This window comes from Pseudomonas sp. RHF3.3-3, assembly GCF_048069595.1.
GTDB classification, from domain to species: domain Bacteria; phylum Pseudomonadota; class Gammaproteobacteria; order Pseudomonadales; family Pseudomonadaceae; genus Aquipseudomonas; species Aquipseudomonas fuscovaginae_B.
In genome coordinates this window covers 113,668-168,828 of record NZ_CP182250.1, presented here as the reverse complement: position 1 = coordinate 168,828, position 55,161 = coordinate 113,668, and the positions used below count along the sequence as shown (strand labels likewise).

General features: G+C 64.4%; 52 protein-coding genes (2 of these 52 cut by a window edge). 22 read left to right on the top strand and 30 right to left on the bottom strand.

The window, feature by feature from the left end; genetic code table 11:
* The 8 genes in view from thrS to folE2 are tightly spaced (at most 31 nt apart) and all read right to left on the bottom strand, a layout consistent with a single transcriptional unit that may run on beyond the window.
* Positions 1-1,141, bottom strand: partial view of a threonine--tRNA ligase gene (gene thrS / locus ACMGT0_RS00765; protein ID WP_416771103.1) — the 5' portion only. 752 nt of this gene lie to the left of the window's left edge; 1,141 of the gene's 1,893 nt are visible here — the first part of the coding sequence; the start codon lies at positions 1,139-1,141; its stop codon lies off the left edge, out of view.
* A 31-nt stretch (positions 1,142-1,172) separates the two neighbouring features.
* Positions 1,173-2,510, bottom strand: a complete 1,338-nt coding sequence (locus tag ACMGT0_RS00760; protein WP_416771101.1) for a dihydroorotase — start codon at positions 2,508-2,510, stop codon at positions 1,173-1,175.
* 2 nt (positions 2,511-2,512) lie between these two features.
* Positions 2,513-3,073 (bottom strand): carbonate dehydratase, encoded by a 561-nt coding sequence (locus tag ACMGT0_RS00755; protein ID WP_054057218.1) that lies wholly within the window; start codon positions 3,071-3,073, stop codon positions 2,513-2,515.
* Positions 3,070-3,504 (bottom strand): phosphoribosyl-AMP cyclohydrolase, encoded by a 435-nt coding sequence (gene hisI, locus ACMGT0_RS00750; protein ID WP_152973052.1) that lies wholly within the window; start codon positions 3,502-3,504, stop codon positions 3,070-3,072. Before hisI ends, ACMGT0_RS00755 begins: the two co-directional genes overlap by 4 nt.
* Entirely contained in the window at positions 3,501-4,388 is an 888-nt protein-coding gene (locus ACMGT0_RS00745) for a metal ABC transporter substrate-binding protein (RefSeq protein ID WP_416771098.1), read from the bottom strand. Before ACMGT0_RS00745 ends, hisI begins: the two co-directional genes overlap by 4 nt.
* A gap of 11 nt (positions 4,389-4,399) precedes the next feature.
* The gene (locus tag ACMGT0_RS00740; RefSeq protein ID WP_054063502.1) at positions 4,400-5,263 is read right to left on the bottom strand and encodes a metal ABC transporter permease; all 864 of its coding nucleotides are present in this window, start codon (positions 5,261-5,263) and stop codon (positions 4,400-4,402) included.
* A gap of 2 nt (positions 5,264-5,265) precedes the next feature.
* The gene (locus ACMGT0_RS00735; protein WP_416771096.1) at positions 5,266-5,934 is read right to left on the bottom strand and encodes a metal ABC transporter ATP-binding protein; all 669 of its coding nucleotides are present in this window, start codon (positions 5,932-5,934) and stop codon (positions 5,266-5,268) included.
* Positions 5,931-6,827, bottom strand: coding sequence for a GTP cyclohydrolase FolE2 (gene folE2 / locus ACMGT0_RS00730; RefSeq protein ID WP_054056843.1), 897 nt, complete (start codon positions 6,825-6,827; stop codon positions 5,931-5,933). Before folE2 ends, ACMGT0_RS00735 begins: the two co-directional genes overlap by 4 nt.
* A gap of 131 nt (positions 6,828-6,958) precedes the next feature.
* Between folE2 and ACMGT0_RS00725 the strand changes: the two genes are divergently transcribed.
* A complete protein-coding gene (locus tag ACMGT0_RS00725) occupies positions 6,959-8,191 on the top strand; it encodes an N-acetylmuramoyl-L-alanine amidase (RefSeq protein WP_054056838.1) in 1,233 nt (410 codons plus the stop codon).
* A gap of 4 nt (positions 8,192-8,195) precedes the next feature.
* On the opposite strand, the gene ACMGT0_RS00720 is transcribed toward ACMGT0_RS00725, so the two are convergent.
* Positions 8,196-8,573 (bottom strand): glutamine synthetase, encoded by a 378-nt coding sequence (locus tag ACMGT0_RS00720; RefSeq protein WP_416771093.1) that lies wholly within the window; start codon positions 8,571-8,573, stop codon positions 8,196-8,198.
* Positions 8,574-8,696: 123 nt separating this feature from the next.
* On the opposite strand from ACMGT0_RS00720, the gene dksA reads away from it, so the two are divergent.
* Genes dksA through ACMGT0_RS00705 form a run of 3 tightly spaced genes read left to right on the top strand, consistent with a single transcriptional unit; the run spans position 8,697 to position 10,990 of the window.
* Positions 8,697-9,101 (top strand): RNA polymerase-binding protein DksA, encoded by a 405-nt coding sequence (gene dksA, locus ACMGT0_RS00715; RefSeq protein WP_054056840.1) that lies wholly within the window; start codon positions 8,697-8,699, stop codon positions 9,099-9,101.
* Positions 9,102-9,128: 27 nt separating this feature from the next.
* Entirely contained in the window at positions 9,129-10,340 is a 1,212-nt protein-coding gene (gene zigA, locus ACMGT0_RS00710) for a zinc metallochaperone GTPase ZigA (protein ID WP_054063451.1), read from the top strand.
* Positions 10,340-10,990 (top strand): DUF1826 domain-containing protein, encoded by a 651-nt coding sequence (locus tag ACMGT0_RS00705; protein WP_054056842.1) that lies wholly within the window; start codon positions 10,340-10,342, stop codon positions 10,988-10,990. Before zigA ends, ACMGT0_RS00705 begins: the two co-directional genes overlap by 1 nt.
* A 29-nt stretch (positions 10,991-11,019) precedes the next feature.
* Here the strand turns inward: ACMGT0_RS00705 and ACMGT0_RS00700 are convergent, their stop codons facing one another.
* Complete coding sequence (locus tag ACMGT0_RS00700) at positions 11,020-11,376, bottom strand: hypothetical protein (RefSeq protein ID WP_054056844.1); 357 nt, start codon at positions 11,374-11,376, stop codon at positions 11,020-11,022.
* Positions 11,377-11,411: 35 nt separating this feature from the next.
* Here ACMGT0_RS00700 and ACMGT0_RS00695 point away from each other — a divergent pair, with 35 nt between their 5' ends.
* The gene (locus ACMGT0_RS00695; RefSeq protein ID WP_416771091.1) at positions 11,412-12,386 is read left to right on the top strand and encodes a CobW family GTP-binding protein; all 975 of its coding nucleotides are present in this window, start codon (positions 11,412-11,414) and stop codon (positions 12,384-12,386) included.
* A 105-nt stretch (positions 12,387-12,491) separates the two neighbouring features.
* Here the strand turns inward: ACMGT0_RS00695 and ACMGT0_RS00690 are convergent, their stop codons facing one another.
* Complete coding sequence (locus tag ACMGT0_RS00690) at positions 12,492-12,896, bottom strand: DUF3301 domain-containing protein (RefSeq protein ID WP_054063453.1); 405 nt, start codon at positions 12,894-12,896, stop codon at positions 12,492-12,494.
* A gap of 114 nt (positions 12,897-13,010) precedes the next feature.
* Between ACMGT0_RS00690 and pdxY the strand changes: the two genes are divergently transcribed.
* Positions 13,011-13,883, top strand: a complete 873-nt coding sequence (gene pdxY, locus ACMGT0_RS00685) for a pyridoxal kinase PdxY (protein WP_054060273.1) — start codon at positions 13,011-13,013, stop codon at positions 13,881-13,883.
* A 114-nt stretch (positions 13,884-13,997) separates the two neighbouring features.
* On the opposite strand, the gene ACMGT0_RS00680 is transcribed toward pdxY, so the two are convergent.
* Positions 13,998-14,483, bottom strand: a complete 486-nt coding sequence (locus ACMGT0_RS00680; RefSeq protein WP_054060272.1) for an acyl-CoA thioesterase — start codon at positions 14,481-14,483, stop codon at positions 13,998-14,000.
* A 281-nt stretch (positions 14,484-14,764) separates the two neighbouring features.
* Between ACMGT0_RS00680 and ACMGT0_RS00675 the strand changes: the two genes are divergently transcribed.
* The gene (locus ACMGT0_RS00675) at positions 14,765-16,528 is read left to right on the top strand and encodes a cation:proton antiporter (protein WP_054060275.1); all 1,764 of its coding nucleotides are present in this window, start codon (positions 14,765-14,767) and stop codon (positions 16,526-16,528) included.
* Positions 16,529-16,560: 32 nt separating this feature from the next.
* Here the strand turns inward: ACMGT0_RS00675 and ACMGT0_RS00670 are convergent, their stop codons facing one another.
* From ACMGT0_RS00670 to uvrD, 4 genes are all read right to left on the bottom strand, one after another.
* The gene (locus tag ACMGT0_RS00670) at positions 16,561-16,968 is read right to left on the bottom strand and encodes an SMI1/KNR4 family protein (RefSeq protein WP_017903741.1); all 408 of its coding nucleotides are present in this window, start codon (positions 16,966-16,968) and stop codon (positions 16,561-16,563) included.
* 133 nt (positions 16,969-17,101) lie between these two features.
* Positions 17,102-17,968, bottom strand: a complete 867-nt coding sequence (locus tag ACMGT0_RS00665; RefSeq protein ID WP_054063454.1) for a Tim44 domain-containing protein — start codon at positions 17,966-17,968, stop codon at positions 17,102-17,104.
* Between the two features lie 369 nt (positions 17,969-18,337).
* A complete protein-coding gene (locus tag ACMGT0_RS00660) occupies positions 18,338-18,778 on the bottom strand; it encodes an EamA family transporter (RefSeq protein ID WP_054056674.1) in 441 nt (146 codons plus the stop codon).
* A 159-nt stretch (positions 18,779-18,937) separates the two neighbouring features.
* Positions 18,938-21,121 (bottom strand): DNA helicase II, encoded by a 2,184-nt coding sequence (gene uvrD / locus ACMGT0_RS00655; RefSeq protein WP_054056671.1) that lies wholly within the window; start codon positions 21,119-21,121, stop codon positions 18,938-18,940.
* Between the two features lie 262 nt (positions 21,122-21,383).
* Here uvrD and ACMGT0_RS00650 point away from each other — a divergent pair, with 262 nt between their 5' ends.
* The 3 genes from ACMGT0_RS00650 to ACMGT0_RS00640 all read left to right on the top strand — a co-directional run bounded on the left by ACMGT0_RS00650 (position 21,384) and on the right by ACMGT0_RS00640 (position 25,607).
* On the top strand, positions 21,384-24,257 hold the full coding sequence (locus ACMGT0_RS00650; RefSeq protein ID WP_416771087.1) for an EAL domain-containing protein: 2,874 nt from the start codon (positions 21,384-21,386) through the stop codon (positions 24,255-24,257).
* A gap of 205 nt (positions 24,258-24,462) precedes the next feature.
* A complete protein-coding gene (hexR, locus tag ACMGT0_RS00645; RefSeq protein ID WP_017902205.1) occupies positions 24,463-25,329 on the top strand; it encodes a transcriptional regulator HexR in 867 nt (288 codons plus the stop codon).
* 86 nt (positions 25,330-25,415) lie between these two features.
* Complete coding sequence (locus ACMGT0_RS00640) at positions 25,416-25,607, top strand: PA3496 family putative envelope integrity protein (protein ID WP_081005865.1); 192 nt, start codon at positions 25,416-25,418, stop codon at positions 25,605-25,607.
* Here ACMGT0_RS00640 and ACMGT0_RS00635 read toward each other — a convergent pair.
* Positions 25,549-26,511 (bottom strand): LysR family transcriptional regulator, encoded by a 963-nt coding sequence (locus tag ACMGT0_RS00635; RefSeq protein ID WP_054063455.1) that lies wholly within the window; start codon positions 26,509-26,511, stop codon positions 25,549-25,551. The two genes, ACMGT0_RS00640 and ACMGT0_RS00635, sit on opposite strands and share 59 nt — an antisense overlap.
* A gap of 288 nt (positions 26,512-26,799) precedes the next feature.
* On the opposite strand from ACMGT0_RS00635, the gene ACMGT0_RS00630 reads away from it, so the two are divergent.
* The 4 genes from ACMGT0_RS00630 to ACMGT0_RS00615 all read left to right on the top strand — a co-directional run bounded on the left by ACMGT0_RS00630 (position 26,800) and on the right by ACMGT0_RS00615 (position 31,898).
* Entirely contained in the window at positions 26,800-28,215 is a 1,416-nt protein-coding gene (locus ACMGT0_RS00630; RefSeq protein WP_054056668.1) for an acetyl-CoA carboxylase biotin carboxylase subunit, read from the top strand.
* Positions 28,216-28,226: 11 nt separating this feature from the next.
* Positions 28,227-30,035 carry a sodium-extruding oxaloacetate decarboxylase subunit alpha gene (gene oadA / locus ACMGT0_RS00625; RefSeq protein WP_054056667.1) on the top strand — a complete coding sequence of 603 codons (1,809 nt, stop codon included), beginning with the start codon at positions 28,227-28,229 and terminating at the stop codon, positions 30,033-30,035.
* 262 nt (positions 30,036-30,297) lie between these two features.
* Positions 30,298-31,623 carry a type II toxin-antitoxin system HipA family toxin gene (locus ACMGT0_RS00620; RefSeq protein WP_416771083.1) on the top strand — a complete coding sequence of 442 codons (1,326 nt, stop codon included), beginning with the start codon at positions 30,298-30,300 and terminating at the stop codon, positions 31,621-31,623.
* On the top strand, positions 31,620-31,898 hold the full coding sequence (locus ACMGT0_RS00615) for a helix-turn-helix domain-containing protein (RefSeq protein WP_017902210.1): 279 nt from the start codon (positions 31,620-31,622) through the stop codon (positions 31,896-31,898). Before ACMGT0_RS00620 ends, ACMGT0_RS00615 begins: the two co-directional genes overlap by 4 nt.
* 54 nt (positions 31,899-31,952) lie before the next feature.
* Here ACMGT0_RS00615 and ACMGT0_RS00610 read toward each other — a convergent pair whose 3' ends face one another.
* The 4 genes from ACMGT0_RS00610 to ACMGT0_RS00595 form a co-directional block, all read right to left on the bottom strand.
* Entirely contained in the window at positions 31,953-33,185 is a 1,233-nt protein-coding gene (locus tag ACMGT0_RS00610; protein ID WP_416771081.1) for an autotransporter outer membrane beta-barrel domain-containing protein, read from the bottom strand.
* Positions 33,186-33,353: 168 nt separating this feature from the next.
* A complete protein-coding gene (locus ACMGT0_RS00605; protein ID WP_054056664.1) occupies positions 33,354-34,031 on the bottom strand; it encodes a GNAT family N-acetyltransferase in 678 nt (225 codons plus the stop codon).
* Between the two features lie 16 nt (positions 34,032-34,047).
* Complete coding sequence (locus ACMGT0_RS00600) at positions 34,048-34,494, bottom strand: GNAT family N-acetyltransferase (protein ID WP_054056663.1); 447 nt, start codon at positions 34,492-34,494, stop codon at positions 34,048-34,050.
* Positions 34,491-35,129: an FMN-binding negative transcriptional regulator gene (locus ACMGT0_RS00595; protein WP_416771079.1), complete on the bottom strand. Its 639-nt coding sequence runs from the start codon at positions 35,127-35,129 to the stop codon at positions 34,491-34,493. Before ACMGT0_RS00595 ends, ACMGT0_RS00600 begins: the two co-directional genes overlap by 4 nt.
* A gap of 90 nt (positions 35,130-35,219) precedes the next feature.
* On the opposite strand from ACMGT0_RS00595, the gene ACMGT0_RS00590 reads away from it, so the two are divergent.
* Positions 35,220-36,770 (top strand): PLP-dependent aminotransferase family protein, encoded by a 1,551-nt coding sequence (locus ACMGT0_RS00590; protein ID WP_416771077.1) that lies wholly within the window; start codon positions 35,220-35,222, stop codon positions 36,768-36,770.
* Positions 36,771-36,866: 96 nt separating this feature from the next.
* On the top strand, positions 36,867-40,277 hold the full coding sequence (locus ACMGT0_RS00585; RefSeq protein ID WP_416771075.1) for a hypothetical protein: 3,411 nt from the start codon (positions 36,867-36,869) through the stop codon (positions 40,275-40,277).
* 36 nt (positions 40,278-40,313) lie between these two features.
* On the opposite strand, the gene ACMGT0_RS00580 is transcribed toward ACMGT0_RS00585, so the two are convergent.
* The 7 genes from ACMGT0_RS00580 to aspA all read right to left on the bottom strand — a co-directional run bounded on the left by ACMGT0_RS00580 (position 40,314) and on the right by aspA (position 48,756).
* Positions 40,314-41,414: a polyamine ABC transporter substrate-binding protein gene (locus ACMGT0_RS00580; protein WP_054057938.1), complete on the bottom strand. Its 1,101-nt coding sequence runs from the start codon at positions 41,412-41,414 to the stop codon at positions 40,314-40,316.
* 12 nt (positions 41,415-41,426) lie between these two features.
* Entirely contained in the window at positions 41,427-42,458 is a 1,032-nt protein-coding gene (locus tag ACMGT0_RS00575) for a histone deacetylase family protein (protein ID WP_416771072.1), read from the bottom strand.
* Between the two features lie 159 nt (positions 42,459-42,617).
* Positions 42,618-43,610 carry an AraC family transcriptional regulator gene (locus ACMGT0_RS00570; protein ID WP_054057937.1) on the bottom strand — a complete coding sequence of 331 codons (993 nt, stop codon included), beginning with the start codon at positions 43,608-43,610 and terminating at the stop codon, positions 42,618-42,620.
* 309 nt (positions 43,611-43,919) lie between these two features.
* Positions 43,920-44,321 carry a DUF6124 family protein gene (locus ACMGT0_RS00565; RefSeq protein ID WP_416771070.1) on the bottom strand — a complete coding sequence of 134 codons (402 nt, stop codon included), beginning with the start codon at positions 44,319-44,321 and terminating at the stop codon, positions 43,920-43,922.
* Positions 44,322-44,605: 284 nt separating this feature from the next.
* Complete coding sequence (locus tag ACMGT0_RS00560) at positions 44,606-44,983, bottom strand: hypothetical protein (RefSeq protein ID WP_416771068.1); 378 nt, start codon at positions 44,981-44,983, stop codon at positions 44,606-44,608.
* A gap of 483 nt (positions 44,984-45,466) precedes the next feature.
* Positions 45,467-46,900, bottom strand: a complete 1,434-nt coding sequence (locus ACMGT0_RS00555; RefSeq protein WP_416771066.1) for an alanine/glycine:cation symporter family protein — start codon at positions 46,898-46,900, stop codon at positions 45,467-45,469.
* A gap of 431 nt (positions 46,901-47,331) precedes the next feature.
* Complete coding sequence (gene aspA, locus ACMGT0_RS00550) at positions 47,332-48,756, bottom strand: aspartate ammonia-lyase (RefSeq protein ID WP_054058582.1); 1,425 nt, start codon at positions 48,754-48,756, stop codon at positions 47,332-47,334.
* 180 nt (positions 48,757-48,936) lie between these two features.
* Here aspA and ACMGT0_RS00545 point away from each other — a divergent pair, with 180 nt between their 5' ends.
* The 5 genes from ACMGT0_RS00545 (at position 48,937) to ACMGT0_RS00525 (ending at position 52,790) form a co-directional block, all read left to right on the top strand.
* Positions 48,937-49,854 carry a LysR substrate-binding domain-containing protein gene (locus ACMGT0_RS00545; protein ID WP_054058583.1) on the top strand — a complete coding sequence of 306 codons (918 nt, stop codon included), beginning with the start codon at positions 48,937-48,939 and terminating at the stop codon, positions 49,852-49,854.
* Positions 49,855-50,235: 381 nt separating this feature from the next.
* Complete coding sequence (gene purE / locus ACMGT0_RS00540; protein ID WP_054058584.1) at positions 50,236-50,727, top strand: 5-(carboxyamino)imidazole ribonucleotide mutase; 492 nt, start codon at positions 50,236-50,238, stop codon at positions 50,725-50,727.
* 11 nt (positions 50,728-50,738) lie between these two features.
* A complete protein-coding gene (locus tag ACMGT0_RS00535; protein WP_054063465.1) occupies positions 50,739-51,821 on the top strand; it encodes a 5-(carboxyamino)imidazole ribonucleotide synthase in 1,083 nt (360 codons plus the stop codon).
* Positions 51,822-51,927: 106 nt separating this feature from the next.
* A complete protein-coding gene (locus tag ACMGT0_RS00530; RefSeq protein WP_054058586.1) occupies positions 51,928-52,173 on the top strand; it encodes a GlsB/YeaQ/YmgE family stress response membrane protein in 246 nt (81 codons plus the stop codon).
* An 80-nt stretch (positions 52,174-52,253) separates the two neighbouring features.
* Positions 52,254-52,790: a DUF3299 domain-containing protein gene (locus tag ACMGT0_RS00525; RefSeq protein ID WP_416771063.1), complete on the top strand. Its 537-nt coding sequence runs from the start codon at positions 52,254-52,256 to the stop codon at positions 52,788-52,790.
* Between the two features lie 62 nt (positions 52,791-52,852).
* On the opposite strand, the gene ACMGT0_RS00520 is transcribed toward ACMGT0_RS00525, so the two are convergent.
* Complete coding sequence (locus ACMGT0_RS00520; protein WP_416771061.1) at positions 52,853-53,755, bottom strand: D-hexose-6-phosphate mutarotase; 903 nt, start codon at positions 53,753-53,755, stop codon at positions 52,853-52,855.
* A gap of 54 nt (positions 53,756-53,809) precedes the next feature.
* Positions 53,810-54,211, bottom strand: a complete 402-nt coding sequence (locus tag ACMGT0_RS00515; RefSeq protein WP_010447769.1) for an acyl-CoA thioesterase — start codon at positions 54,209-54,211, stop codon at positions 53,810-53,812.
* Positions 54,212-54,742: 531 nt separating this feature from the next.
* On the opposite strand from ACMGT0_RS00515, the gene ACMGT0_RS00510 reads away from it, so the two are divergent.
* A protein-coding gene (locus ACMGT0_RS00510) for an MFS transporter (protein WP_054058589.1) crosses the window boundary here: on the top strand, positions 54,743-55,161 show its start. The gene runs 871 nt beyond the window's last position; only the first 419 of its 1,290 coding nucleotides appear in the window; the start codon lies at positions 54,743-54,745; the stop codon falls past the right edge of the window.

Sequence of the window (55,161 nt, the reverse complement as noted above, 5' to 3'; positions counted from 1 at the left end):
GGGTGAAGTGGCGCACCCGCAACAGCCCGTGCAGGGCGCCGGACGGCTCGTAGCGATGGACCTTGCCGAACTCGGCGATGCGCAATGGCAGGTCGCGATAGCTCTTGAGGCCATGGCCGAAGATCGACACCGCACCCGGGCAGTTCATCGGCTTGAGGGCGAACACCCGCTCGTCCTCGGTACTGGTGGTGAACATGTGATCGCGGTAGTTCTGCCAGTGCCCGGAGGTTTCCCACAGGCCGCGGTCCATCACGTCCGGGGTGTTCACCTCGACGTAGCCGGCCTGCTCCTGGCGCTGGCGCATGTAGCCGATCAGTTGCTGGAACAGCGTCCAGCCCTTGGCATGCCAGAACACCGAACCCGGTGCGCACTCGTCGAAGTGAAACAGGTCCAGTTGCGCGCCGAGCTTGCGATGATCGCGCTTGCCGGCTTCTTCCAGGCGGGTGAGGTAGGCCTTGAGGTCCCGGGCGTTGGCCCAGCAGGTGCCGTAGATCCGCTGCAGCGGAGCGTTGTTGGCGTCGCCGCGCCAGTAGGCCCCGGCCACCTTGGTCAGTTTGAACGCCTGCAGGATGCCGGTCGACGGCACGTGCGGGCCGCGGCACAGGTCCTCGAAATCGCCCTGGCGGTACAGCGACAAGGTTTCGTCTTCGGGGATGGCACGGATCAGCTCGGCCTTGTAGTGCTCGCCCAGGTTCTCGAAATATTCGATGGCTTCGTCACGCGGCAGGGTACGACGACGTACCGAATGATTGGTCGCGGCCAGGGCCTGCATCCGCTCCTCGATCAGTTCCAGGTCCTGGGGCGTGAAGGGGCGTTCGTAGGCGAAGTCGTAGAAGAAGCCGTTCTCGATCACCGGGCCGATGGTGACCTGGGCCGAGGGGTAGAGCTGCTTGACCGCCATGGCCAGCAGGTGCGCGCAGGAATGACGGAGGATCTGCAGGCCTTCGTCGTCGCGCGGGGTGACGATGCTCACTGCCGCGTCCTGCTCGATGAGGGTGTCGCAGTCGACCAGCACGCCGTCGATCCGCCCGGCCACCGCTGCCCGGGCCAGGCCGACGCCGATGCTGGCGGCCACTTCGAAGACCGACAGCGGCTGGTCGTACTCGCGTTGCGAGCCATCGGGGAGGGTGATGCGGATCATTGCTGGGGGCCTCGGTCGATCTGGAAGGGTATTAGCGGAGAAACTGCAGGGGCAGGCCCTGACAGCCGTCATGAAGTCGGCCGGCATGCCAGGCGACCTGCCCGGAAACCACGGTGGTGTGCACGTGGTGGCGGAAGCTGTGCTCGATGAAGGGGGTCCAGCCACATTCGTAGAGGATCGGTTCACCGGCGACCGGCCGCGGCTGCGGCTGGCGATTGAGCAGGACCAGGTCGGCCCAGTAGCCCTCGCGCAGGTAGCCGCGCTCGGCGATGGCGAACAGGTCGGCGACCCGGTGGCTGGTCTTGTCCACCAGGGTGGTCAGTGGCAGCACCTTGTCCGCCACCAGTTCCATCAGCGCTGGCAGAGCGTGCTGCACCAGCGGCAGGCCGGAGGGCGCTTCCTCGTAGGGCCGCTGCTTTTCTTCCCAGGTGTGCGGCGCGTGATCGCTGCCGATCACGTCCAGGCGGTTGCTCAACAGCGCCTTGCGCAAGGCATCGCGGTCCGACTGCTGCTTGATCGCCGGGTTGCACTTGATCCGGTTACCCAGGCGCGGGTAGTCGCGATCGTCGAACAGCAGGTGATGCAGGCAGACTTCGGCGGTGATGCGTTTTTCGCCCAGCGGCTTGTTCTCGAACAGCTCCAGTTCGCGCTCGGTGGTCAGGTGCAGCACGTGCAGGCGGGTGCCGTGCTTCCTGGCCAGTTCCACCGCCAGCGACGAGGAGCGGTAGCAGGCGTCGGCATTGCGGATCAGCGGATGGGCGGCCGGCGGGATCATGCCGCCCAGCAGTTCCTTGAGGTTCTTCAGGCGCGTGTCGACGGTCGGCGTGTGTTCGCAATGGGCCAGCAGAAGGGTCGGTACCTCGGCGAACAGCCGTTCGAGGATGTGCGGGTCATCCACCAGCAGGTTGCCGGTGGACGCGCCCATGAACACCTTGACCCCGGCGACCTGGCGCGGGTCGAGGGCCGCCACGGTGTCGAGGTTGTCGTGGCTGACGCCGAAGTGGAAGCCGTAGTTGGCCACCGAGGCGTTCGCCGCCCGGCGCTGCTTGTCGGCGAGGGCGTCGAGGGTCAGGGTCGCCGGGCGGGTGTTGGGCATGTCCATGTAGCTGGTGATGCCGCCGGCCACCGCCGCCCGCGATTCGCTGTAAATGGTGCCCTTGGCCGGTGCTCCCGGGTCGCGGAAGTGCACCTGGTCGTCGATCATCCCCGGCAGCAGCCAGTCACCATTCGCGTCGATTTCCACGTCGGCGCTGGCGTTGCCGATCTCGGCGGCGATGGAGTCGATGCGGCCGTTGATCACCCGGACATCGGCGTCGAACTGACGGCCCTCGTTGACCACGCGGGCATTGCGGATCAGCAGGCTGCTCATGCTCAGAACTCGTTCTGCAGGGCCTTGTAGCCCCGGACCAGGTCGACGTTGGTGCGCGCCACGTCCTCGGAGAACTCCGAGGCGCTGACGCTGACCGGTGGGAACTGCGACAGGTCGGTATGGGGGCCGATGCGGGTGGTGGAGGGCACGTAGAAGCCGGGTGGCAGGTCGCGGCCGTCGACCACCGAGTTGTGTCGGACCACGCTGCCGTCGCCGACCGCGCAGTTGAACAGCACGCTGTTGAACCCGATGAATACCCGGTTGCCGACCGTGCAGGGGCCGTGGACGATCGAGCGGTGGGCGATGGAACTGAACTCGCCGATGGTCACCGCCGCGCCGGACTTGGAGTGGATCACCACGCCATCCTGGATGTTGGAGTTGGCGCCGATGATGATCGGGTCCATCTCGCCGTGTTCGTTGACTTCATCGGCGCGGATCACCGCGTAGGGGCCGACGAAGACGTTGTCACCGATCACCACCTTGCCGCAGATGATCGCGGTCTTGTCCACGTAGGCGGATTCGGCGATCACCGGCAGGTCGCCGGAAGGGTTCTTGCGGATCATGGGGAGGTCTCCTGAGGGGCGCTGATGATCTCCACCGCGCCGTCGCGGATGGCGTTGTAGAAACAGTTGGGACGGCCGGTATGGCAGGCCGGGCCCTGTTGCTCGACCCGCAGCAGGACCGCATCGCCGTCGCAGTCGAGGCGGGCCTCGACCAGGCGCTGGCGGTGCCCGGAGCTTTCGCCCTTGCGCCACAACTGCTGGCGCGAGCGCGACCAGTAGCAGACCTGGCCGCGTTCGAGGGTTTCGGCCAGGGCCTGGCGGTTCATCCAGGCCAGCATCAGCACTTCGCCCGTGTCGTGTTGCTGGGCGATGGCGGCGATCAGGCCGTCGGCGTTCCACGGCAGGGCGTCGAGCACGGCCGTGAGGGGCCAGCGGCTGCCCGCGGCGGCGCGCTCCAGAGCGAGCATCGACAGGGGCGGCCGGGCGGTCACTTGCTCAGTGCCGCGTGCAGGGTGTTCATGTTGTATTCGAACAGGCCAATGAAGGTGCTGGCCGGGCCTTCGGCAGCGAGGGCGTCGGAGTACAGGGTGCCGCCGATCTTCGCGCCGCTTTCGTCGGCGATCTGCTGGAGCAGGCGGGTGTCCTTGATGTTCTCCATGAATACCGCGGTGACCTTGTCCTTGCGGATCTGCCGGATCAGCTCGGCAACTTCGGCGGCCGACGGCTCACGCTCGGTGGACAGGCCCTGGGGCGCCATGAACTGGATGCCATAGGCCTGGCCGAGGTAGCCGAAGGCGTCATGGGAGGTGACGATGCGGCGGTTGCCGGCCGGCAGGTTGCCGAGCTTGACCTTGGCCTCGGCCAGCAGGCGATAGATCTGCTTCAGGTACGCCTGGCTGTTGCGGGTGTAGTCGTCCTTGTGCGCGGGGTCGACCTGGATCAGCGCCTTGGTGATGTTGTTCACGTACAGCTCGACGTTCGCCAGGTTGTGCCAGGCGTGCGGGTCGGGAACGGTCTGGCCGTCCTCTTCCATGGTGTGCGAGAGCACGCCCTTGCTGGCGGTGACCACCGGGGCCTTGGTCTCGGTGCTGGTCACCAGGCGGTCAAGCCAGGGTTCGAACTCCAGGCCGTTCTTGACGATCAGTTTGGCCTTGAGCAGCGCCTGGGCATCATCCGGGGTCGGCTCGTAGGTGTGGGCGTCGGCGTCCGGGCCGACCATCGCGGAAACCTGGATATGGTCGCCGCCGATCTGCTGGGTGATGTCCCGCAGGATACTGAAGCTGGCGACCACCGGCAGCTTCTCCGCCGCCTGGGCGCTGGACAACTGCAACGACAGGGCCAGCACGGAGCTGAACAGAACGAGTAACGCACGCATCGGGTGACACCTCATTGGGATGGCAGGGGTGGGCGGCGCAGCAGACCGTGCACCGGACCGAAGACCACGGAGAACAGGTACAGGCAGCCGGCGACCAGCACGATGGCCGGGCCGCTGGGTTGCGAGCAGTAGAACGACAGCAGCAGGCCGGCGGCGACCGAGACGCAGCCGAGCAGCGCGGCGATCAGCATCAGCACTGGCAGGCGACGGCTCCAGAAGCGCGAGGCGATCGCCGGCAGCATCATCAGGCCGACCACCATCAGGGCGCCGATGGCCTGGAAACCGATCACCAGGTTGAGCACCACCAGGGTCAGGAACACACCGTGGGCCAGCGGGCCGAGGCGGCTGACGGTCTGCAGGAACAGCGGGTCGAGGGTGTCGAGCATCAGCGGCCGGTAGATCGCCGCCAGCAGCACCAGGCTGATGCCGCAGACCCAGAGCATGCCGGTGAGGGTCGGCCCGTCCACCGCCAGTGCCGAGCCGAACAGCAGGTGCAAGAGGTCCAGGCGCTTGCCGGCGATGCCGAGCAGCAGCACGCCACTGGCCAGCGAGATCGGATAGATCGCCGCCAGGCTGGCGTCTTCGCGCAGGCCGGTGCGCCGGGTGATCCAGGCCGACAGGCCGGCCATGCCCATGCCCGCACCGAGGCCGCCGAGGGTCAGTGCCGGCAGGCTCAGGCCGGCGATCCAGAAGCCGACGGCGGCGCCGGGCAGGATGCCGTGGGCCACCGCGTCACCGATCAGGCTCATGCGTCGCAGGATCAGGAACACCCCCAGCGGCGCGGTGCTGCAGGCCAGGACCAGGCCGCCGAGCAGGGCCCGGCGCATGAACACGAAATCGTGGAACGGCTGCCACAGGTGCTGGGCGAACATCAGCATCAGGCCACCTGTGTGATCGGTTGTTGCACGATCAGCTCGCGACTCGGGGCCAGTACGCAGCCGCTGTGCTTGATGCGCAAGGCGTCGGGGATGTGCTGGCGCACGGCGGCGAGGTCATGGCAGACCACTACCAGCGTACGCCCCGCCGCGTGCCAGGCGTGGATGTGTTTCCACAGCAGTGCCTGGCCTTCCTCGTCGAGGGCGGCGTGGGGTTCGTCGAGCAACAGCAGCGGCGCTTCGGCCAGGCTCAGGCGGGCCAGCAGAGCGCGTTGCAACTGGCCGCCGGACATGGCCATCAGCGGCCGCTGTTCCAGGCCTTCGAGGTCCCAGTCGGCGATCACCGCCTGCAGGCGTTCGTTGCGTTGCTGCGGGCTCAGCTTGATGCCCCACAGGCCGGCGACCACCAGTTCCTGCAGGTTGATCGGGAACTGCCGGTCGAGGTGCTGCTGTTGCGGCAGGAACGACAGGCCTCCGCGGCGTGGAACATCCAACTGCACCTTGCCGGCCAGGGGCTTCTGCAAACCGGCGAAGACTTTCAGCAGGCTGCTCTTGCCGGTACCGTTGGCACCGATGACCGCGGTGAGGCTACCGGCGGCCAGTTCGAAATCCACCGCGGGGGTCAGTGGCTGGCCGGGTGGGCCCCAGCGCAGGCCTTGGCAGCGGATCATGCCGACCTCCAGTTCCACCCGCTCTCGGCCACGGCGTCGTGGGCGTGCAGGCTTTCAGCGTGAACCACCCGCAGGTGGAAACCCTGCACCGCGTCTGCACGCTTGAGCGCCAGGTTCAGGCGGCGTGCCGCGTCTTCGCAGAACATCAGGTTCTGCCCGTTGGCGAGGGCGAAGGCCTGCTCGTCGGCGCGCTTCACCGCAGTCTGCACGGCGGTGCCCAGTGAGGCCTCGGCATCATTGATCAGGGCTTCGAAGGGAAACCGATACGTTTTTTCATCAAGTCGGATTTGCAGGTGTGCAATGCTGCGCTGGCTATGGGGTGTGGCGACGATGCCTTGGGTACTGCCGAGCCAGTTGAGGACCTTGCCGTGTTCCAGCGGCTGGTTGGCGAAGTCCTGGTTGAACTGTTGCTGGATCAGTTGTCGGGCGAGGGCGGCCGAGCAGGGGCAGGTGGAGGAGTAGGCCACGTCAATTTTCAGTTCCACGTGGAACACTCCGCTTTTCAGCTCGGCTAACACACTGACGGGATAGGCTTTCCAGCCGGCCAGCGGGCTGACCAGCGCCGGGCGCTTGAGCAGCAGATCGGTGTGGATGCGCAGGTAGGCGTTACTGGACAGCCCGTCATGGCTGTCGAGGAATTGCTGCAGCACCGCGTGGACCCGTGCCGGTGTCAGTTCTTCCTGTTGCAGGCGCTCCAGGGCCAGGTACAGCCGGGACATGTGAATACCCCGCGCTTCGCCGTCATCGAGGCTGACGCCGGCGTCGGCGCTGGCGCTGAGGCGTTGGCCGTCGAGGGTGATGGGCAGAGCAATGCCGCACATGCCCACCCACTCAAGGGGCAGGGCTTGCCGGGATGACTGCGCGGCGATATCCGGCAGCGTCAACGCATTCATGAGCAGGTCCATCGTTGGAAATAAAATGTCATGTTATATTATAACAATTGATTCGACGATGCCTTTTTTCGCCAGGGCTCTACACAGCCATATCGAGCAGGGACGCTCCCTCAATTTGTGGTTATCGGTTCATGCATAGACGTCAATTGCTCAACTTCCTGCTGGCCAGTGCGGCCTTCATCCCGCTTGGCGTGTCGGCGGCGCAGATCCGCAACGCCCGGCTCTGGCGCTCCGGCGACAAGCTGCGACTGGTGCTCGATCTCAGTGGCCCGGTGCAGTACAAGACGTTTTCCCTGACCGCGCCCGAGCGGCTGATCATCGACCTGAGCGGGGCAAAGCTGACGGGCGACTTCAGCCAACTGGCCCTGAAGAACACGGTGATCCGCTCGATCCGCTCGGGACATTTCGGCCAGGGCGACACGCGGATCGTCCTCGACCTGGCCAACCCGGTGCAGTTGAACAGCTTCCTGCTGCCGCCCGGGGAGGGGCAGGGCCACCGGCTGGTGCTCGACCTGGCCAGCAACGCCAGCGCCGCCGCACCGCCCCAGACTCTGGCCGCGGCAGCCGTCGCGCCCCAGGCCAGGCATGAACCGACGCCGGGCAAGGCTCACCCCAGGCGCGACATCATGGTGGTGGTCGACCCCGGGCACGGCGGCAAGGACCCGGGCGCGGTGGGCTCCAAGGGGCAGCGCGAGAAGGACGTGGTGCTGTCCATCGCCCAGCTTCTGGCCAAGCGGCTCAAGCGTGAAAAGGGCTTCGATGTTCGCCTGGTACGCAACGACGATTTCTTCGTGCCGTTGCGCAAGCGCGTGGAGTTCTCCCGCAAGCACAACGCCGACATGTTCATCTCGGTGCACGCCGATGCGGCGCCGCGGATCACCGCGTCGGGGGCGTCGGTGTACTGCCTGTCCGAAGGCGGCGCGACCTCGACCACCGCGCGCTTCATGGCCCAGCGCGAGAACGGTGCCGACCTGATCGGTGCGCAGAGCCTGCTCAACCTCAAGGACAAGGACCCGATGCTGGCCGGGGTGATCCTCGACATGTCGATGAACGCGACCATCGCCGCCAGCCTGCAACTGGGGCATACCGTGCTCGGCAGCCTGGAGAACATCACCACCCTGCACCAGAAGCGCGTGGAGCAGGCCGGCTTCGCGGTGCTCAAGTCACCGGACGTGCCGTCGATCCTGGTCGAGACCGGCTTCATTTCCAACGTCCGCGACAGCCAGCGGCTGGTCACCGCGCGGCACCAGCAGGCGATTGCCGACGGGCTGTTCCAGGGCCTGAAAACCTACTTCGAGAAGAACCCGCCGCAGGACAGCTACATCGCCTGGCGCCAGCAGCAGGCAAACGAAGTGCTGGTCTAGTGGCCTAGCAGCCCACCAACCGATCACAGGTGAACTTCTTGCTCTGCCCGCCGGAACTGGAGAAGCGGTTCACCGTGGTCCACCCCACCCGCCGGCTGTAGCCGACCCAGGCCTCGCCATCCGAGGCAATGCCGGTGAAGAAGGTCAGTTGTCCGTAGCGGCTGCTGGTCTGCGCCCAGTAGCGCTTGCCGGTCACTTCGAACCCCTGCAGGTAGATCGTCTTGCCCACCGTGGCGACGCCATAGGCGTTGCCGGCGGCGTCCTTGCACGCCAGCAGGGTGGCGCTGCGGGTGCAGTTGGCCAGTGGGCCGGGCACCTGGGCCCCGGCGCCGGTGGCGCAGAGCAGCAGGCTCAGCAACGGGTATTTCAGGGCGGCGCGCATCGGCATTCTCAAGAGAGGGTTGGCTCCAGCATCAACCCCTTCGTCGCCAGCGGCAAGTGGGGATTGGCTAAAATGTATTGTTATAATATAACATTAAGCAAATTCCCCGACGGCGACCTCTCCATGACCGAAGACGAACTGCTCGCCCAGCCCGAGGCGGACTACATGAACGATGCACAGCAGGCGTTCTTCCGTGAGTTGCTGCTCCAGCAACGGCGTGAGCTGCAGGAGCGCATCAGCGGCGAGTTCGTCGTGCTGCGCGAGCACGAGCCTAGCAGCGATCCGGCGGACATCGGCAGTGCCGAGGAACAGCGCCAATGGCAACTGCGCCTGCTGGAGCGGGAGAAGAAGCTGCTCGACAAGATCGACCAGGCCCTCGAGGCCCTGGCCCGTGGCGAATACGGCTGGTGCCGCGAGACCGGTGAACCGATCGGTCTCAAGCGCCTGCTGCTGCGGCCCACTGCCACCCTGTGCATCGAAGCCAAGGAACGTGAAGAGCTGCGCGAGCGCCACAAACGGGCGCTCTGAGCCGGCCAACCTGATGAGGAACCAACCATGACCCAACGTCTTCCCGTGACCGTGCTGTCGGGCTTTCTCGGCGCCGGCAAGAGCACCCTGCTCAACCATGTACTGCGCAACCGCGAAAACCTGCGGGTAGCGGTGATCGTCAACGACATGAGCGAAATCAATATCGACGGCAGCGAGGTTCAGCGTGACGTCAGCCTCAATCGCGCCGAGGAAAAACTGGTGGAGATGAGCAACGGTTGCATCTGCTGCACCTTGCGCGAGGACCTGCTGGAGGAGGTCGGCCGGCTCGCTCGCGACGGGCGCTTCGACTACCTGCTGATCGAGTCCACCGGTATCTCCGAACCGTTGCCGGTGGCCGAAACCTTCACCTTCCGCGACGAGACCGGACAGAGCCTGGCCGACATCGCCCGCCTCGACACCATGGTCACGGTGGTCGACGGCATGAACTTCCTGCTCGACTACCAGGCGGCGGAAAGCCTGGCCTCCCGCGGCGAAACCCTCGGCGAGGACGACGAGCGCTCGATCACCGACCTGCTGATCGAGCAGGTCGAGTTCGCCGACGTGATTCTGATCAGCAAGATCGATCTGATCTCCAGCCAGGAGCGCGAAGAACTGATGGCGATCCTCGCGCGCCTGAATGCCCAGGCCGAGATCATCCCGATGGTGATGGGCGAAGTGCCCCTGGCGAAGATCCTCAACACCGGCCGCTTCGACTTCGAGCGCGCCTCCCAGGCTCCGGGCTGGCTGCAGGAACTGCGCGGCGAGCATGTGCCGGAAACCGAGGAATACGGCATCGCCTCGACCGCCTACCGGGCGCGGCGGCCGTTCCACCCCGAGCGCTTCTTCGACTTCATCAACCGGCCCTGGGTGAACGGCAGGCTGCTGCGTTCCAAGGGTTTCTTCTGGCTGGCGAGCAAGTACCAGGAAGCCGGCAGCTGGTCCCAGGCCGGTGGCCTGATGCGCCATGGTTTCGCCGGGCGCTGGTGGCGCTTCGTACCGAAACAGCACTGGCCGCAGGACGAGGAAAGCCTCGCGGCGATCATGCAGAACTGGATGGCGGCCACCGGCGATTGCCGCCAGGAACTGGTGTTCATCGGTCAGGGTATCGATTTTGCGCAACTGACGGCCGACCTGGACGGCTGCCTGCTCAGCGACGACGAAATGGCCCTGGGGGTCGAGGGTTGGCGGCTGCTGCACGACCCGTTCGGACCGTGGCACGACGAAGAGGCGGCTGCCTGATGCTGGCGCCGCGCTTGCAGGCGCAACCGTCGATCCGCCAGGTCGAGGGCGAGGCCCCGACCGTGCTTGGCGAGATTCTTCAGGATGGGGTCAACCTGGCACTCTGGCAGCGCCGCCTACCCAGCCATATCGCCGATTTTGCGCACTTGCTGCTGTCGTTGGGCGAGCCGCTGGCGCAGGCGCTGAGCCTGGAGATGCCGGACGACGAGTCCAGGCCGAACCTGCACGGGCTGGCCTCGGGGTTCAGTGACCTGGAGGGTTACGAGGGCTTCATCAGCGACGTGTCCTGGCTGGTCGGCGCCTATGCCTGCCTGCTCGGCGCGCGGCGGATCGGCCTGCGCCTGCGGGTGCTGGACAAGGCGATGTGCCCGCGGTTTCACGTCGACCATGTGCCGGTGAGGTTGATCACCACCTACGCGGGTTTGGGCAGCCAGTGGCTGGCGGAAGGGGCGATGGATCGGCGGCAGTTGGGCAGTCCGGTGGCGGAGCCGATGGAGGCCGGGTCGATTCGGCAGATGGACAGCGGCGCGGTGGCCTTGTTGAAGGGCGAACGCTGGCATGGCAATGAAGGGTTCGGGTTGGTGCATCGTTCGCCGCAGGTGGCGGCGGGGGAGCGCCGGTTGATCCTCACGCTGGACTGGCTGGCTTGAGTTCAGGCGCCGCACAGCTTCAGGTGTGCTCAGGGCACCTGCCACTGCCCGGCACTCTGGCCTTCGCAGAACGGCTTGAGATACGCGGCATCCGTTGCCACACCGTAATAGTGAATATTCTGCCGGTAGGGCATATTGGCAACCTGGGCGTTGCGGCAGACACCGAATGAGCCGCCCGGGCACTGCTCGACGTATTCGACCTCGACCTTTTGGCCCGCCAGGCTCGGCTGGCAGAAACCGTCGTTGAACAGCTTGGCCGGGATATTCACGTTCTCCTGGCAGACCTTCACGTCGAGCCGTTCGCCCTGGCTGTGGACCACACAGGCTTGCGCCAGGACCTGACTCGACCCCAGCGCCGCCAGCAGCGTCAGGCCAATCGACCGCATCATTCACCCACCCCTTCAGGCATATCGGCCCGCTTATGTTGCAGAACATTCCCACGCATGTCATCGCCGGTCCCCTCGGTGCCGGCAAGACCAGCCTGATTCGTCAGTTGCTGGCGCAAAAACCGCCAGGCGAGCGCTGGGCCGTGCTGATCAACGAGTTCGGCCAGATCGGCCTGGATGCCGCGCTGCTGACCCGGGCCGACGATGGTATCGCACTGGGCGAGGTGGCTGGCGGCTGCGTGTGCTGCGTCAACGGCGCACCGTTCCAGATCGGCCTCGGCCGGCTGCTGCGCAAGGCGCGCCCCGACCGCCTGTTCATCGAGCCTTCCGGTCTCGGTCATCCGGCGCAGATTCTGCGGCAACTGGGCGCGGCGCCGTGGCGCGGGGTACTGGCCTTGCAGCCGTGCGTGATGGTGCTGGACGCACCGGCCCTGGCGGCGGGCCAACCGTTGCCGGCGTCGCAGCAGGAGGCCTTGGCGTGGGCCGGGCTGCTGCTGTTGAACAAGTCGCAAGGGCTGGATGAGGCCGCGCGCGCGCACGTGCTGGCGCGTTTGCCGGAGCGTCCGCTGCGCTGGACCGAGCAGGGTGTATTGGCGCTGGACGAGTTGCTGGCCCTGGAGTCGCCAGGCCTGGATGAATCGGCCACGCCGGGTGTGCTGCCCACGGCACCGGCGAGCGTGACGCTGCCGGCGATCTGGACCGACCCGAGCCAACCGATCTGCCAGGAGCATGCCGGGGAGGGCAACTGGAGCATCGGCTGGCGCTGGCACCCGAGCCAGCAACTGGACCCGGAACGCATTCGTGAGTGGTTGGCCACTCTGGACTGGCGGCGGGCCAAGCTGGTTATCCACAGCCCGGCTGGCTGGGTGTCGGGCAATGCTGTGGATAACTCGTCGCTGGCCTGGCAGCCCAGCGCTTGGCGCAAGGACTCGCGGCTTGAGCTGATCTTCAGTCAGCCCCAGGACATCGAGCCGCTGAAAGCCGGCATGCAGGCCTGCCGGCTGGGCTAGCCTGTTCGCCTTCGGCCCGGGGCTTCGCCGGGCTGCGCTGCCATTCCTGGCAGGCCCCTGAACTGGAATGCAGGCATGCGCATCGGCCGTACAGGCCCCAGCCGCTCAGTGACGCGACTGGCTGTGGTCCTTGGGATGATCCTGGCGCCATTGGCTCAGTTCGATGATCTCGGCCGTCGGCTGTTCGGCCCTGGCTTCGAACGGGTAGGGCGGCAGATCGATCTGCGCGCTGTGGGCGCCGAACTGGGTGATGGTGCCGACGTGGCGCTGCTCGCCGGTGACGGTGAACTCGAAGTGGTAGATCCGCGCCAGGCGCCGTCGGCCGTTGGCATCACGGACGATACCGATACGCTTGAGGGCCACGGCACCGTCGAGCAGTTCCAGGTCAAGCCTGGCGCAATGCTGCTTGACCCGCTCCAGCGCCCGTTCGCGCAGGCCATGGTTGTGCCAGAGCCAGGCAGCGCCGGTGGCCAGCAACATCAGCACGAACATATTTCCCAGGGTCAGCATGAATGCCACTCCATCAAGTTGAGAGCAGCTTAACTGGCTCGCCGGTCTGTCGTACAGGCTCTGTTTAGTCGCATACTGCGTGGCTCGAATCTTTTTGTCTTGCTGGAATTCGGAATGAAACGCACTCCTCATCTGCTTGCCATTCAGTCCCACGTGGTTTTCGGTCATGCCGGCAATGGTGCGGCGGTTTTCCCCATGCAGCGGGTCGGGGTGAATGTCTGGCCGTTGAACACCGTACAGTTCTCCAACCACACCCAGTACGGCCAGTGGGCCGGCGAAGTGTTGGCGCCGCAGCGGATCCCGGAACTGGTGGAAGGTATTGCCGCCATCGGCGAGCTGGGCAACTGCGACGCGGTGCTGTCCGGCTACCTGGGCAGCGCGGCACAGGGGCGGGCGATCCTCAGCGGCGTGGCGCGGATCAAGGCGGCCAACCCCAAGGCGCTGTACCTGTGCGATCCGGTGATGGGCCATCCGGAGAAGGGCTGCAGCGTGCCGGTGGAGGTCAGCGACTTCCTGCTGCAGGAGGCGGTGGCGCAGGCCGATATCCTCTGCCCCAACCAGTTGGAGCTGGACAGCTTCTGCGGCCGCTCGCCCCAGTCGCTGTTCGATTGCCTGGCAATGGCCCGCAGCCTGCTGACGCGGGGGCCGCAGGTGGTGCTGGTCAAGCACCTGGCCTATCCGGGCAAGCCCGAGGACAGCTTCGAGATGCTGCTGGTGACCGCCGAAGGCAGCTGGCACCTGCGCCGTCCGCTGCTGGCGTTCCCGCGCCAGCCGGTGGGCGTCGGCGACCTGACTTCAGGGCTGTTCCTGGCCCGGGTGCTGCTGGGTGACAGCCTGCTGGCGGCCTTCGAGTTCACCGCGTCGGCGGTGCACGAAGTGCTGCTGGAAACCCAGGCCTGCGCCAGCTACGAGCTGGAACTGGTGCGGGCCCAGGATCGCATCGCCCATCCGCGGGTGCGCTTCGAGGCGTTGCCGATCAGCCTGTGATCTCCGGGCCCACTCCATGTACCCGTGTGGGAGCGGGCTTGCCCGCGAATAGGCCCTCAAGTCTCGCGCCGCTTGAACGGACGCCTTCGCGGGCAAGCCCGCTCCTGCAAGAGCTTAAGGCGCGTCGGCCTTGATCTCCTGGTAACGCTTTTCCAGCTCCTGGCGGATCTGCCGGCGCTGTTGGGCCTGGGCGTAGCGGCGCTTGCCCTCGCTGGTCTCCGGCTGCAGTGGCGGCACCGGTGCCGGCTTGCGCTGGTCGTCGACCGCGACCATGGTGAAGAAGCAACTGTTGGTGTGGCGCACCGAGCGCTCGCGGATGTTCTCTGTCACCACCTTGATGCCGACCTCCATCGAGGTGTTGCCGGTGTAGTTCACCGAAGCCAGGAAGGTCACCAGTTCGCCGACATGCACCGGCTCGCGGAAAATCACCTGGTCCACCGACAGGGTCACCACGTAGCGGCCGGCATAACGGGCGGCGCAGGCATAGGCCACTTCATCCAGGTATTTGAGCAGGGTGCCGCCGTGGACATTGCCAGAAAAGTTGGCCATATCCGGGGTCATCAAAACGGTCATCGACAGCTGGGCGTTTCCAGGTTCCATAGCACGCTCACGGGTAGGTAGGGACAGGTTCAGGCACCTCTGCGGGCGCTTTGGGCATTTTTCAGACACCTCGATTACGGGACGCCAGCCATGGTTGCATCGTCACGCGCCAAGCGATCTGTTTCTACATATTGCACCGGCTTTCTGTCGGAAGTCGCGGTGTTAACCTTCGAAAAGCCATGCCATAGAAAATTCTTACACCCGGAACGTTGACCGCCGACGACTCAATGGGCGCGGTGGGCGGTCTGGCCAACATCCGCCGACACAAGGAGCGTCACGCCATGCATGCCATCAGCTTTATTCAGGACCTGGCCGTGATCATGCTGGTGGCGGGCGTGGTGACCATCCTGTTCCACCGCTTCAAGCAGCCGGTGGTGCTCGGCTATATCGTCGCCGGTTTCATCATCGGCCCGCACACCCCGCCGTTCGGCCTGATCCATGACGAGGACACCATCAAGACCCTGGCCGAGCTCGGGGTGATTTTCCTGATGTTCTGCCTGGGGCTGGAGTTCAGCCTGGGCAAGCTGTTCAAGGTCGGCGCGACGGCGTTCATCGCCGCGTTCCTGGAAATCGTGCTGATGATCTGGATCGGCTACGAGATCGGCCGCTGGTTCGACTGGAACACCATGGACTCGCTGTTTCTCGGCGCGATCCTGGCGATTTCCTCGACCACCATCATCGTCAAGGCGCTCAATGATCTGAAGATGAAGAACCAGCGCTTTGCGCAACTGATCTTCGGCGTGCTGATCGTCGAGGACATTCTCGGCATCGGCATCATCGCCCTGCTGTCGAGCATTGCCGTCAGTGGCACGGTGAGTTCCGGCGAAGTGTTCTCCACCGTCGGCAAGCTGTCGCTGTTCATGATCGTCGCCCTGGTCATCGGTATCCTGCTGGTGCCACGTCTGCTGGCCTATGTCGCCCGTTTCGAAAGCAACGAGATGCTGCTGATCACCGTGCTGGGCCTGTGTTTCGGCTTCTGCCTGCTGGTGGTGAAGCTCGAGTACAGCATGGTGCTGGGGGCGTTCCTGATCGGTGCGATCATGGCCGAGTCGCGCCAGTTGCTGAAGATCGAGCGCCTGATCGAGCCGGTTCGCGACCTGTTCAGCGCGATCTTCTTCGTCGCCATCGGCCTGATGCTCGATCCGGCGGTACTGCTCGAATACGCCTGGCCGATCGCGGTGATCACCGTCGCGGTGGTGCTGGGCAAGATGGTCTCCTGCGGACTGGGCGCGTTCATCGCCGGCAACGATGGCCGCACCTCGCTGCGGGTGGGCATGGGGCTGTCACAGATCGGCGAGTTCTCCTTCATCATCGCCGCCCTGGGGATGACCCTGCAGGTCACCAGTCACTTCCTCTACCCGGTGGCCGTGGCGGTCTCGGTGATCACCACCCTGCTCACACCGTACCTTATCCGCGCGGCCGACCCGCTGTCGCTGAAGCTCGCCGCCGTGGTGCCGCGCCGCATGGGCCGGGTGTTCGGCCTGTATGGCGAATGGCTGCGCAGCATCCAGCCCCAGGGCGAAGGCGCGCTGCTGGCCTCGCTGATCCGCAAGATCCTGCTGCAGGTGGGGGTGAACCTGGCGCTGGTGGTGGCGATCTTCTTTGCCGGCGGCTTTTTCGCCCAGCCGATCGCCACCTATCTGCAAGGCTGGGTCAGTGAGCCGAGCTGGCACAAGGCATTGATCTGGGGTGGCGCGCTGCTGCTGTCGCTGCCCTTCCTGATTGCCGCCTACCGCAAGCTCAAGGCGCTGTCGATGCTGCTGGCGGAGATGGGGGTGAAGCCGGACGTGGCCGGGCGGCATACCCAGCGCGTGCGCCGGGTGATCGCCGAGGTGATTCCGCTGCTGTCGCTGCTGGTGATCTTCCTGCTGTTGTCGGCGCTGTCGGCGAGCATTCTGCCCACCAGCGAACTGCTGATGCTGATCGCGGTGGTCGCCGCGGCGGTGGCGGCGCTGCTCTGGCGCTGGTTCGTCCGCGTACATACGCGGATGCAGGTGGCCCTGCTGGAGACGCTGGAGAACAACAGGGACTCGGCGGGGCACTGAGGCCTCAGGGTGCCCCGCCGATTGGCGGGGTGTCAGCTTTCCAGCCAGACGTCCCGCGCCCAGTGCCAGACCGACTCCCAGGACTCTTCGGTGATCAGTTCCTCTTCGCCGGACCACAGCACCACAGTGCCGTCCTCCTCGACGCAGTAGTAGTCGTCGCCGTCCTGGCAGATCGGGATCAGGTCCCGCGGCACGCCGCTGTCCCAGGCGTTGGCCGCCACTTCCGGCAGGTAGGTGTGGGATTGCGGGTCGGTGACGGTCACCGGCTCCAGGCTGCCGTAGACCACGTCGCTGACGGTCAGCAGGAATTCCTTGAAGACGAAGGGGATGTTGATGAACAGCTCCTCTTCGATCTCGACCAACTGATCCTCGTCGGGCAACTCCAGTGGCACCGGTACGGGTTCGTTGGCTTCACGCAATTGTTCGATAACTTCTTCCACGGCCTCGATCCTCTTGCTGCATGGCGCGGTTGGGTATGACGCGTTTTATACAGTAGCTCGTTACAAGTGCAATCGTGAAATGCAAAACCCCGGACAAGTCCGGGGTTCTGATGTATCAGACAACGCGCCTGGATCAAACGTTCTGGCGGATACCGGCGACCAGCCAAGGCTGGTTGTCGCCTGGCAGGCGCTCCATGTTCCAGCTTTCGCTGAACACTTCGCCCTGGTCGAAACGCGAGGTTTTCGACACGCCGCTGAAGGTCAGGGTGGCGATGGTCTTGTCGGCACGGTCATCCACGCCGTCCAGTTGCACCTGCAGGTTGTCGATGTAGGTGGACTGGAAGCCGTCGCCCAGGCTGGCGCGTTCCTGCCTGAGGAACTGCAGCATTTGCGGGGTCACGAACTCGGCGATCTTGTCCATTTCGTTGGCGTCCCAGTGCTGCTGCAGCGCCTGGAAGTGGCTGCGGGCGGCTTCCAGGAAGCGCTCCTCGTTGAACCAGGCCGGGGCGTTGATCACGCGGCGCGGCGCGGCGGAACCACCGAAGATCGGGTTCTGGGCAGGAGCCGGTTGCTCGAACACTTCACGCTGGTACGGCGCGCCGGCTGGAGCCATTTGCTCCTGCTGCTTGCGGCGACGGGAGGCAATGAAGCGGAAGATCACGAAGGCGATGACCGCCATGATCAGGATGTCGAAGAACTGCATGCCCTGGAAACCGCCGCCCATGAACATGGACGCCAGCAGGCCGCCAGCGGCGATACCGGCCAATGGGCCCAACCAGCGCGAGGCGCCGCCTGCCTTGGCTGCCGCACCTGCGGCACCCGCTGCGCCAGCCGTGGCGGCTGCACCGCCGGCAGCGCCAGTGGCAGGGGCCATCTGGCTGGTTTGGTGGGTCGGTGCCGACCCCGCGCTTTTACCGCCGCCAAAGCGCTTGGCGTTGGCGTCGAGGCTCATCGTCAGGCCGATGCAGAGCGCCAGGGCGATGCTAAGAAAACGTTGCATAAAGGGTATTCCCGTTTGTGGAGTGCACGCGTGTCATACTGCACAGGTGAATTGTTACTGGCTAGCGAGAGAGTGTTTCCGGCTTTTGCCTGAATCCTCTCACCTCAATGCTGAATATTTCATGAAAGCCAGTAGGTCCAATGTTCATTGGGTTGTTGGCTTGTCTTTAGATCTTGTATGAAATTTCCAATTCGCCACCCCTCCTGTAGGAGCCGGGCTTGCCCGCGAAGCTTTTAGCGATCTCAAGGGCCCCTTCGCGGGCAAGCCCGGCTCCTACAGGGGCGCGGCGGCGCCCAAGACGTTTCAGTGCCGCAGGAGCAGCGGTGCCCAAGGCGTTTCAACACCACAAGGCTGTGTGCCCCGGAAGCGTCAGCGCCGCAGCGCCAGCAGGACTACGCCGCCGGTAATCATGCCGATACCGGCCCATTGCCGCAGGTCGAGCCTTTCGCCTAGCAGCAGGACGCCGATGATCGCCACCAGCACCACGCTGAGCTTGTCCACCGGCGCCACCAGCGACGCCGGGCCGGCTTTCAGCGCACGGAAGTAGCAGAGCCAGGAAGCACCGGTGGCCAGGCCCGACAGCAGCAGGAACAGGTAGCTCTTGCCGGAGATCGACCTCAGGGACTGATATTGGCCCGTGGCGTACAAAATCAAGGCCAGGCTGATCAGCACCACCACCGTGCGCAGCAGGGTGGCGAAGTCCGAGTTGACGTTATCGATGCCGATCTTCGCGAAGATCGCGGTCAATGCGGCGAAGGTCGCCGACAGCAGCGCCCAGAATGTCCACGAGGAAAAGAAGCCAGGGCCCATGGTGTCGCACTCCCGCAGAGTGAATTCGATTCGATCGTTCCCACGCATCGCGTGGGCCTGCATCCGGTACCGCCCTGCGTGACAGGGAATGGACGCCGAGCGTCCCGGGCGGCGCTCCCACGCGGAACGTGGGAGCGATCCTGGTTTCTTCCTTGCCGTTTAGATGGCTTCGAGCTTGGCGTAGCCGAGCATCAGCCACTTGCTGCCTTCGCTGAAGTTGACCTGGACCCGTGCCTGGGCGCCGGAACCCTCGAAGTTGAGGATCACGCCGTCACCAAAGATGCTGTGGCGTACCGCCTGGCCGAGGCTGAAGCCGGTCTGCGGAATCTCGCTGCCGCTGAACAGGCTGCTGGCCTGCTGCTGGCTGCCACCGAACGGCCGGCTGACGCTGTTGGACAGGCGCACTTCCTGCACCAGGCCCTTCGGTACTTCACGTACGAAGCGCGACACCTTGTTGTAGGTCTCGCTGCCATACAGCCGACGGGTTTCCGCGTAGGTCATGACCAGGTTCTGCATCGCCCGGGTGATGCCGACATACGCCAGCCGACGCTCTTCCTCCAGGCGGCCGGGCTCCTCCAGGCTCATCTTGTGGGGGAACAGGCCTTCTTCCATGCCCACCAGGAACACGTAGGGGAATTCCAGGCCCTTGGCGCTGTGCAGGGTCATCAGCTGGATGCTGTCTTCGTGCTCGTCGGCCTGGGCATCGCCGGCTTCCAGCGAGGCGTGGCCGAGGAACGCCGCCAGCGGCGACAGGTCTTCCTCGCCCTCGGCGGCCTCGAAGTTGCGCGCCGCACTGACCAGTTCCTCGAGGTTTTCCACCCGGGCCTGGCCTTTCTCGCCTTTTTCCGCCTCGTGATAGGCGATCAGGCCGGACTGCTCGATGACGATCTGGGTCATCAGGTGCAGCGGGCTGTCCTGGGTCCTGGCGGCCAGGTTCTCGATCAGCTCGATGAAGGCCCCGAGCGCGCTGGCGGCCCGGCCGGTCACGCCCTTGTTGGCGATCAGCTGGGCCATGGCCTCCCACATCGACACATTGCTGTGGCGGGCGTGTTCGCGGATGGCCTCGACGGTCTTCTCGCCGATGCCGCGGGCCGGGACGTTGATCACCCGCTCCAGCGCCGCATCGTTGCCCCGGCCTTCGAGCAGGCGCAGGTAGGCCATGGCGTTCTTGATCTCGGCCCGTTCGAAGAAGCGCTGGCCACCGTAGATCCGGTAGGGGATGCGCTCGCGCAGCAGGGCTTCTTCCAGCACCCGTGACTGGGCGTTGGAGCGGTAGAGAATGGCGATGTCGCTGCGCGCCAGGCCGGTCTTCAGCGCGCTTTCGATGGTTTCCACCACGTAGCGCGCCTCGTCGTGTTCGTTGAAGGCGGCGTAGAGGTTGATCGCCTCGCCGTCGCCGCCGTCGGTCCACAGCTCCTTGCCCAGGCGCCCGGTATTGTTGGCGATCAGGGCGTTGGCGGCCTTGAGGATACCGGCGGTGGAGCGGTAGTTCTGCTCCAGGCGGATGGTCTCGGCGTCCGGGAAATCGTCGGAGTACTGGTAGATGTTCTCGATCTTCGCGCCGCGCCAGCCGTAGATCGACTGGTCGTCGTCACCGACCACCATCAGGCTGTCGCCGCCCTTGGCGAGCATGCGCAACCAGGCGTACTGCACGGCGTTGGTGTCCTGGAACTCGTCCACCAGGATGTGCCGGAAACGCTTCTGGTAATGCTCGAGCAGGCCCGGGTGGTCGCGCCACAGGTCCAGGGCGCGCAGCAGCAGCTCGGAGAAGTCGATCACGTTGGCCCGGGCGCAGGCGGCCTCGTAGGCCTCGTAGATGCTGCGCATGGTCGCCAGGAACAGGTCGCCGCTGGCCTGGATATGCTGCGGGCGCAGGCCCTCGTCCTTCTGCCCGTTGATGAACCACTGGGCCTGGCGGGCCGGCCAGCGCTGCTCGTCCAGGCCCAGGTCGCGGATCACCCGCTTGACCAGCCGCTGCTGGTCGTCGCTGTCGAGGATCTGGAAGGTCTGGCTCAGCCCGGCTTCCTGCCAGTGCGCCCGCAACAGGCGGTGCGCCAGGCCGTGGAAGGTGCCGACCCACATGCCGGCCGGGCTGATGCCCATCAACTGCTCGATGCGGTGGCGCATCTCGGCAGCGGCCTTGTTGGTGAAGGTCACCGACAGGATCGAGTAGGGCGAGGCGTTCTCGACCTGGATCAGCCAGGCGATACGGTGCACCAGCACCCGGGTCTTACCGGAGCCGGCGCCAGCCAGGACCAACTGACGACCAACGGGGGCGGCTACGGCCTGGCGTTGGGCGTCGTTGAGGGAGTTCAGCAGGAGGGAGAGGTCATCGTTGCGCATCGGCGCATTCTAGGGTGCTGGCTACGGGTGGGCAAACCCTAATGCCGGGCGGTCGAGGCCGTGGCCGACGAAAAAACCGGTGCGATGACGACCGGCGGGTCATCGGCCGCAGGCGGCGCAATAGCTGACTTTGTCCGGTGTGGAAGGGTCTATCGCGGGAAAATCCATTACATTTTATGACTTGGAGCAGTTTGGTCCGGCCGGAGGCTTGTGTATGCTCCTGCGACATTTATGGCTCAACCATTATAAGAACAATGCCCATATGACACACAGCTCCGACACGCTGAGCCCCTCCGTGGAGGCCGGGCGGGTGATCCGCAAGCAGTTCGCCACCGAGTTGGCGGTCGAGCGCACACGCCTGCTGTACCAGGGCTCGTTGCTGCCCACCCTGTTCATGCTGATCAACGGTCTGGTCTGCGCCTGGCTGCTCTGGAGCCCGCAGCGTTACCTGCTGGTCAGCATCTGGATGGTCTGGCTGATGGCGCTGGTGGCCTTGCGCGTGATCCAGGTCGCGGCGTTCGATTCGGCCATTCCCAGCCGGCAGGCCCAGCCGATCTGGCGCCGGATGTTCCTGCTCGGCTCCGCCGTCAGTGGCCTGACCCTGGCCTGCGCCGGCATCGCCCTGGTGCCTACCGACAGTTTTCTCCAGCAGGCCTGGGTATTCGGCCTGATCGGCGCGGCCACCCTGTCTGCCAGCATCGCCTATGCCGTGAGCTTTCCGGCGTTCCTCACCTTCACCTTGTCCTGCCTGCTGCCTGCCATTGGCTACCTGTTCTGGGAGGGTGATGGCGCCCGCCAGGGCTGGGGCTGGCTCGGACTGATCCTGCTGGCCTCCCTCAGCGTGGTGGCATTGCAGGTCAACCGGCTGATCGAGCGCGGCCTGCTGCGGCGCTTCCAGAACCAGGCGCTGATCGAGAACCTGCAGCAGGCCCAGGCCCGCAGCGAGCAGCTCAACCAGGAGCTGGCCCGCGAGGTCGAGCAACGCCGCCGGGCTGAACTGGAACTGCGCGAGGCCCAGGCCGAGCTGGAAAACCGTGTCGCCCAGCGCAGCCGGGAGCTGGACCTGGCGAACCAGGCCCTGACCAAGAGCGAAACGCGCCTGGCGCTCGCCCTGCAGGCCAGCGAACTCGGCCTGTGGGACTGGAACCTGCAGACCGACGAGGTGCACCACACCCAACTCAAGGAGCTGTTCGGCCTCGACCCCGAATACGTCACGGCCATGCTCAGCCACCTCAAGCCGCGCCTGCACCCCGAGGACCTGCCGGCGCTCAAGCGCGCCCTGGTGGAGCACCTCAAGGGCCGCAGCGAGGACTATGTCATCGAATACCGCATACGCCATGGCGACGGCCACTGGGTCTGGATCGAGGACCGCGGCCGGGCGGTGGAACGTAGTGCCAGCGGTCGCGTACTACGAATGGTCGGTACCCGGCGCGATATCAGCTCGCACAAGGAGCTGGAGGCGCAGCGGCAACTGGCCGCGACGGTGTTCGAGGCCGCCAGTGAAGGCATCGTGATCTTCGACCCGAACTACTCGCTGCTGGCGGTCAACCAGGCGTTCAGCCGGGTCACCGGCTACCAGATCGAGGACATGCTGGGGCGCAACGTCGTCGAACTGCCTTGCAGCCGCGACGCCCGTCGGCATTACTCGATGATCCACCAATCCCTGGAGCAGTACGGCAGTTGGCAGGGCGAACTGGTGGAGGCGCGCAAGAACGGCGAGCTGTATCCGCAGTGGCTGCAACTGAATACCGTGCGCGACAAGCGGGGGAAAGTCAGCCATATCGTGGGCTTCTTCGCCGATCTGTCGGCGCGGCGCGAATCCGAAGAGCGCATGCGCTACCTGACTCATTACGACGAGCTGACCGGCCTGGCCAACCGCTCGCTGTTCAAGGAGCGTCTGCGCGAGGCCAATCAGCGGGCCCGCCAGGAAGGGCGCAGCCTGGCGCTGCTGCATATCAACCTGGATCGCTTCAAGCTGCTCAACGACAGCCTCGGCCATGAAGTCGCCGACCAGTTGTTGCAGAAGATGGCCCGGCGCCTGGTGAACGCGCTGCCGGAGGCGAACACCATCGCCCGCCTGTCCGGTGACGAGTTCGCGGTGCTGTTCGATGCCTACGGCACGCTGTCCAGCCTGGCCAGGATGGCGACGCGGCTGCTCGGCAAGCTGCGCCTGCCGGTGACGGTGGAAGGGCATGAGCTGGTGGTCAGCGCTTCCATGGGTATCAGCCTGTTGCCGGACAGCGCCCGGGAAATCCCGGCGCTGGTCAGCCAGTCGAACATCGCCATGCAACATGCCAAGCACCTGGGCGGCAACAACTTCCAGTTCTATACCGAAAGCCTGCAGGCCAGCACCCTGGAGCGCCTGCAACTGGAGAACCAGTTGCGCAAGGCCATCGAGGAACAGCAACTGAGCGTGTTCTACCAACCCAAGCTGTGCCTCGCCACCGGTCGCCTGAACGCCGCCGAAGCGCTGGTGCGCTGGGAGCATCCGACCATGGGCCGGGTGCCGCCCGGGGACTTCATCGGGCTGGCCGAGGAAACCGGGCTGATCGGTCCGATCGGCGAGTTCGTGTTGCGCCGGGCCTGCTGGCAGGCGTGTGAGTGGCAGCGCCAGGGCCTGCCGGCGATGCGGGTGTCGGTGAACCTGTCGGTGCACCAGTTGCGCCAGGGCAAGCTGGTCAGCCTGGTGCGTCAGGTCCTCGAGGAAAGCGGGCTGGCGCCGCACCTGCTGGAACTGGAACTGACGGAAAGCCAGTTGCTCGACAGCGTCGAGCACATCATCGCGACCTTCCAGCAACTGCGCGACCTGGGCGTGAAGCTGGCCATCGACGATTTCGGCACCGGCTATTCGTCCCTGAGTTACCTCAAGCGCTTCCCGGTGGACTACGTGAAGATCGATCAGGCCTTCATCCGCGGCCTGGACGAAGGCAGTGAAGACGCCGCGATCACCCGGGCAATCATCGCCATGGCCCACAGCCTGGGCCTGAAAGTGGTGGCCGAGGGCGTGGAAAACCCGCAGCAACTGGAGTTCCTCAAGCTGCACGGCTGCGACGAGGTGCAGGGCTACCTGATCAGCCGGCCGGTGGAGGCCGCGGAGTTGGTGCGGCTGCTACGCAACGACCGGCACGCCGGTTGATTCGTGCACTGTCTTCATGATCACCGCTTCATCTTGTAGGAGCCGGGCTCGCCCGCGAACCGCCAAAGGCGGCCATTCCCCGGCGAAACCGGCTCCTGAAAACGCATTCTCCAACGCAATGGCACAGGCGAGCACCGATTTCATGTAGTATAACTACAAGAATGCTACATCCCAGGCGTTCGCCCATAACAATCGAGTCCAGCCCTTGAACCTGTTGCAACACATCGCCCAGTCCCGCACCCTGCTTCGCAAATCGGAGCTCAAGGTTGCCGATCATGTCCTGCTCGACCCGGCGGCGGTGATGCACAGCTCCATGGCCGACCTGGCCCACAGCGTGGGCATCAGCGAGCCGACCATCGTGCGATTCTGCCGGGCCATCGGCTGCTCGGGCTTCCAGGACCTGAAGCTCAAGCTGGCCCAGAGCCTGGCGGCGGGTGCCAGTTTCGGCCAGTTCGCGATCCATGAAGACGACTCTGTCGCCGACTACAGCCTGAAGATCTTCGACACCACCCTGCACACCCTGATGGAGGTGCGCGAGAAGCTCGACCCGGCGGCCCTGCAGCGGGCGGTGACGGCCATGTCGGCCGCCCAGCGTGTTGAGTTCTACGGCTTCGGTGCGTCCGGTGCGGTGGCGGCGGATGCCCAGCACAAGTTCTTCCGCCTGCTGCTGACCGCGGCGGCGTACTCCGACCCGCACATGCAGGCGATGTCGGCGGTGACCCTCAAACCCAGCGACGTGGCGATCTGCATTTCCCAGTCGGGGCGGTCCAAGGACCTGCTGATCACCGCCAACATGGTCCGTGAAAGCGGCGCGACGCTGATCACCCTGTGCCCGAGCCAGACACCGCTGGCCGAGCTGTCGACGATCAACCTGGCGATCGACGTGCACGAGGACACCGAGATCTACACGCCGCTGACCTCGCGGATCGCCCACCTGGTGGTGATCGACGTGCTGGCGATGGGCGTGGCGATGGCCCGCGGGCCGAGCCTGGTGAACCACCTCAAGAGCGTCAAGCGCAGCCTGCGCAGCTTGCGGCTGTCGCCCAAGTCGCTGAAGAACCTCGAAGACTGATTTCATCTCCCTGTCATCCGGCTGCCGCCAAATCGTAACGCCCTGAAGCCATCTTGGAGTCTCCAACCCAACCTGGGAGACTCGAAATGGCCCGGCACCACGAAGAGCAAAGCAGCGTAAAGACCCGTCGGCAGCAGGAAGACCAGCGCCGCATGGAATTCCGTCGCGCAATCGAAGACCGCAACGAACTGCGTCAGCTGCAACAGGAAATCGCCGCCCTCAATTACTGGCAGATGGACTCGGCAGCCGACCGTCGAAGCGCTCAGCGAGCCCACTGATCTGCAGCCTTTCACTTCGGATGAACCCCAGGAACGCATGCGCGACCGGTGACAGGCGTTTATCCCTGGCCTGAACCACGCACCAGCTGCGATAGAGCGGCAGTTCTTCCACCGGCAGTTCCCGGAGCACGCCGGTCGCCAGTTCCAGGCTCAGGGCGTGGCGCGTCAACAGCGCCAGGCCCAGCCCCGCCACCACGCTTTCGCACTGCGCCTCGCCAGAGGTCACTTCGAGTGTCTGCGAGAAGTGCACGCGCTTTTCCTTGAAGTACTCCTCGCAGGCCATCCGGGTGCCCGACCCCGGTTCGCGGATCAGCAACGGATAGGGTTCCAGGTCCTGCAGGCGCAGCGGGCCCCTGTGGCACAACGGATGATCGGGTGGGGCCACGGCGACGATCGGGTTGTTCAGGAACGGCAGGAATTCCAGGCCCATGTCCTGGGGCACCATGGACATGATCAGCAGGTCGTCGCGGTTGTCCGACAGCCGCCGCAGGGCCTGGGCGCGATTGACCACCGTGAGGTGCAGGCTGACCTCGGGATACTGGCGCTTGAAGGCGGCGAACAGGTGCGGCACGAAGTACTTCGCGCTGGATTCCACCGCCAGTTTCAATTGCCCCTGCAGCGATCCCTGCATGTCGGAGAGCTGCATGTCGAGGTTTTCCAGCCGGCCGAAGATGTCCCGGCTGGCGCGCTGTAACGCTTCAGCCGCTTCGGTCATGTAGAGCTTTTTGCCGACATATTCGAACAACGGCTGGCCAATCAGCTCTTCCAGCTGACGAATTTGCAGGCTGACGGCTGGCTGCGTAAGCGACATTTCCTCGGCCGCGCGGCTGTAGGAACGCAAATCGCAGACCTCATTGAAGATCTTCAACTGGCGTAATGTCATACGCATCAAGGACTTACGCATTTCTTGCGAGCACTCTCAGGCGGCTGGTCAGGCAACTATAAGTCATTGCTTATAAGCGACCCAATAATTATTGATTTTAGTTTATCGCTGACCGGGACTAGTGTGGTGATGCGACTGGCTTGAAACATTTAGTCACTCGTCGACCCGTGCTGTGGGACAGACATCGGGTCGTGGACATAGGGCTGGCCCGCGAGGCTTCTGGTGTTTTGACGGACACCATCGCGGGCGGGCCCAGGTCCTTTCTGGTTCCAGCAGGTTGTTTTGTTCCAGCGGCTTAGGAATTTCCAAGTGATAAAAAAGATCCTGATCGCCAACCGTGGTGAGATTGCCGTACGTATCGTGCGGGCCTGTGCCGAAATGGGCATTCGCTCCGTGGCGATCTTCTCCGACGCTGACCGGCACGCCCTGCACGTCAAGCGCGCGGACGAGGCCTACAGCATTGGCGCCGAGCCCCTGGCCGGCTACCTCAACCCGCGCAAGCTGGTGAACCTGGCGGTGGAAACCGGCTGCGATGCCTTGCATCCCGGCTATGGCTTTCTCTCGGAAAATGCCGAACTGGCAGAAATTTGCGCTGAACGTGGGGTGAAGTTCATTGGCCCGGCGGCGGAAGTGATCCGGCGCATGGGTGACAAGACCGAAGCCCGGCGCAGCATGATCAAGGCCGGCGTGCCGGTCACTCCAGGCACCGAAGGCAACGTCTCCGGCATCGAGGAAGCCCTGCGCGAGGGTGACCGTATCGGTTATCCGGTAATGCTCAAGGCCACCTCCGGTGGTGGCGGTCGCGGCATCCGGCGCTGCAACAGCCGCGAGGAGCTGGAACAGGCATTCCCGCGGGTGATTTCCGAAGCGACCAAGGCCTTCGGCTCGGCGGAAGTCTTCCTGGAAAAATGCATCGTCAACCCCAAGCACATCGAGGCGCAGATTCTCGGCGACAGCTTCGGCAACGTGGTGCACCTGTTCGAGCGCGACTGCTCGATCCAGCGCCGCAACCAGAAACTGATCGAAATCGCCCCGAGCCCCCAGCTGACCCCTGAACAGCGCGCCTACATCGGCGACCTGTCGGTGCGTGCGGCCAAGGCGGTGGGCTACGAGAACGCCGGCACCGTGGAGTTCCTGCTCGCCGATGGCGAGGTGTACTTCATGGAAATGAACACCCGGGTGCAGGTGGAACACACCATCACCGAGGAAATCACCGGGATCGATATTGTCCGCGAGCAGATCCGCATCGCCTCCGGCCTGCCGCTGTCGGTCAAGCAGGAAGACATCATCCATCGCGGTTTTGCCCTGCAGTTCCGGATCAACGCCGAGGACCCGAAGAACAACTTCCTGCCCAGCTTCGGCAAGATCACCCGCTACTACGCGCCCGGCGGTCCCGGCGTGCGGACCGACACGGCGATCTACACCGGCTACACCATTCCACCGTTCTACGACTCCATGTGCCTGAAACTGGTGGTCTGGGCGTTGACCTGGGAAGAGGCGATGGACCGTGGCCTGCGGGCCCTGGACGACATGCGCCTGCAAGGCGTGAAGACCACCGCCGCCTACTACCAGGAAATCCTGCGTAACCCGGAATTCCGTAGTGGCCAGTTCAACACCAGCTTCGTGGAAAGCCATCCGGAACTGACCAACTACTCGATCAAGCGCAAACCCGAAGAGCTGGCCCTGGCCATCGCCGCCGCCATCGCCGCCCACGCAGGCCTGTGAGGACTATTACAATGACCAAAAAGATTCACGTTACCGACACGATCCTGCGCGACGCCCACCAATCGCTGCTCGCCACCCGCATGCGCACCGAAGACATGCTGCCGATCTGCGACAAGCTCGACAAGGTCGGCTACTGGTCGCTGGAAGTCTGGGGCGGCGCGACCTTCGACGCCTGTGTGCGCTTCCTCAAGGAAGACCCGTGGGAGCGCCTGCGCAAGCTGCGCGCGGCCCTGCCCAACACCCGCCTGCAGATGCTCCTGCGCGGCCAGAACCTGCTCGGCTATCGCCACTACAGCGACGATGTGGTCAAGGCTTTCGTCGCCAAGGCGGCGGTCAACGGCATCGATGTATTCCGTATCTTCGACGCCATGAACGACGTGCGTAACCTGCGCGTCGCCATCGAGGCGGTGAAGGCCGCCGGCAAGCACGCCCAGGGCACGATCGCCTACACCACCAGCCCGGTGCACACCATCGAGGCCTTCGTGGCCCAGGCCAAGCAGATGGAAGCCATGGGTTGCGACTCGGTGGCGATCAAGGACATGGCCGGCCTGCTGACTCCGTTCGCCACCGGCGAGCTGGTCAAGGCACTGAAGGCCGAGCAGTCGCTGCCGGTGTTCATCCACTCCCACGACACCGCAGGCCTGGCCGCGATGTGCCAGCTCAAGGCGGTGGAAAACGGTGCCGACCATATCGACACCGCCATCTCCAGCTTCGCCTGGGGCACCAGCCATCCTGGCACCGAGTCGATGGTCGCCGCCCTCAAGGGCAGCGAGTTCGATACCGGCCTGGACCTGGAACTGCTGCAGGAAATCGGCCTGTACTTCTACGCCGTGCGCAAGAAGTACCACCAGTTCGAAAGCGAATTCACCGCGGTCGACACCCGGGTACAGGTCAACCAGGTGCCGGGCGGGATGATTTCCAACCTGGCCAACCAGCTCAAGGAGCAGGGCGCCCTCAACCGCATGAACGAAGTGCTGGCGGAAATTCCGCGGGTGCGCGAAGACCTCGGCTTCCCGCCGCTGGTGACCCCGACTTCGCAGATCGTCGGCACCCAGGCCTTCTTCAACGTCCTGGCCGGCGAGCGTTACAAGACCATCACCAACGAGGTGAAGCTGTACCTGCAGGGCGGTTACGGCAAGGCGCCGGGCACCGTCAACGAGCAGCTGCGCCGCCAGGCCATCGGCAGCGAGGACGTGATCGACGTGCGGCCGGCCGACCTGCTCAAGCCGGAAATGGCCAAGTTGCGCAACGACATCGGCACCCTGGCCAAGTCGGAAGAAGACGTGCTGACCTTCGCCATGTTCCCGGACATCGGGCGCAAGTTCCTCGAAGAGCGCGAGGCCGGCACCCTGGTGCCTGAAGTGCTGCTGCCGATCCCCGAGGCCGGCGGTGTGCGTGCGCCGGGCGGCGAGGGCGTACCGACCGAGTTCGTCATCGACGTGCACGGCGAAACCTACCGCGTGGACATCACCGGGGTCGGCGTGAAGGCCGAAGGCAAGCGGCACTTCTACCTGTCCATCGACGGCATGCCGGAAGAAGTGGTGTTCGAACCGCTCAACGAATTCGTCGGCGGTGGCAGCAGCAAGCGCAAGCAGGCCAGTGCGCCAGGCCACGTCAGCACCACCATGCCGGGCAACATCGTCGATGTGCTGGTCAAGGAAGGCGACAGCGTGAAGGCCGGTCAGGCCGTGCTGATCACCGAAGCCATGAAGATGGAGACCGAAGTGCAGGCTGCGGTATCGGGCAAGGTTGTCGCCATCCACGTGGCCAAGGGCGACCGGGTCAACCCGGGCGAGATCCTGATCGAGATCGAAGGCTGATCGACAGCCTTCATCTATCAATGTTTATCCTCGGGGAGGCGTATGCCTCCCTTTTTTTGTTCATTCTTTGAGCATGTTGTGTGGGGTGTTATGGTCTGCTGCTCTAGAACGATATGCATTTTATTGCGTATATTTGCGCCGTATAGCAAGGCTGATGCATTATATTGCAGTTATTGGGCGATGCTGGCAGGCGAATCTGTACTATATTGCAGTTTTGGCGGCAGTCTCTGCCTATAAAGTGCATTAAGTTGCAGGTTGAATCATGTACGCACTCACACTTCAGGCCTACACCGACGGAATCTGGCAGGACGCCATGACCCTGATTTTCGAGTCGCCGGAAAAAGGTTTCGAGGGGCGTTGCAGGTTTGCCTACAAGCAGAGCTATCTGCTGGATCATATCGAGGATATGGGCAGTCCATTCGCCTGTGCGGTCAGTGCGAACCTCCCGCTGGACTGGGACAGCATGGATGACCGGCAGGCTCCGGCCTTCCTGCAGGATATTGCTCCTGCCGGTGCTGCCAGGCGCTTCCTCATCGCCAGGGTGGGGCGGGAAAAGCCTGATGATGTCAATGCCGACCTTTTTTTGCTGGGTAAAAGCACCCCGGCTCCCGTTGGCCATCTGCGGGTCAAGGAGTCCATGGACGTGCAGGACGGTCGTGAGCCCATGGGATTTACCCGAGCGGACGTGGTGGCGCGCGATAACCGATTTCTCGAGTACGCCTACGAGCAGGGCGCGGCGATTGGCGGAGCTACGGGAGCTGGAGGCGAAGCACCGAAGTTGCTGATGAGTGAGGACCACAATGGCCTGCTGTACCCGGACGCGGTTCTCGATGATCGCGACGTGGCACAACACTGGTTCGTGAAATTCGCTCGAAACAAGTCCACGCAGACCGATCAGGACATCCTCAGGAGCGAGTACCACTATTACAGGGCTTTGCAGGTGCTTGGGATCGAAACTGTCTCGGTGCAGGGGCTGAAGCTGGAGGAAGCCAACAGACCGAGCCTCTGGATGCAACGTTTCGACCGTCATGTCACTGAGCAGGGGACCGAGCGTTCAGCCGTGGAGTCGGTGTATTCGTTGGCCGGGGTCACGGTGCCTGGCAGTCGCCTGAAGCACCTGGAGGTGATCACTCGTCTGGTTGCACTTTGGCGCCAGGCCGGCCAGGGGGAGCAGGTGGAAGATCTGGTGGCGGATTATCTGCGCCGTGATTTGCTCAACAAGATCCTGGGCAACTCCGACAACCATGGGCGCAACACATCGATCATCCGCGATCAGCGGGGGGTTCGCCTGGCACCGATTTACGACCTGGCGCCCATGGTCATGGATGATGAAGGTGTGACACGCAGCACCAAGTGGGCAAGAGATATCGAAAGGGGCGGGGAGGTGGATTGGCGCAAGGCGTGCGACGCGCTGGCGGGGCTGGTCGAGCCCCAGGCGGCCTTTGAGCGGCTTCGGGCGGATGCCAGGCATCTGTTGGCCTTGCCCGATATTCTGACGGATAGTGGCTTGCCCGCCGTCACCATGAACCATCCGTTGATTGCCTTGAAAAGGCTTGGTCAGCGTCTGCGAGACTGGGGGTTGGCATGACGCTCAGCCTGGAAGTCCGTGCCCTGCTGATCCAGGCCATTCAGGATGATCTGGCCCAGGGCATGATCAGCATCGGTGTTGCGGTCAGGCGCTTGCGGACGGAGGTAACGGGGTTGCAGCAGACCCAGTTTGCCCGGATGTGCCGGATTTCGGTCCGTACCCTGGTGCATATCGAGCATGACGAAGGCAATCCGACCCTCAAGTCGTTGAACTCTGTATTCAGGCCCTTCGGGTTGCAGATGGGCGTGGTGCGACTGCGCAAGACATCAGGCTGAGGTGCTCAGCGGTCAGGCAGCTGTTCATGAGCCTGACCGGTTGATGGAAAGTTGTCAGAAAGCCAGCGCCCACTGCCCCATGATGCCGTGGTTGCTGTTCTTCGCGCCGAGTTCGCCGCTGTAGCCCAGGCCCAGGCGATGGCGGGAGGACAGGTTCAGTTCGAGTCCGGCTTCGATCGCCAGGCTGTCGCGGTCCTGGGCGATGCCGCGGGTCGTGAAGGTCATGGCGGTGGCCCGGTTCGTCTGGCGGGTGATGCTGTCGAGTTCGCCATACAGGTGCTTCCAGCCGGCACTCAGGTGCGGGGTCAGGCTCATGCCGTGGCCGAAGCGCCAGTTGCCGGCGGCCCGCAGGCCCAGTGTGGTGCTGAAGTTGTCCAGGGCCTGGCCGCTGTTCTTCAGCACCGCCTCACCGCCTTTTTCCGTGTGTCCCTGGCGTGAGTAGCGCTGGTAGCCGAGGCCGGCAAAGGGTTCGGTACTCAGTTGGTTGTTGCCCAGGCTGTAGCCGAATTCGGCGAAGGCCTGCTGGCTGGTGGCCGTGTAGTTGCCGGAGAGTCGATCCTGATAGCCGCTGAACGCGACGTGGCGTTGAGTGCTGCCAGCGTGGCTGCTATGGATCGCGCCGAAGCGCAAGGCTGCGGGGCCGTCCTGGCGCAGGGCGTAGGCGCCGGCATGCCAGCTGTCCAGTTCGCCCCTGAAGTGGCTGCCCTTGTGCTCGGAACGGGATTTTCCGCCGAGCAGGCCCAGGCGCCATTCGTTGCCCAGCGACCAGTCGGCCCCCAGCACCAGGCCCCGGGTCGTCTGCTGGAAGTCCTTGCCGCCCTGTGCCGGTTCGAATCGGCCCACGTTACTCAGGCTCTGTAGCCACAGGCGACTCCTGCCGTTGTCGGGCTGGAGCATGGCCGACAGCGCGCTGGCGCCCACCTGTCGGGTAGCGCCGAGAGTGGCCTGGGCCAGGTTGGCATTATCGGCACCGGCCAGTTGGGTCAGGGCGGCTTCTCTTTCGGCCGGACCGAGCCGGTTCAGGGCTTCGAGCAGTGGGGATGCCGGAATCGTCGGCAGGATGTTGCCACCCTGGCCGCCTTTGGCGGGCTCATGGGCGGGTGACGGGGAGGTGGTCGGCAGGCTGCCCCCGGGTTCCGGCGGCTGTTTGAGCAGCCAGTCCCAGTCGTAGACGCTGGATGAACCGCGGTAGGCATTTGGCGGTGGCTGCTGGGCCTGTGCCTGCTGGGCCAGCAGTCCGTTGAGCACCAGGGCCAGGGAGATGGCGAGACGGGTCTTGGGGAGCATTCCATTTCATCCTCAGAATAGGTCGAGGAGGAAATGTATCGAGCTGTCCAAGCGGTAAATGTCGGGGTTTTTACCTGGGCTTCGCGGGAGATGTCAGCAGCTTTCCGTTTATTTCGGCTGTGTCCTGGTGTGCGGTGGCCGGAAAGTCGGCCACCGCGTGTCAGGCCTTCAGGCTTCGCGACATTCGGTCAGGGTCCGCACCTGCCCCGTTGCGCCCAGGTTGTCCTCCGACAGCCAGCGCTCGAAGCCGGCATTCACGGCGGGCCATTCCGAGTCGATGATGCTGAACCAGGCGGTGTCGCGGTTCCTGCCCTTGACCACCATGTGCTGGCGGAACACGCCCTCGAATTGGAAACCCAGGCGCTCGGCGGCGGCGCGGGAGCGGGCGTTGTCGTTGTTGCACTTCCACTCCAGGCGCCGGTAGCCGAGGGCGAAGGCCTCCCTGGCCAGCAGGTAGACCGCCTCGGTGCTCTTGGGCGAGCGCTGCATCGGTGCGCCGAAGGTGACGTGGCCGATCTCGATGCGGCCCTGGGCCGGCACGATCGACATCAGGCTGAGGGCGCCCTGGACTTCGCCGCTGGCCTTGTCGACGACGGCAAAGAAGTAGGGATCGCTGCTCGCCGCGTGGCCGGCAAGCCAGTCGTCGAAGGCGCCTTCACGCTGCGGGAACGGGCCGTAGGGCAGGTAGTCCCACAGTTTCGGATCGGCGCCGGGGCCTTCCAGGGCGCGATACAGCTCGTCGCCATGGCGGGCGGCGTCGAGTTTTTCCAGGACGATGAAGCGTCCTTCGAGGCGTCGGGTGGACGGCGCCGGGGCGCCATTCCAGTTGGCTACGGGTGTCGACATGGTGTTGTTCTCGGGCTCAGAGGCCGTGGCGGAATTGAATGAAGCCCGGGCGCTCGGCAATCCGCTCGTACAGCTGGATGGCCGTGGCGTTGGTTTCGTGGGTCAGCCAGTGCACCTTGCTGCAGCCGTCCCGGGCCGCCGTGGCGTACACATGCTCGATCAGCTTGCGACCCAGGCCGGTACCGCGCACCTCGGGGGCGACGAACAGGTCCTGCAGGTAGCAGGAATTCTGGATGCTCCAGTTCGAGCGGTGGTAGATGAAGTGCACCAGGCCCACGGCCTTGCCGTCCTGCCAGGCCAGGGCGGCGTGGGTGGTCTCGGCCGGGTCGAGGAAGCGCTGCCAGGTCGACTGGTAGATGCTGTCCGGCAATTCGGTTTCGTAGAACTTCAGGTAGGCCTGCCACAGCGGACGCCAGACGGCCTGGTCGGCGGCGGTCACCGGACGGATTTCGATCGAACTCATGCTGACACTCCTTGATGCATCAATTGGGCGAGGGCTTGGTCCTGGCTGTCGGCACTGGCCGCCAGCCCTTGTTGTACGCCGGCGATATCGACGGCACTGCGGTTCTGGCTGAGCTTGCGCTTGCCTTCCAGGCGCTGGATCGGCAGGGCGATGCCGACGATGGCCTTGAGCATGGTGGCGATGTACGGCTCGGGCGCATCGTCGACTGTCCAGGGGGTGGCCCGGCCGGCTTCATGGCGGTCGGTGAGGGCACCGACCAGTTGGCGCAGGCGCCCGGCCTCGTCGAACACCTCGGCCTGGCCGTAGGCGTGCACGGCCGTGTAGTTCCAGGTTGGCACGACCTTGCCGTGTTCGGCCTTGCTGGCATAGAAGGACGGGCTGACATAGGCATCGGCCCCCGGAAAGATCACCAGCGCCTCGGCGCCTTCGGCCAGCTCCTGCCACTGCGGATTGGCCCGTGCCAGGTGCCCGAGCAGGGTGCCATGGGCGCCCTGGCCCGGGTCGAGCAGCAGCGGCAGGTGGCTGGCCTGCAGGCCCAGTTTGCCGTGGGTGACCAGGATCGCCAGGCGCGTGGCCTGGATGTGCCGGTGCAGGGTGGGCAGGTCGTGTGCGGCGAAGGCGCTGGGTGTGTACATGGAAATTTTCCTTGGCGAATACCGGCATCCTAGGCAGGCTATTGGTTGGTTGTAAGAGCCATTGTTGGTGATTTTCATAGGTCCAATACCATGCCCAGTCCATCGCTGCCCCTGTCGTTCGACCCTGCCGGTATCCAGCTGGATCCGGCCAAGGGCCTCAGCCGCCAGCTCTACCAGGCCCTGCGCCTGCGGGTGCTGGACGGACGCCTGGCCAGTGGCAGCCGCCTGCCGGCCAGTCGCGACCTGGCCAGTGCCCTGGGGATCTCCCGCAACAGCGTGGTCCGGGCCTATGACCAGCTGTATGCCGAGGGCTTCATCGAGGGGCGGATTGGCGATGGCACCTACGTTGCGCGATTGCCAGACAAGGCGCTGCCGATCAGAAAGTTATCCACAAAAGTATCCACAGGGTTTTCAACAGGCTTATCAACAGAGTTATTCACAAAATCGGTGAAAGATACTGGGATTTCGTCCAGTAAAGTTATCCACAATCAGGCGCTGGAGCGCATCGAGCGCAACGCGATGTACGAGCCGCCGGAGGGTCCGCCACGGGCTTTTCGGGTAGGAGTGCCGGCTTTCGACCTGTTCCCGTTCGGCGTCTGGGCCAAGCTGCAGGCGGCTTTCTGGAGAAAACCGGACCTGGCGCAGCTGTGCTACGGCGAGCCGGCGGGGGAGAGGCAGTTGCGCAGCCTGATCGCAGCGTACCTGCGCAGTTCCCGTGGTTTGTCCTGCTCGCCTGAACAAATTGTGATCACCAGCGGTGCACAACAGGGCATCAGCCTTTGTGCACAGTTGCTGGTGGACCCCGGCGACGGCGTGGCGGTGGAAAACCCCGGCTACCGGGCGGCGCGGCTGGCGTTCGCGGTAGCCGGGGCGACGGTGCATGGCGTGGCGGTGGATGACGAGGGCCTGGACTGTGCCGAACTCGGGCGGTTGCCGGACTGCCGGCTGGCCTATGTCACGCCGGCCCATCAATACCCCACCGGGGTGATCATGAGCCTGGCGCGGCGCCTGGAGCTGCTGGCCTGGGCCGAACGCACCGGCGGCTGGATCGTCGAGGACGACTACGACGGCGAGTACCGCTACAGTGGCGCGCCCTTGGCACCGTTGGCGGCCCTGGACCGGCAGGGGCGGGTGCTCTACGTCGGCACGTTCGGCAAGATCGCCTTTCCGGCGCTGCGCCTGGGTTACCTGGTGTTGCCGCCGACGCTGGTGGACGCCTTTTCCCAGCGGCGCGCACTGGACATGCGCCACTCGGAAGTCAGCACCCAGGCGGTGATGGCCGAGTTCATGGCCGCCGGGCATTTCCAGCGGCATATCCGCCGCATGCGCCGGGCCGCCCTGAGCCGACGCAACACCCTGCTGGCCCATTGGCCGACCGCTATCCGCGGCTGCGGCAGCCTGCCGGAAGCGGTCGCCGGCCTGCACCTGACGGTACCGGTCGAGAGCCTGGAGCGGGAGCAGGAACTGATCGCCCGGGCGGTGGCTGTCGGCGTCGAGATCAGCTCCTTGAGCAGCTTCTGGATCACCCCGCCGCAGCCGCCGGCGGAGCGCCACGCCGGGTTGGTCCTGGGGTTTGCGGCGGTGCCGGAGGCGGACATCGAGGCGGCCCTGGGACGTTTGCGCGAGGCCTGGCGGGACTGACCAGGCGGCAACGCCGGACTACTTAGTTACCGCCTCCCGTGAGCGGCGCATGACTATGGTCGAGGGCCAGATTCTTCAGCCCCGAGACCTTTTGTCATGTCCAATGCTTCAAGTCCCCTCTCTTGCGTTCTGGCTCCGGTGAGCGAGAGCGACCAGGCCTCCCACGTCTTCAGCCTCGCTGATTGCCTGGCCGCTCGTCCCAGTCTCGAGCGCGCCACGGCCGAGCTGGTGCAGGCGATGCTGGAGGAGCATTTCCCGGCCCAGGGAAAACAGCTGCGCAATGCGGCTTTCATCAATCTCACGGTGGGCGCCGGCAGTGATGCACCGGCGACCCGGCAGATCGTCCCGCTGACCCATCGGCTGATTGACTGTTGGCTGGGCAAGGCCGCGCCGATTCATCCCCTGGGCAGCTACCTGACGCTTGATCCGGGCGCCGAGACGCCACAACTGCTGCGTCTGCCGGTGGACACGGTGGAAGGGCTGATAAGCGAATGGGCGCCGTCATTGCTCGATGCCTACCAGCAGAGCCTGGTGGATTTCTGGAGTTCGCCTGCTTCGTCGTGGCAGGGCCTGGCGGATTTCTGGAACCCGTCACAAGGGGCTTCGCCCTGGCAGCAACTATCGGACTTCATCGCGGCCCAGTTGCGCCAGGCCAGTGCTGTACTCACGGGCGAGGAGTTGGACACGGTACAGGCCGTCCTCGATTTTCCGGATTTTCAGGGCCGTTCCCAGGCGCTGGGAGAGAGTTGCGCGAGGGCGCGCATCACGCTGGTCGGCACCCGTGCCCAGGGCTCCGAGACGCTGTACCGGCAGGCATTGCTGCTGACGCGTCAGGTCGGCCAGCGACAGATCGTATTGTTGTACACGCTGCTGGGGGGCATCGAGGCGTTCGACTCCATCGAGGCGCTGGAGATGACCTTGAGTGAGGATGAGCCGGGCCCGGCCGACTATTCGGCGGACCATCATGTCTTCGATGCCCTGACGGCCACCCTGCTGACCCGCCAGTTGCAGCACATCGCCACGCTCGAACCGGGCGACTACAGCGACCGCGCCAGGCTCGACCAGCACCTGCAAGAGCTGACCGGGGCACAGGGGCTGCTGGGAGCCTTTCACTCCGACCATGAAGCGAAGCTGCGGCCGTTGCACGAGCTGCTGCCCGACTGGCTGCAGCAGGCCTCGACTGCGGACCGTAGCACCTACGCCCGCTACGTCAGCAGGCTGGCGCAAGTGCATCGGTCCCTGGGCGGCAAGGCGTTTCTCGATGGCATTCCCGGCATTCTCGAATTTGCCGAACAGGAGCTGGCCAAGAGCCTGATCAGGCTCGACCCCAGGGCCGAGGGGGTATCGGTTGGCCATATCCGCGTGACGCTCACCCAGAGGGACAACAGTTCGTGGGAAGCCGCCGACCGGGGTTTCAACCCTGGCCTGGACCAGCGCACCCGCTCGTCCACCGAGGATTACACGGACATGGCGCTGCAGAACATCGAGGCCTTTCCACTCTCCGCCGTCGCGCAGATTCACTACGGCAAGCCTGAGACGCCGGTACCGGCCTGGATGACCTTTGAGCGGCTGCGTGCAGCCGTGAGCGAGGCCAACATCGGTGCCACCTATCCCGCCTTGCTCAAGCGCAAGCTCAAGTGCAATCCGGCCGAGCGCTATCGACAGTACTCGCTGTTCAGCCTGTACCTGCAGGTGCTGTTGCCGATGTTGGCATTGGAGCTGCGGTTGACGCAGCGGCTGACGGAGCCTGCGCAGCTTTACGTCGAGGCCGTGATGAGTCTCGGCACCCAGGCTCTGGTGGTGTCGGGACAGTCCATCGTGGTCCGGCCCCTGGCCTTGCGGGCGCACCCTGGCGCGACGGCGGACCAGGTACTCAATCATTTCGTGATCGGCCCGCGGAGCGTCGACCGGGGGCCGCAGGTGCTCTTGCGACCGGCGGCGGCAGAGCCCTTGCTCGAGTTCGCCTCGCTCGCGCACCTGCTGGCGGCCATCCAGGTCGAGGGGCAATTGCAACAATCGGTGCTGGCGGGCCTCGATGACTACAGTCGCAGGATCTATGAGCGGGGTGGCTTCATTGAGCCGCATCTGTCGCAGCTGATCATCGACGACTGGACACTGCCCGCGATTCCCGAGCCGCCCACACTGGATACCGCGGTGTTATCCGGCCGGGTCACCGACGCTCTGTTCGATGCCAGCATCGAAGCGCTGATCAGACACGCCGAGGCGGTCACGGTGTCCAATGCCGAAGCACGCCGGCAGCGCCTCACCAACCTCGGCTGGGCGTTGTTCAACCTGCTGCTGCCATGGGCGCCAGGTCCTCTGGCGGGCGTGGGGCTGATCGTGCAACTGCTGCCCAGCCTCAAGGCGCTGGCCGAGCCGAATAACCGCAGCCCCTGGGCGGCGTTCGCCGATGTGCTGTTGAACCTGGCGGCCGTGCTGGTCTATCACCGCCGGCTGGCACTCGGCCCATCGCCCGTCGTCGGTGTCGGTGGCTCGGTCCTCAGCCCATGGAGCGGTGGCGGCAGGACGCTGCCGGCCTTCATCTGGACCCGCCGAGGACGTGAGCTGACCGCATCCGAGCTGGAGCGGCTGAAACCGTTCCACCTGGCGACCGAGGTGCCTGGCGGCATGTCGGCAGCTGTGGGTGAATGGCAGGGCCTGTACCAGCGCGACGGCTTGTTCTATGCCCATGTCGATGGCGAATGGTTTCGGGTTTCGCGCACCCTCGAAGGGGTGAGGATCGTCAATGACAACCACCCGGCGTTACAGGGGCCCTGGTTGACCCGCACGGCTTCGGGCAGCTGGCAACTGGACCGCGGTCCCCTGTTGCTGGGCGGTGCCGGCGAGCTGAGTGTGCGGGCCAGGAAGAAATTCAACACCCTGAAGTACCAGGCCCGCCAATTGCTCGACTCCTTGCCTGGCCGGCTGCACAGGGGCGAGAAGAACCTGCGTATCGCGCATGGTCCGGCCGATATCGAGACCCTGTTGGCCAATGAGGCCGGGTTGTTCAGCGAGCTGTCGGTCAAGCTGCGGGCGCTGACCCAGGGGCTGGAGGAGTATCCCGCAGAGCTGGTGGACAAGCTCGACGCCGGCGCGAAACTCCTGCGCGCCCAGGGCGTACGCCTGCGTATCGAAAGAGTGAAGCTCGACCCGCCCTCGGTCATTGGCGTGGCGTACCTCAAGAGCCGGCAGCAGATCAGGATCCGGCGCCTCGGGCCGCGCAAGGACATGTCCGGCGGCAAGGGCCGGGACTTTCTGCAGGAGTACGAGATCGCCGATCTGCAGCGTACCCCGCTGTGGTACGCGCACTTTCACTATGCGAGCCTGGAGGCGGCGGATGCCCGTTTTACCGCGGCCCATCTCAAGACGCCGCAGCAGCGTTTCCTGGGGAGGAGCTTCCAGAAGGCCCAGCAGAATTCGGGGCAGAGCATCGATGACATCCAGCGTTACACGATCGACCCGACCTCGGCCGCCGAACTGTTCCTGTCGCCGGACCGCCAGGTGTAGGCCCTGTCGCCACGGGGGCGGCGACAGGGCTGCGCCTCAAGTCCCCGACTTGATCCGCGTCCAGGCCCGGGTGCGGGCCCGTTCGGCCTTCTGGTCCAGCGGCTGCAGGGTGTAGAGGGTCTTCATCGCCGCCTCGGTGGGGTACAGGTTGGCGTTGTGGCGGATCGTCGGATCAACCATTTCGGTCGCATCCTTGTTCGGGTTCGGATAGCCGACGAAGTCGCTGATCGGGGCGATCACCTGCGGTTGCAGCAGGTAGTTGATGAAGGTGTAGGCGTCCTCCGGGTCCTTGGCGCCCTTGGGGATCGCCAGCATGTCGAACCAGATCGGCGCGCCTTCCTTGGGCAGGCGCATGTCCACCACCACGCCGTTCTTGGCGTCCTTGGCGCGGTTGGCGGCCTGGGAGAAGCTGCCGGAGTAGCCGACGGCGACGCAGATGTCGCCGTTGGCGATATCGGCCATGTATTTGGACGAGTGGAAATAAGTGATGTAGGGGCGAATCTTCAGCATCAACGCCTCGGCCTTTTCGTAGTCCTTGGGGTTCTTGCTGTTGGGGTTCAGGCCCAGGTGCTGCAGGGCCAGCGGCAGGATCTCCGACGGCGAGTCGAGCAGGGCGACGCCGCACTGCTTGAGCTTGCTGATGTTCTCTTCCTTGAAGATCAGGTCCCAGCTGTCCACCGGCGCGTTGTCGCCCAGGGCCGCCTTGACCTTGGCCGGGTTGAAGCCGATCAGGATGGTGCCGTACATGTAGGGCACGGCGAACTGGTTGCCCGGGTCGTTGGCCTCCAGCAGCTTCATCAGCTTGGGATCGAGGTGGTTCCAGTTCGGCAACTTGCTGCGGTCCAGCGGCTGGAACACTCCGGCCTCGATCTGCTTGGCGAGGAACACGTTGGACGGCACCACCACGTCATAGCCGGAATTGCCGGTGAGCAGCTTGGCTTCCAGCGCCTCGTTGGTGTCGAAGATGTCGTAGACCAGCTTGACCTGGCTGTTCTGCGCCTTGAAGTCGTCCAGGGCCTTGGGCGTGATGTAGTCGAACCAGTTGTATACCCGCAGGGTACGGTCTTCGGCGTGCGCCGCGCCGCTGAGCACGGCGGCGCACAGGGCCGGGGCGATGAGACGCTTGAGTCTGTTCATTCTTCTAGTTCCTCATTGGGCGTTCTGGAAACCTTCGAGTACGTTCACGGCATTGATGCCGATTTCTTCCACCGCATAACCGCCTTCCATCACGAACAGCGTCGGCTTGCCCAGGCGGGCGATGCGTTCGCCCATGCGCAGGTAGTCGGGGCTGTCGAGCTTGAATTGGGAAATCGGATCGTCCTTGAAAGTGTCCACGCCGAGAGAAACCACCAGCACGTCGGCGTCGTAGCGCTCGATCTCGCCGCAGGCCTGCTCCAGCGCCGTGCTCCAGCGCTCCCAGCCGCTGCCGGCGGCCAGCGGGTAGTTGAAGTTGAAACCCTCGCCGGCGCCTTCGCCCAGTTCGTCGGCATAGCCGAGGAAGAACGGGAACTCGGCTTGCGGGTCACCGTGGATCGAGGTGAAGAGCACGTCGCTGCGCTCGTAGAAAATCGACTGGGTGCCGTTGCCGTGGTGGTAGTCGACGTCGAGGATCGCCACCTTGGCGCGGCCCTGGTCGAGGAACGCCTGGGCGGCGATGGCCGCGTTGTTCAGGTAGCAGTAGCCGCCCATCAGGTCGCTGGCGGCGTGGTGCCCCGGGGGCCGGCAGAGGGCGAAGGCGCTGTGGGCGCCGCGCTGGATCTCGGCCTGGGCGGTGAGGGCGACCTGCGCTGCGCTGTAGGCGGCCTGCCAGGTACCGGCGGTGATTGGTGCGCCACCGTCGAAGCTGTAATAGCCGAGCTGGCCATGCAGGCTCTTGGGCAGGACCTGACGCAGGGTGCGCGCCGGCCAGGTGAACGGCAGCAGGTCGCCGTCCTGGCCCAGTTCGGCCCAGCGGTCCCAGGCGCCCTTGAAGAAGTCCAGGTAGGCGGCGTCGTGGATGCGGCGGATCGGTTCGAGGCCGAAGTCCTCGGGCTCACGCACCGGCCCCAGGGCCTGGTGGCGGACACGGGCGAGCACGTGGTCGGCGCGCGAAGGCATCTCGAAGCAGGGCATCAGTTGCCCGTCGATCAGCTCGCAGCGGCCGTGGTGCAGGTGGTGATCATCTGAGTAGACCGTCAGCATTTATTGTTCTCCGTTGGCGTGGACGTGGGCTCATTCTTGATGCCCGGCGCGGATCGGAGAACGGCAGGAGCGGCCAAAAGGGGATCGATATGGCCAAAACCTCTGTCCTGATTTCGCCCCTGAATGAGGCAGCGCCGCACCGTTGGGTGGCACGCTCGGTCAGGGCCGGAACTGGCTCGGGCTGACGCCACTCCAGCGCACGAAGGCATGGCGGAAGCTGGCGGTTTCGCTGAAGCCCAGTTCGTCGGCGATCCGGTGGATCGGCAACTGGTCGTCGGCCAACAGTTGCTTGGCCCGCTCGAAGCGTAGTTCGTCGAGCAGTTCCTGGTAGCTGCAGCCGAGGTCGCGCAGGTGCCGGCGCAGGGTTCGCGCCGAGCAGTTCATCTGTTCGGCCAAGCCTTCCAGGCCGGGCGCGGTGTGCAACTGGGCGGCGAGCAACTGGCGGATGCGTCCGAGCCAGGCCTGGCGCCCGGTGAACTCCAGATTCTGCTTGCGGCAGCGTTCGGCCATGGCCTGGTGGGTGATCGGGTCGGCCAGCGGCAGCGGCTGGTCCAGCCAGGTGCGGTCGAAGGCGAAGGCGTTGCGGGTGGCGCAGAATTGCAGCGGGCAGTCGAAGCTGGTGGTGTAGTCTGCCTGGTAGTCCGGCGCGTCGTGTTCGAAGCGTGCGGCGAGCAGGGGCAGGGGACGGCCGAGCAGGTCGTCGCAGATGACTTTCAGCGAGACCAGGCAGAACTCGACGTTGAAGGTCGCCAGTTGCGGGCTTTCACGGTAGTCCGCGGCGGTGAACCAGATGCGCTCGCCGTCTTCCTCCAGGCTCAGTTCGAAGAGTGTTCCCAATAGCGCCGGATAACGCAGGGCCAGGCGCAAGGCGTCACCGAAGGTGGCACTGGTGAGCAGGGCGTAACCGAGCATGCCGTAGGACGAGACGTGCATGCGCCGCCCCAGTTCCAGGCCGATTTCCCGACGCAGGGCTACGGCGTTGGCGCACACCTGCATCTCCTGGTTGGTGGTGATGCGGGTGTCGGCGCGGCTCAGGTCCGCGGCGCTGATGCCGCTGCCGGCCAGCAGCGTGTCGTCGGGCAGGCCCTGTTCGCGGAAGGTCTTGAGCACCAGGGAAACGGCGTTGAGGGTGGTCAGGTGGGAGTGGAGCATGCTCGATTCCGGCCTTGGGAGGTGCTTGAGTCGAGCAAGTTGCGTGCCGCAGAAGTCTTTCCTGAGGTCGACACGCTCTTGCAGGATGCAGAGTTTCTTGCGAAGTTTCTAGCAATCAGAGCGTTCCACACCATGTAGTTGTTCCAGTTCCTCCAGTGTTATGGCGTTACTTCGGCCTGACTGAATATCCGAGAGGCGTTGCTGGGCCACAGAGGCATCCTTGAAATTGTCCATGTGTTCAAGAATGGCCCTTCGGAAATGGATAGCTGCATTGATTGACAGGGCCAGGCGTCTCCCAATCATCTTTGCTCACCCTCGTTCTCCTACCGGTTGTGATCCGTCCAGCAACGCATCCACCAGGGCCCGGGCCATTTCCACCGAATGCACCATCGACCAGATCAGCCCGCGTTCGATGCCGCTGCCCTGTTCGGTGATTTCATCGGAGACCTCTTCGGCGCAGCGCAGCAGCAGGGAGACGTGGTTGAGGATGGTTTCGGCGTCGATACCGGCCTTGACGTCGAACAGCGAGCGATGGCGGCCGTCGCGCAGGTCGCCGGGGCGGGCGGCGGTTTCCTTCAGGGCTTGCAGCAGAGGCGGTTCGTGGGGTTGGTCGTTGAGCACTTGCAGCAGGTCGGCGTTGGCCTGTTGCAGGATCGCCGTGATGCGGCGGCGGGTGGCTTGGCTGGGCGGATCGGGGACCGGCTTGTGCATGGTGTCACTCCTATTGCGGCATGGGAGCTGGCACCTGTCGCTGCTAAACGAGTGGGTGGCAGCTGTACGCGGGTTAGCAGACCGGCCAATAGGAAACCGGCGCACCCGAAGGTGCCCCACGCACAGCCGCCATGAGACTGGGGGCGTGAAAAAAACGCCGGCCATGAGCCATGGGGGCGCTGTGCGCCTATTGAGCGTGGGCTGCTAAACCCGATCACCGCGAAAGAGCGGTGACGCAACGACGATAGTCACGCGGCTGGACAGGCGCAATACGTTGGAATTTTCTAGGAAATATCCCTCAAGTAAAAGGGATTTGTCTTGAAACGCAATGTTTCATGCATCGCGATTTGTCGTCGGTTGAGAGGGGGAGAGAGGCTGTCGATCCTGCCGCTCGGCTTGTTGGCCAGGAAGTGCTCGAAGTAGTCGATGCGCTCGGCGTCGGTCAAGCGTGGTTTGTTCGATACGGTGGGCAGCAGCACGGCATCGTAGAGATACTTTTGCGCGACCTTTTTCGCATCACCAGTCTGCAACGCCGCGTTCCATTCATCGAACAGGACTTCGATCTGGGCCGCTGTCACCGGTGTACACATCAGGGGCTTGTCGGCCAAGGCCGGTACGGAAAAAAGGCTGCACAGCGCGGCCAGTACGACTTGTTTTTTCATGGTTTTCCCAAGGCTGCTCCGGCAACTGTTCGAATAAGAAAGAGCCAATACTTCCGTGACCGGCACACTTCATCCGTTCGGGGCAGAATGCCCGTCCCGATTGGCTCGTGAGGTAATGGGCCGATGCGACGCATAAGGCTGTCGGCGCCTGTTTGCAGGCGTGACAAGGCGTCGGTGTCTGGCCCGAAGCTGTTACTTGAACGTAACAAGTTGCTCTTTTGTGCGATTGGCCTGGCGTGTTTCTTATTGTTGGAAGACAGTGCGTTCACACAACCGGCGAGAACTTTCCTGTCTATGCACGGCAACTTGAGGCAAGCCTACCCCGGGCGTTATGGCGGGGTGTAGTGCTCGGACGGTCTATAGGAATTGCCCTACAGATATATCGGGAGGATGTTGCTGGAGTCTGTAGGAAGGGGCTGTAACCCCAGTGAGTGCTGGCTCACTGGGGCGCATCGGACGGCAGGGCGCCGCCCGCAGGTTGCATCAGCGTTGTGTCACCGGTACGCCTTGGGCGGCGCTTTCAACCTGTGGGTTGGCCGGCCAGGCGGCACGGTCCAGGTCCAGGTCGTTGAACTTGCTGGCGTCGAACACCGGCTGCTTGATGCCGGCACGACGCTGTTCGTCGTAGTCGCGCATCACCCGCAGGCCGACCTTGAACAGCAGCGCCAGGGCGACCAGGTTGACGAACGCCAGGCAGGTCATGGTGATGTCGGCGAAGGCGAACACGGTCGACAGGTCCTGCATCGAACCCCAGACCACCAGCGCCAGCACCAGGCCGCGGAAGGCCATCAGCACGGCACGGTTGCGGCTGAGGAACTGCAGGCTGTTCTCGCCCAGGTAATAGTTGTAGAGGATGCAGGTGAAGACGAACAGCGACAGCGCAACGCTGACGAAGATCCGGCCCCAGTCACCGACCACGGCGGCCAGGGAGTTCTGGGTCAGGACGATACCGTCCCCTTCGAAGCCCGGGGTGTAGAAGCCCGACAGCAGGATCAGCAGCGCGGTGCAGGTGCAGATCACGAAGGTGTCGAGGAACACGCTGAACGCCTGGACCACGCCCTGGGCGCCCGGGTGTTTCACGGCCGCCACGGCGGCCACGTTCGGGGCACTGCCCAGGCCGGCTTCGTTGGCGAACACGCCACGCTTCACGCCCATGACGATGGCGCTGCCGAGCAGGCCGGCGAAGGCCGGGTCGAGGCCGAAGGCGCTCTTGAAGATGGTTTCCAGCATGGCTGGCACGTGTTCGATCTGGGTGCCGATCACGTACAGGGTCACGCCGATGTAGGCCAGGGTCTTGATCGGTACCAGCAGGTCCGACACGGCGGCGATACGCTTGATGCCACCGATGAAGGTGATGGCCAGCAGCACGGCCAGGACGATGCCGGTGTGCTTCGGATCGAAGGCGAAGGCGTTCTGCAGCGAGTGGGTCACGGTGTAGGACTGCAGGCCGATGAAGGCAAAGCCGTAGGTGACCAGCAGCAGGATCGAGAACACGATGGCCATGCTTTTCAGCTTGAGGCCGTGCTGGATGTAGTAGGCCGGACCGCCACGGTACAGGCCATCGCCATCGGCGCGCTTGTAGACCTGGGCCAGGGTACATTCGAAGAAGCTGCTGGACATGCCGACCAGTGCGGTGACCCACATCCAGAACACGGCGCCCGGACCACCGAGGGTCACGGCGATACCGACACCGGCGATGTTACCGGCGCCGACGCGGCCGGCCAGGCTCAGCATCAGGGCCTGGAACGAGCTCAGTTGGCCTGCCTGGCCGCGCAGGGATTCCTTGAAAACCCCGAACATGTGGCCGAAGTGGCGGAACTGGACGAACCGTGAACGGAGTGTGAAGTAGCTGCCGAGCCCGACGATGAGCACGATCAGTACTTTCCCTGAGAGGAAGTCGTTGATGACTTCAAGCATGGATGGATCCTCGCTTTTTTTGCAAAGGCGGCTCGATCGGCCGGTCGCGTCAACACCCGGTGTTGCGGGCAGTGTGGGCTGGCGACAGGTCTTCCCGAGCTTGCGCGGGTTGTTTTTAGTGTTGTTTCGCGTGTTTCAGTGCCGCTGTGCCGCGGATCGCTTACGCGAAGAGGGGCGGCACTATACCGATCAGGACTGCCAGCGTCTGCACAGCCTGTCATTTTTCATGAATAACCCTGTAAGCGTTGTCCCTGACACCTCGCCAGTCGGATGACGAGTACCGCTGTCTGGTAGACGATCGGCAGGGCGTTTTCACTATGAAAAATCCAGTCAAAAAAAAGGGCTTGAAGGATGGACCTTCAAGCCCTCAAAAGGTGAGAGGTGTCTAGTCCCTCGACCTGGTGAGCGTGTTGCGATCAGGTGGCTGAAGGTCAGGCCTTCAGGGGCACCAGACGTGGAGCGATCATGTTCTCCGGGCGCAGGATGTCGGCGAGCATCGCTTCGTCGAGCAGGCCTTCCTCGCGCACCAGTTCCAGTACGCCGCGGCCGCTTTCGAGGGCGACACGGGCGATACGGGTGGCGTTTTCATAGCCGATGTACGGGTTCAGCGCGGTGACCAGGCCGATGGAGTGTTCCACCAGCTCGCGGCAGCGGGTCTCGTTGGCGGTGATGCCGACGATGCAGTGTTCGCGCAGCATGTCCATGGCGCGTTGCAGCAGGCGGATCGAGTCGAAGATCTTGAAGGCGATCAGCGGTTCCATCACGTTCAGTTGCAGTTGGCCGCCTTCGGCCGCGATGGTCAGGGCCAGGTCGTTGCCGATGATCTGGAACGCCACCTGGTTGACCGCTTCCGGGATCACCGGGTTGACCTTGCCGGGCATGATCGAGCTGCCTGGCTGACGCGCTGGCAGGTTGATTTCGTTGATGCCGGTGCGTGGGCCGCTGGACAGCAGACGCAGGTCGTTACAGATTTTCGACAGCTTGACTGCGGTACGCTTGAGCATGCCGGAGAACAGTACGAAGGCGCCCATGTCGGAGGTGGCTTCGATCAGGTCGGCAGCCGGTACCAGCGGCTGGCCGCTGATGGTCGCCAGGCGCTCTACCGCCAGGTTCTGGTAGCGTGGGTCGGCGTTGATGCCGGTGCCGATCGCGGTACCGCCCAGGTTGACTTCGGTGAGTACTTCCGGTGCCAGGGTCTTCAGGCGTGCCAGGTCTTCGCCGAGGGTGGTGGCGAAGGCGTGGAATTCCTGGCCGAGGGTCATCGGTACGGCGTCCTGCAGCTGGGTGCGGCCCATTTTCAGGACGTGGGCGAATTCTTCACCCTTGGCGCCGAAGGCCTGGATGAGGCTCTCCAGGCTGGCGAGCAGGGCGTCGTGGCCCAACAGCAGACCCAGGCGGATGGCCGTCGGGTAGGCGTCGTTGGTCGACTGCGCCATGTTCACGTCATTGTTCGGGTGCAGGTACTGGTATTCGCCCTTGCTGTGGCCCATGGCCTCCAGCGCGATGTTGGCGATGACTTCGTTGGCATTCATGTTGGTCGAGGTGCCAGCGCCGCCTTGAATCATGTCCACCACGAACTGCTCGTGGAAGTCGCCGCGGATCAGGCGGGCACAGGCCTCGCTGATGGCAGCGTGCTTGGCTTCGCTCAGGTGGCCCAGTTCGCGGTTGGCGTCGGCGGCGGCCTGCTTGACCATGGCCAGGGCCACGACGAATTTCGGGTAGTGCGAGATCGGAACGCCCGAGAGGCGGAAGTTGTTCACCGCTCGCAGGGTCTGGATGCCGTAGTACGCGTCGCCGGGTACTTCAAGTACGCCAAGGAGGTCTTTTTCTGTGCGGAAGGATGCAGCGGAGGACATGATAGAAATCATCTCGATATGAACCCGGTCGATGCCGGAACGTCGCCAATGCTAGGCCTGTGCGGTTTTTTGGGCCAATGCTGTTGCACACTGCCCCATGCATAAACGGCATAATGCAGGTGTGACGCGGCGTGCGTGACGATCGTGTGAACCAAAATGGTGCGCGTGACGGAGAAGTTGATGAATCTCGAAAGCAAATGGTTGGAAGATTTCAGTGCCCTGGCGGCCACCCGCAGCTTTTCCCAGGCTGCCGAGCGCCGCTTCGTCACGCAGCCGGCCTTCAGCCGGCGGATCCGCAGTCTGGAGGCGGCGCTGGGGTTGACCCTGGTGAACCGCTCGCGCACCCCCATCGAGCTGACGGCGGCGGGGCAGTTGTTCCTGGTGACGGCGCGTACGGTGGTCGAGCAGTTGGGCGAGGTGGTGCGCCACCTGCATCACCTGGAAAGCGGTCAGGGCGAGGTGATGCAGGTGGCCGCCGCGCACTCCCTGGCGCTGGGGTTCTTCCCGCGCTGGGTCGCGCAGTTGCGCAACGAGGGCCTGAACATCGCCACGCGGCTGGTGGCGACCAACGTCGGGGACGCGGTGCATGCGTTGCGCGAGGGCGGTTGCGATCTGATGCTGGCCTTCTATGACCCGGATGCGGCGTTGCAGATGGATGCGGAGATCTTCCCGTCGCTGCACCTGGGGCAGACCGAGATGTTGCCGGTGTGCGCGGTGGGGCCGGATGGCAAGCCGCTGTTCGACCTGGAGGGCGAGGGTAGCGTGCCATTGCTGGCCTATAGCGCCGGGGCCTTTCTCGGGCGCTCGGTGAACCTGTTGCTGCGCCAGCGCAACCTGCGGTTTACCACGGTGTACGAGACGGCCATGGCCGACAGCCTCAAGGGCATGGCGCTGGAGGGCCTGGGAATCGCCTGGGTGCCGCAACTGAGCGTGCGGGCCGAGTTGGCGCGGGGAGAACTGGTGGTGTGCGGCGGCCCGCAATGGCATGTGCCGCTGGAGATCCGCCTGTATCGCTGTGCACTGGTGCGCAAGGCCAACGTGCGGCTGCTGTGGCGCAAGCTGGAGAGCGGTACGGCGCAGGCAGTGGTGACGAACTGAAACAAACCGTCTGGGTGCAGGCTGGGCCCCTGTAGGAGCCGGCGGTCCGGCGTCCCGGTTTATCCGCGAAGAACGATGACGCGTAGTCCGGAAAAACCGCGCCGCTCCATTCGCGGAAAAATCCTGCTCCCACAGCGTTCGGCTTCCACAAGGGCGGCGTTCGAGCTGGGTTCGGATTGACCTGAAAGTCAGGTAAACCGGCCTTCAGCGGCTAAAATCGACCCAGCGACAAAGGTGCGTCAAACGCGCTTTTTTCGGTATACTGCGCGGCCTTCGGTCGGTTTGCCCGGCCATTATTCGCATGACAAGCCACGCCGGTCCTCCCGCGTGGCTTGTTGTTTTTTGACGCGCCCGCGGGCGCCCAAGAGAAGAGGCACGACGATGAGCGCACTGGTTGGCGTGATCATGGGCTCCAAGTCCGATTGGTCCACCCTTAGCCACACCGCCGATATGCTGGAAAAGCTCGGTATTCCCTACGAGGTGAAAGTGGTATCGGCCCACCGCACCCCGGACCTGCTGTTCCAGTATGCCGAAGAGGCCGAGGGCCGCGGTATCGAGGTGATCATCGCCGGCGCGGGTGGCGCGGCCCACCTGCCTGGCATGTGTGCGGCCAAGACCCACCTGCCGGTCCTGGGCGTGCCGGTGCAGTCGTCGATGCTCTCGGGTGTGGACTCGCTGCTGTCGATCGTGCAGATGCCGGCCGGCATTCCGGTCGCCACCCTGGCCATCGGCAAGGCTGGCGCGATCAACGCCGCACTGCTGTCGGCGAGCATCCTGGGCGCCAAGCACCCGCAGTTCCACGCCGTGCTGAAAAAATTCCGTACTGAGCAGACAGACAGCGTTCTGGACAATCCAGACCCACGCATCGCCTGAGGTTTTTGACGATGAAGATCGGTGTAATCGGTGGCGGCCAACTGGGCCGCATGTTGGCCCTGGCAGGCACTCCGCTGGGGATGAACTTCGCTTTCCTCGACCCGGCGCCGGATGCCTGCGCGGCCGCCCTGGGCGAACATCTGCGAGCCGATTACGGCGATCAGGACCACCTGCGCCAATTGGCCGAGGAAGTCGACCTGGTGACCTTCGAGTTCGAAAGCGTGCCGGCGGAAACCGTGGCCTTCCTGTCGCAGTTCGTCCCGGTCTACCCGAGCGCCGAAGCCCTGCGCGTCGCCCGTGACCGCTGGTTCGAGAAGAGCATGTTCAAGGACCTGGGGATTCCGACCCCGGCCTTCGCCGACATCCAGTCCCAGGCCGACCTCGACGCGGCAGTGGCCAGCATCGGCCTGCCGGCCGTGCTCAAGACCCGCACCCTGGGCTACGACGGCAAGGGCCAGAAGGTCCTGCGCAGCGCGGCCGACGTGGTCGGCACCTTCGCCGAACTGGGCAGCGTGCCCTGCCTGCTGGAAGGTTTCGTACCGTTCACCGGCGAAGTCTCGCTGATCGCCGTGCGTGCCCGCGATGGCGAAACCCGTTTCTACCCGCTGGTGCACAACACCCACGAGAACGGCATTCTCAAGCTCTCGGTGGCGAGTACCGACCACCCGTTGCAGGCCCTGGCCGAAGACTACTCCAGCCGGGTGCTCAAGCAACTGGACTACGTCGGCGTGATGGCGTTCGAGTTCTTCGAGGTCGACGGAGGCCTGAAGGCCAACGAGATCGCCCCGCGCGTGCACAACTCCGGGCACTGGACCACCGACGGCGCCGAGTGCAGCCAGTTCGAGAACCACCTGCGGGCGATCGCCGGCCTGCCATTGGGCTCGACCGCCAAGGTCGGCGAGAGCGCCATGCTCAACTTCATCGGCAGCGTGCCGCCGGTGGAGCGCGTGGTGGCGATCGCCGATTGCCATCTGCACCACTACGGCAAGGCATTCAAGGCCGGGCGCAAGGTCGGTCACGCCAACCTGCGCTGTGCCGACCGGGCTACGCTGCAGCAGCAGATCCTGCGGGTCGAAGCGCTGATCGCCGAGTAAAAGTTATCCAGGCGGGCGGGAACCATCGGTCCCCGCCGTCCTCTGATGGCAAGATGCTGGGGCCCAACTAGGCTTCAGTTGGGGGCAATCATTCAGAGGAAACGTCATGGGTATCATCGGAACCATTTTCATCGGCTTGATCGTTGGCCTCGTGGCGCGTTTTCTCAAGCCGGGCGATGACAGCATGGGTTGGATCATGACCATTCTGCTGGGTATCGGCGGTTCGATCGCCGCGACCTACGGTGGTCAGGCACTGGGCATCTACCACGCCGGGCAGGGTGCCGGTTTCATTGGCGCGGTGGTCGGCGCCATCGTCCTGCTGGTGATCTACGGGCTGATCAAAAAGAACTGAGCGACCTGCGCAACCCCCTCTGTGCAACCCGCGCAGAGGGGCTAGAATGCGCGACTTGATTCCCTCCTGCCGAGTTCCTCATGCGTCGTTTCCTGTTGACACTTCTCCTGCTGGGCAGCGGCCTGGCCCATGCGGCCGAGCTGCCGGAAACCGACTGGCTGGAACTGATGCCAAAATCGGATCAGAAAGCCCTTGAGCAAATGCCGGAAATCAGCCACAACTCCCCGGAAGCCAACGGTACCTTTACCGCCAAGGGTGGGCTGAAGCAGGCCAAGGGCTTGCCGGCGGTGATGTATTCGACCAAGACCGTAGCCGCCATGAACGGCAAGGACATCCGCATCGGTGGTTATCCGGTGCCGCTGGAAACCGACGCCAAGGGCCGCAGCACGCTGTTCTTCCTGGTTCCCTATCCGGGCGCCTGCATCCACGTGCCGCCGCCACCGCCGAACCAGTTGGTGCTGGTGCGTTATCCCAAGGGCCTGAAGCTGGACGATATCTACACGCCGTTGTGGGTGACCGGCACCCTGAAGGTCGAGAAGGTCAGCAATGACCTGGCCGATGCGGCCTATGCGCTGGATGCGGCGAAGGTGCGGGTGGTGAAGGAGTCGGATTTGTAGGGTGTTGGTCGGTCAGGTCGCTGTTCGCGGCGGCGGACCGCCGCGAGCCAGGCGCCCCGGTCCTAACCCAGGCGGCGGCTGCCGATGGTCACGCCCAGCGCATGACTGGCGCCCGGCGCCAGCGTCACCACGTCATTCATCACGTTCGCCGTCTCGATGCACAGCATCTTCTGCCAGCCATCGTCAGCCAGGTCGGCCAGTTGGCTGGCCCGGTCGATCCACGGGTTCCAGATCACCGTCGAACGCGAGTTCTCGGCCGTCAACTCGATACGCCGCTCCCAGGTCGGGTCGACGATGCTCAATTGCGCCGGGGTATCCAGGTAGATGCGGTCGGTTTCGCCGGTGAAATGCAGCTCACCCTGCTGCCGGACCTGTTTCCAGTCATCCGTCGTGTCGATGTAGGTCAGGCCATCGAGGCCGTCGACGTGCACGTTGCGCACATCGCTGACCGCGAAGTAGGTGTGCAGCGCCTGGCTCAGGGTGACCGGATGATCGTCGAGGTTCTCGCTGGTGAGGCTGATGTGCAGCTTCTCGCCCAGATGCACCGCCAGTTTCAGCCCGACCTTGTGCGGCCAGCCCGCAAAGCCGCCTTCGGGCAGCGGCAGGGTGAATTCGGCCAGTACGCCGTCGTTATCGGCCTGGATGCCCTGCAGGTTCCATTCCCGGGTCCGGACGAAACCGTGGGCGGTCGGCGCCTCGCTGGCCTGGCGCATCGCCTGGACGCTGTCGGGGTTGCGCTGGAACACGCCGAACCAGGGCCAGCATACCGGCACGCCGGCGCGGATACTCTTGTCGTGCTTGAACTGGGCCTGGTCGTTGAGCCAGATCACCGGCGGTTCGCCGGCCAGCTGATAACTGAGGATGTGTGCTCCCTGCTGGGCGACCAGCAGCTCGGCCTGGCCGTGGCTGATCTTCCAGCAGTTGAGTTCATCCAGCTTGACCGTTTCAACGTGTGGCGTGTTCATGGGGTTCTCGCTCGGCAACAGGGACTGCAATGGACCGCAAAAAACGCCGCGGGTTTAGGTGCGCCGTGGCACGGAGCGGGTGCGGCCGCTGCCGTCGATGGCGACGAAGACGAACACCGCTTCGGTGACCTTGCGCCATTCGCTGGACAGCGGGTCGTCGCTCCACACTTCGACCATCATCCGGATCGAGCTGCGGCCGATTTCCAGGGCCTGGGTATAAAAGGACAGCTGGGCCCCGACCGCCACCGGCACGAGGAACGCCATGCGGTCGATGGCCACCGTGGCCACCCGGCCACCGGCGATCTTGCTGGACATGGCGGTGCCGGCCAGGTCCATCTGGTTGACCAGCCAGCCGCCGTAGATATCGCCGAAACCGTTGGTTTCGCGGGGCAAGGCGGTGATTTGCAGGGCGAGATCGCCTTGCGGGATGGGGTCTTCTTGTTCGAGTTCGATCATATCCAGGGCCTCTGACCCATGACGCTACGTGGGTATTGCAGGTGAATGGACGTCTTCAGGAAAAACGATTCAGCCCGAACATGCTACGTTCGTCACGTTTCTCTAAGGCGTACTCAAGGGAAACTCTGCAAAACCGGCTGGAGGGAGCTTCCAGCGACGTTTTTGCACAGCACCCTTGCAGGGTGGCAGCCACCAGTATATCGAGCGACCCGCTTGACTTCGACCGTCAGAAAGCCCTTTCGATCGCTCTATATCGGGACATTACTTACTTTCTGAAACATTTTATTATCTTTTCCCGGCCATCCGCGCTTGTGCATGGGCAGGGTGAACGGGTGGGGCCGCAGGAGATTTTCCTGCCCGCCTGCTGCCTCAAGTGCCATCGGCCTGGCGAGCGTCAGGCTGCCGACGATATGTTTTACCGGTTTATCGTTTTACTACAACCGTGCTTGTGCGATCTTTGCCGGATCGACACCGGTGACGTTGCGGCCGGGCCACCTACAGACCTATCAGTAAATATAAGAGAAGCCTTGCATGAGTACTGTGTCTCCCAGCCTTGCGCCGCCCGCGCGCCCGCTGACCCGTAATGACTACAAGACGCTGTCGCTGTCGGCCCTGGGAGGCGCGCTGGAGTTCTACGACTTCATCATCTTCGTGTTTTTCGCGGCGGTGGTCGGCAAGCTGTTCTTCCCGGCCGAGATGCCGGAATGGCTGCGCCTGATGCAGACCTTCGGGATCTTCGCCGCCGGTTACCTGGCGCGGCCGCTGGGCGGTATCGTCATGGCGCACTTCGGCGACCTGCTGGGCCGCAAGAAGATGTTCACCCTGAGCATCTTCATGATGGCCGTGCCGACCCTGATCATGGGCCTGCTGCCGACCTACGCGCAGATCGGCATCTGGGCGCCGATCCTGCTGCTGCTGATGCGGGTGATCCAGGGTGCCGCCATCGGTGG

What these genes read in the sequence shown, in the direction of transcription:
- ACMGT0_RS00760 (WP_416771101.1), bottom strand. Translation starts at nt 2,510, where the DNA reads ATGAGCAGCCTGCTGATCCGCAATGCCCGCGTGGTCAACGAGGGCCGT.
- ACMGT0_RS00755 (WP_054057218.1), bottom strand. Translation starts at nt 3,073, where the DNA reads ATGATCCGCAAGAACCCTTCCGGCGACCTGCCGGTGATCGCCGAATCC.
- ACMGT0_RS00745 (WP_416771098.1), bottom strand. Translation starts at nt 4,388, where the DNA reads ATGCGTGCGTTACTCGTTCTGTTCAGCTCCGTGCTGGCCCTGTCGTTG.
- ACMGT0_RS00735 (WP_416771096.1), bottom strand. Translation starts at nt 5,934, where the DNA reads ATGATCCGCTGCCAAGGCCTGCGCTGGGGCCCACCCGGCCAGCCACTG.
- folE2 (WP_054056843.1), bottom strand. Translation starts at nt 6,827, where the DNA reads ATGAATGCGTTGACGCTGCCGGATATCGCCGCGCAGTCATCCCGGCAA.
- ACMGT0_RS00725 (WP_054056838.1), top strand. Translation starts at nt 6,959, where the DNA reads ATGCATAGACGTCAATTGCTCAACTTCCTGCTGGCCAGTGCGGCCTTC.
- ACMGT0_RS00720 (WP_416771093.1), bottom strand. Translation starts at nt 8,573, where the DNA reads ATGCGCGCCGCCCTGAAATACCCGTTGCTGAGCCTGCTGCTCTGCGCC.
- dksA (WP_054056840.1), top strand. Translation starts at nt 8,697, where the DNA reads ATGACCGAAGACGAACTGCTCGCCCAGCCCGAGGCGGACTACATGAAC.
- zigA (WP_054063451.1), top strand. Translation starts at nt 9,129, where the DNA reads ATGACCCAACGTCTTCCCGTGACCGTGCTGTCGGGCTTTCTCGGCGCC.
- ACMGT0_RS00705 (WP_054056842.1), top strand. Translation starts at nt 10,340, where the DNA reads ATGCTGGCGCCGCGCTTGCAGGCGCAACCGTCGATCCGCCAGGTCGAG.
- ACMGT0_RS00700 (WP_054056844.1), bottom strand. Translation starts at nt 11,376, where the DNA reads ATGCGGTCGATTGGCCTGACGCTGCTGGCGGCGCTGGGGTCGAGTCAG.
- ACMGT0_RS00695 (WP_416771091.1), top strand. Translation starts at nt 11,412, where the DNA reads ATGTTGCAGAACATTCCCACGCATGTCATCGCCGGTCCCCTCGGTGCC.
- ACMGT0_RS00690 (WP_054063453.1), bottom strand. Translation starts at nt 12,896, where the DNA reads ATGCTGACCCTGGGAAATATGTTCGTGCTGATGTTGCTGGCCACCGGC.
- pdxY (WP_054060273.1), top strand. Translation starts at nt 13,011, where the DNA reads ATGAAACGCACTCCTCATCTGCTTGCCATTCAGTCCCACGTGGTTTTC.
- ACMGT0_RS00680 (WP_054060272.1), bottom strand. Translation starts at nt 14,483, where the DNA reads ATGGAACCTGGAAACGCCCAGCTGTCGATGACCGTTTTGATGACCCCG.
- ACMGT0_RS00675 (WP_054060275.1), top strand. Translation starts at nt 14,765, where the DNA reads ATGCATGCCATCAGCTTTATTCAGGACCTGGCCGTGATCATGCTGGTG.
- ACMGT0_RS00665 (WP_054063454.1), bottom strand. Translation starts at nt 17,968, where the DNA reads ATGCAACGTTTTCTTAGCATCGCCCTGGCGCTCTGCATCGGCCTGACG.
- ACMGT0_RS00660 (WP_054056674.1), bottom strand. Translation starts at nt 18,778, where the DNA reads ATGGGCCCTGGCTTCTTTTCCTCGTGGACATTCTGGGCGCTGCTGTCG.
- uvrD (WP_054056671.1), bottom strand. Translation starts at nt 21,121, where the DNA reads ATGCGCAACGATGACCTCTCCCTCCTGCTGAACTCCCTCAACGACGCC.
- ACMGT0_RS00650 (WP_416771087.1), top strand. Translation starts at nt 21,384, where the DNA reads ATGACACACAGCTCCGACACGCTGAGCCCCTCCGTGGAGGCCGGGCGG.
- ACMGT0_RS00640 (WP_081005865.1), top strand. Translation starts at nt 25,416, where the DNA reads ATGGCCCGGCACCACGAAGAGCAAAGCAGCGTAAAGACCCGTCGGCAG.
- ACMGT0_RS00635 (WP_054063455.1), bottom strand. Translation starts at nt 26,511, where the DNA reads ATGCGTAAGTCCTTGATGCGTATGACATTACGCCAGTTGAAGATCTTC.
- oadA (WP_054056667.1), top strand. Translation starts at nt 28,227, where the DNA reads ATGACCAAAAAGATTCACGTTACCGACACGATCCTGCGCGACGCCCAC.
- ACMGT0_RS00620 (WP_416771083.1), top strand. Translation starts at nt 30,298, where the DNA reads ATGTACGCACTCACACTTCAGGCCTACACCGACGGAATCTGGCAGGAC.
- ACMGT0_RS00615 (WP_017902210.1), top strand. Translation starts at nt 31,620, where the DNA reads ATGACGCTCAGCCTGGAAGTCCGTGCCCTGCTGATCCAGGCCATTCAG.
- ACMGT0_RS00610 (WP_416771081.1), bottom strand. Translation starts at nt 33,185, where the DNA reads ATGCTCCCCAAGACCCGTCTCGCCATCTCCCTGGCCCTGGTGCTCAAC.
- ACMGT0_RS00605 (WP_054056664.1), bottom strand. Translation starts at nt 34,031, where the DNA reads ATGTCGACACCCGTAGCCAACTGGAATGGCGCCCCGGCGCCGTCCACC.
- ACMGT0_RS00600 (WP_054056663.1), bottom strand. Translation starts at nt 34,494, where the DNA reads ATGAGTTCGATCGAAATCCGTCCGGTGACCGCCGCCGACCAGGCCGTC.
- ACMGT0_RS00595 (WP_416771079.1), bottom strand. Translation starts at nt 35,129, where the DNA reads ATGTACACACCCAGCGCCTTCGCCGCACACGACCTGCCCACCCTGCAC.
- ACMGT0_RS00590 (WP_416771077.1), top strand. Translation starts at nt 35,220, where the DNA reads ATGCCCAGTCCATCGCTGCCCCTGTCGTTCGACCCTGCCGGTATCCAG.
- ACMGT0_RS00585 (WP_416771075.1), top strand. Translation starts at nt 36,867, where the DNA reads ATGTCCAATGCTTCAAGTCCCCTCTCTTGCGTTCTGGCTCCGGTGAGC.
- ACMGT0_RS00580 (WP_054057938.1), bottom strand. Translation starts at nt 41,414, where the DNA reads ATGAACAGACTCAAGCGTCTCATCGCCCCGGCCCTGTGCGCCGCCGTG.
- ACMGT0_RS00575 (WP_416771072.1), bottom strand. Translation starts at nt 42,458, where the DNA reads ATGCTGACGGTCTACTCAGATGATCACCACCTGCACCACGGCCGCTGC.
- ACMGT0_RS00570 (WP_054057937.1), bottom strand. Translation starts at nt 43,610, where the DNA reads ATGCTCCACTCCCACCTGACCACCCTCAACGCCGTTTCCCTGGTGCTC.
- ACMGT0_RS00565 (WP_416771070.1), bottom strand. Translation starts at nt 44,321, where the DNA reads ATGCACAAGCCGGTCCCCGATCCGCCCAGCCAAGCCACCCGCCGCCGC.
- ACMGT0_RS00560 (WP_416771068.1), bottom strand. Translation starts at nt 44,983, where the DNA reads ATGAAAAAACAAGTCGTACTGGCCGCGCTGTGCAGCCTTTTTTCCGTA.
- ACMGT0_RS00555 (WP_416771066.1), bottom strand. Translation starts at nt 46,900, where the DNA reads ATGCTTGAAGTCATCAACGACTTCCTCTCAGGGAAAGTACTGATCGTG.
- aspA (WP_054058582.1), bottom strand. Translation starts at nt 48,756, where the DNA reads ATGTCCTCCGCTGCATCCTTCCGCACAGAAAAAGACCTCCTTGGCGTA.
- ACMGT0_RS00545 (WP_054058583.1), top strand. Translation starts at nt 48,937, where the DNA reads ATGAATCTCGAAAGCAAATGGTTGGAAGATTTCAGTGCCCTGGCGGCC.
- purE (WP_054058584.1), top strand. Translation starts at nt 50,236, where the DNA reads ATGAGCGCACTGGTTGGCGTGATCATGGGCTCCAAGTCCGATTGGTCC.
- ACMGT0_RS00535 (WP_054063465.1), top strand. Translation starts at nt 50,739, where the DNA reads ATGAAGATCGGTGTAATCGGTGGCGGCCAACTGGGCCGCATGTTGGCC.
- ACMGT0_RS00530 (WP_054058586.1), top strand. Translation starts at nt 51,928, where the DNA reads ATGGGTATCATCGGAACCATTTTCATCGGCTTGATCGTTGGCCTCGTG.
- ACMGT0_RS00525 (WP_416771063.1), top strand. Translation starts at nt 52,254, where the DNA reads ATGCGTCGTTTCCTGTTGACACTTCTCCTGCTGGGCAGCGGCCTGGCC.
- ACMGT0_RS00520 (WP_416771061.1), bottom strand. Translation starts at nt 53,755, where the DNA reads ATGAACACGCCACACGTTGAAACGGTCAAGCTGGATGAACTCAACTGC.
- ACMGT0_RS00515 (WP_010447769.1), bottom strand. Translation starts at nt 54,211, where the DNA reads ATGATCGAACTCGAACAAGAAGACCCCATCCCGCAAGGCGATCTCGCC.